Raw genomic sequence first — 55,687 nt, 5'->3', positions numbered from 1 at the left:
CGCTCGACCGGCAAGGTCGGCGTTTGTCTCGTGACCTCCGGCCCCGGTGTCACCAATGCCGTGACCGGCATCGCCACCGCCTATATGGATTCGATCCCGATGGTCGTGATCAGCGGCCAGGTGCCGACTGCCGCGATCGGTCAGGACGCGTTCCAGGAATGCGACACGGTCGGCATCACGCGTCCCTGCGTGAAGCACAACTTCCTCGTGAAGGACGTGCGCGATCTCGCCGCCACCGTCAAGAAAGCTTTCTACATCGCCCGTACCGGCCGTCCCGGCCCTGTGCTGATCGACATTCCGAAGGACGTGTCGAAGGCGCCGTGCCAATACGAGCCGATCAAGAGCGTGTCGCTGCGCTCATACAACCCGGTCACGAAGGGCCACTCCGGTCAGATCCGCAAGGCGGTGTCGCTGCTGCTGTCGGCGAAGCGCCCCTATATCTATACCGGCGGCGGCATCGTGCTCGCGGACGCGTCGCGTGAGCTGAACCAGTTTGCCGATCTGCTCGGTTATCCGGTCACCAATACGCTGATGGGCCTGGGCGGCTACCGCTCGAGTGACAAGAAATTCCTGGGCATGCTCGGCATGCACGGTACGTACGAAGCCAACATGGCGATGCAGCACTGCGACGTGCTGATCGCCATCGGCGCGCGTTTCGACGACCGCGTGATCGGCGATCCGAATCACTTCGCGTCGCGGCCGCGCAAGATCATCCATATCGACATCGATCCTTCTTCCATTTCCAAGCGCGTCAAGGTCGACATTCCGATCGTCGGCGACGTGAAGGAAGTGCTGAAGGAACTGATCGAGCAGTTGCAGACGGCCGAGCATGGCCCCGACACCGCGGCGCTCGCCGAGTGGTGGAAGGACATCGAAGGCTGGCGCGCGAAAGACTGCCTGAAGTTCGACCGCAAGAGCGACATCATCAAGCCGCAGTACGTGGTCGAAAAGGCGTGGGAGCTGACCGACGGCAACGCGTTCGTGTGCTCCGACGTCGGCCAGCACCAGATGTGGGCCGCGCAGTTCTACAAGTTCAACAAGCCGCGTCGCTGGATCAACTCCGGTGGCCTCGGCACGATGGGCTTCGGCTTGCCTGCCGCGATGGGCGTGAAGATGGCCCATCCGGACGACGACGTACTGTGCATCACGGGCGAAGGCTCGATCCAGATGTGCATCCAGGAGCTGTCGACCTGCAAGCAGTACGACCTGCCGATCAAGATTATTTCGCTGAATAACCGCTATCTGGGCATGGTGCGCCAGTGGCAGCAGATCGAATACAGCAAGCGCTATTCGCATTCGTACATGGATGCGCTGCCGGACTTCGTGAAGCTCGCCGAAGCGTACGGTCACGTGGGCATGCGCATCGAGCGCACGGCCGATGTGGAACCGGCGCTGAAGGAAGCGCTGCGCCTGAAGGATCGCACAGTGTTTCTCGACTTCCAGACCGATCCGACCGAAAACGTCTGGCCGATGGTTCAGGCCGGCAAGGGCATCACCGAGATGCTCCTGGGTTCGGAAGATCTTTAACGACGGGGCGCACGGGTAACTCCAGCGCCGGCTTCGTGATGCGCGCCTTCACAAAAGGCGAAAGCAGACGAAGCGGCGCCGCTCCGCTCGCAGACATCGACACTACATCTGGAAGAAGCGAAACATGAGACACATCATTTCCGTCCTGCTGGAAAACGAACCAGGCGCATTGTCGCGCGTGGTGGGTCTGTTCTCGGCACGCGGCTACAACATTGAAACCTTGACGGTGGCTCCGACCGAAGATCGTTCGCTGTCGCGCATGACCATCGTCTCCGTTGGCTCCGACGACGTGATCGAACAGATCACGAAGCATCTGAACCGCCTGATCGAGGTGGTGAAAGTGGTCGACCTTACCGAGGGCGCTCACATCGAACGCGAGCTGATGCTGATCAAGGTGAGGGCGGTCGGCAAGGAACGTGAGGAGATGAAGCGGATGTCGGACATTTTCCGCGGCCGCATCATCGACGTCACCGAAAAGACCTACACGATCGAACTGACGGGGGCGAGCGACAAGCTCGACGCCTTCATCGAGGGGCTCGACTCCACGGCGATTCTCGAGACGGTCCGCACGGGCAGCTCGGGCATCGGTCGCGGCGAGCGCATTCTGAAGGTCTGACGTCGCGCTTCGCAAGGCCGGGCAACGCGGCATCGCCCGGCTGGCAATAACAACATTCGCAGTACCTGAATTTCTCTGAATCATCGAATCTAGCCAAGGAACCGACATGAAAGTTTTCTACGACAAGGACGCCGATCTCTCCCTCATTAAGGGCAAGCAGGTCACCATCATCGGCTATGGCTCGCAAGGTCATGCGCACGCGCTGAACCTGAAGGAAAGCGGCGTGAACATCACGGTCGGTCTGCGCAAGGGCGGCGCATCGTGGAGCAAGGCTGAAAACGCTGGCCTGCAAGTGAAGGAAGTCGCGGAGGCCGTGAAGGGCGCGGACGTCGTCATGATGCTGCTGCCGGACGAGCAGATCGCCGACGTGTACGCGAAGGAAGTCCACGCGAACATCAAGCAGGGCGCAGCGCTCGCGTTCGCGCACGGCTTCAACGTCCACTACGGCCAGGTGATTCCGCGCGCCGACCTCGACGTGATCATGATCGCGCCGAAGGCACCGGGCCACACGGTTCGCGGCACCTACTCGCAAGGTGGCGGCGTGCCGCACCTGATCGCGGTTGCGCAAGACAAATCGGGCGCGGCGCGCGACATCGCTTTGTCGTACGCAGCGGCTAACGGCGGCGGCCGTGCCGGCATCATCGAAACGAACTTCCGCGAAGAAACCGAAACCGACCTGTTCGGCGAGCAGGCTGTGCTGTGCGGCGGTACCGTCGACCTGATCAAGGCCGGCTTCGAAACGCTGGTCGAAGCGGGTTACGCGCCGGAAATGGCGTACTTCGAGTGCCTGCACGAACTGAAGCTGATCGTCGACCTGATCTACGAAGGCGGCATCGCGAACATGAACTACTCGATCTCGAACAACGCCGAGTACGGCGAGTACGTGACGGGTCCGCGCATCGTGACCGCTGAAACGAAGAAGGCGATGAAGGCCGTGCTGACCGACATCCAGACCGGCGAATACGCGAAGAGCTTCATCATCGAAAACAAGGCTGGCGCACCGACGCTGCAATCGCGTCGCCGTCTGACGGCCGAGCACCAGATCGAGCAGGTTGGCTCGAAGCTGCGCGCAATGATGCCGTGGATCGCGAAGAACAAGCTCGTCGACCAGTCGAAGAACTAAGCGTCTCGACGTCACGAGGTCCGGCGCGGCGCCTTCAGCGCGGGGGCCGGACCAGTCAAAAAGCCGTCCAAGGGTGCTGAACCCTGGGCGGCTTTTGCTATCCTACGGTTTTACAAAAACACAGAAGCCATCCATGAATTACCCTCATCCGATCATCGCGCGAGAAGGCTGGCCGTTCATCGCCATCGCGGCCGTCGTTGCACTACTGGTTCACGCCTTCGCGGGGTTCGGCTTTGCGTGGCTCTTCTGGCTGATCCTGATCTTCGTCGTGCAGTTCTTCCGCGACCCGGCGCGTCCGATTCCGACGCAGGCCAACGCGGTGCTGTGTCCCGCCGACGGTCGTATCGTCGCGGTAGAAACCGCCCACGACCCCTATGCGAATCGTGAAGCGCTAAAGATCAGCGTCTTCATGAACGTGTTCAACGTGCACTCGCAGCGCTCGCCGGTCGACGGTGCGATCTCGAAGGTCGAATACTTTCCCGGCGCGTATCTGAACGCCGCGGTCGATAAAGCCTCGCTCGAAAACGAACGCAACGCGGTCGTGATCGAGATGGCCGGCGGCCAGACGGTCACGTCGGTGCAGATCGCCGGGTTGATTGCACGGCGCATTCTTTGCTACGTCCGTGCCGGCGAGCCGCTGACCCGTGGCCAGCGCTACGGATTCATCCGCTTCGGTTCGCGCGTCGACGTGTATCTGCCGGTGGGCAGCCGCCCGCGCGTATCGATCGGCGAGAAGGTGTCGGCGTCGTCCACGATCCTCGCCGAGCTGTAAAGCGGCATACAGGAGGTTGTCCGAATGGCCGCATTCAAACCGCGTCGACCTCGCAGCAGCGGACCGCTGCCGCGTCCGTTTCGTCGCAACAAGCCGGTGGTCACGGAGTCGCCGGCCGTCGACAGCCGGCGCGCGCAGCGTCAGCAATTCCTCAGAAAGCGCGGCATCTACCTGCTGCCGAACGCGTTCACCACGGCCGCGCTGTTCTGCGGTTTCTTCGCCGTCGTGCAGGCGATGAACGTGCGCTTCGAGATCGCGGCGATCGCGATCTTCGTCGCTATGGTGCTCGATGGCATGGACGGCCGCGTCGCGCGCATGACGCATACGCAAAGCGCGTTCGGCGAGCAGTTCGACAGCCTGTCGGACATGGTGTCGTTCGGGGTTGCGCCCGCGCTCGTGATGTACGAGTGGATACTGAAAGACCTCGGCCGGTGGGGCTGGCTCGCGGCGTTCGTCTATTGCTCCGGCGCGGCGCTGCGGCTCGCGCGTTTCAATACGAACATCGGCGTGGTCGACAAGCGTTTTTTCCAGGGCATGCCGAGCCCGGCCGCGGCGGCGCTGATCGCCGGTTTCGTGTGGCTCGCCACCGACAACCGCGTGCCGCTGAAGCTCGTTTGGCTGCCGTGGGTCGCGTTCGTGCTGACCATCTATGCGGGCGTGACGATGGTGTCGAACGCACCGTTCTACAGCGGCAAGGCGCTGGACGTGCGGCATCGCGTGCCGTTCGGCGTGATCCTGCTGGTGGTGGTCGCGTTCGTGCTAGTGTCGTCCGACCCGCCGCTGATGCTGTTCGGTCTGTTCGTGCTGTACGGTCTGTCCGGCTACGTGTTCTGGGCGTATCAGGCGATGCGCGGCCGGGCCAATCCGGCGCGTTCGATGTCGCACGACCGGTGACGATTCGAACTTCGCTGCATCGCAGCGACATACGAAAAACGGCAGCCCACGTGCTGCCGTTTTTCGTTGGCTGATGCTGTTACGAGCCCGCTTCGGAGCGCGCCGCAGGCCGCCCAGGCGTGCATTGCGTGGTGGCTGGAATGCCGCTATAGTCGTCGGATCAGTGCGTTGGCGTGGCCGATTTTGCCGGCTCGGCGAGACCGTTCGCTGCGCCGCGGCATCCTGCTTGGTTCTCGCCCTTATGCGTTTTTGCGTTCCGTCCGCGCCGGCCGCGATCATCGCGATCGCCCTACCTTGCTAGCGGTGGCGCCCATCGTCCTATCCCAAAACCAAGTCCCACATCTGAACGACTCCCGAGGAGGCCCGACATGTCCGACAAACTGATCATTTTCGACACCACGCTGCGTGACGGCGAGCAATCGCCCGGCGCATCGATGACGAAGGAAGAGAAGATCCGCATCGCCAAGCAACTCGAACGGATGAAAGTCGACGTGATCGAAGCGGGTTTCGCGGCCAGCTCGAACGGCGACTTCGACGCGATCCATACGATCGCCGGTCTGGTGAAGGACAGCACGATCTGCTCGCTTGCGCGCGCGAACGACAAGGACATTCAGAAGGCCGCCGATGCACTGAAACCGGCCGATCATTTCCGCATCCACACGTTCATCGCGACGTCGCCGCTTCACATGGAAAAGAAGCTGCGCATGACGCCCGAGCAGGTCTTCGAGCAGGCCAGGCTCGCGGTGCGTTTCGCGCGCAAGTTCACCGACGACGTCGAATTCTCGCCGGAAGACGGCAGCCGCTCGGATATGGACTTCCTGTGCCGTGTGCTGGAAGCGGTGATCGCCGAAGGCGCGACCACGATCAACATCGCGGACACGGTCGGCTACGGCGTGCCGGAGCTCTATGGCCAGCTCGTGAAGACGCTGCGCGAGCGCATTCCGAACTCGCACAAGGCGGTGTTCTCCGTGCATTGCCACAACGACCTCGGCATGGCGGTCGCGAATTCACTCGCCGGCGTGCAGATCGGCGGCGCGCGCCAGGTCGAATGCACGATCAACGGTCTGGGCGAGCGCGCGGGCAATACGTCGCTCGAAGAAATCGTGATGGCGGTGAAGACCCGCAAGGATTACTTCGGACTCGACGTCGGTCTCGATACGACTCAAATCGTGCCGGCCTCGAAGCTGGTGTCGCAGATCACTGGTTTTGTCGTGCAGCCGAACAAGGCCGTGGTCGGCGCGAACGCCTTCGCGCACGCGTCGGGCATCCATCAGGACGGCGTGCTGAAGGCGCGCGACACCTACGAAATCATGCGTGCGGAAGACGTGGGTTGGACCGCGAACAAGATCGTGCTCGGCAAGCTGTCGGGCCGCAATGCGTTCAAACAGCGTCTGCAGGAGCTCGGCATCGCGCTCGACAGTGAAGCCGAACTGAATACCGCGTTCGCGCGTTTCAAGGAACTTGCAGATCGCAAGGCGGAGATTTTCGACGAAGACATCATCGCGATCGTCAACGAGGAATCGGCCGAAGCGCACGAGAAGGAGCACTACAAATTCCTGTCGATGTCGCAGCATTCGGAAACCGGCGAGCAGCCGCACGCGAAGGTCGTGTTCTCGGTAGAGGGTAAAGAGATCACCGGCGAAGCACGCGGCAACGGCCCGGTCGACGCCACGCTCAACGCGATCGAAACGGAAGTGGGCAGCGGCTCCGAGCTGCTGCTGTACTCGGTCAACGCGATCACGACCGGCACTCAGGCACAAGGCGAAGTGACCGTGCGGTTGTCGAAGAGCGGACGCATCGTCAACGGCACCGGCACCGATCCGGATATCGTCGCGGCGTCCGCGAAGGCGTATTTCTCGGCGCTCAACAAACTCTATTCGAATGCGGACAAGTTGAATCCGCAGCGCTCGGAGTAACGCGAACATGGCGCGCCGGTAGCGCGCAATCTCGACGGTGAATCGAAGGAGAAGCCCCGCGATGCCTGGCATGCGGGGCTTTTTTTCGCGGTCATCGCGCGGGCGCGATGACTCGATACGCGGGGACTACTCCGCTGTCGTGCGCCGCAGCGACCAGCCGCTCGTTGCGCGCGCCTGCTCGCGGACCTGATATCTGAGATCGACGGTGATTCCGCGGCGGGGCGCATCCGCGACGAACGCATCCAGCAGTTCGCGCACGTCGTGATCGACGAAATCGGCGCGTGTCGCGTCGACGATGACGGTGGCGCCATCCGGAATCTGCTGCAGATAGTGCTTGAGCGGCACCTTGCCGAGAAACGATACGTCCTTGCGAAACGACAGCAGGTAGTGATCGCCATGCTGCGCGAGCACGATCGGGCCGCGCAGGTTTGCGTACAGCGCGAACAGCATGCTGCACAGTATGCCGAGCACGATACCGATCAGCAGATCGGTGACGAGCACACCGACGACCGTGACGATAAACGGTGCGAACGGCGCGAATCCCTGTCGCGCAAGCCCAGCGAACAACGACGGCTTGGCGAGTTTGAACCCGGTGAAGATCAGGATCGCGGCAAGGCAGGCGAGCGGGATCAAGTTGATCACGCTGGTGAGCGCGAACACGCTCACGAGAAGCAACACGCCATGAACGATCGCCGAGAGCCGGCTTTTTGCGCCGGCATGCACGTTTGCGGAGCTACGCACGATCACCGCGGTGATCGGCAGGCCACCGATCGCACCCGCGATCAGATTGCCCACGCCCTGCGCCTTCAGTTCGCGATCGGGCGGTGCGCGGCGGCGTTCCGGATCGATCTGTTCGACCGCTTCGAGGCTCAGTAGCGTTTCGAGACTTGCGAGGATGGCGATCGTGATAGCAACGCGCCATATGTCTGGATTGATGAGCTGGGCGAAGCGTGGTCCGAAGTCGGCCGACGCGAGCACGGCTTGCAGTGCCGCGAACGATTCGAGCGACGGCAACGCGACCCGCCGTTCGGCGGGCGGTGCCAGCGATGGCGCGACGAGATCGAGAGCGAGCGTCGCGCCGATGCCGAGCAGCACCACCGCGAGCGGCGCCGGCATGATGCGCACGACAGCGAAGCGGCGCAGCGCGCGTGTTTCCCAGCCGGCGAGGATCGCAAGCGACAGCAGCGTGATCAGCACGGCGGTCAGCGAGATTGGGCCGAGCGGCGTTGCGAGCGCCGCCGCCGAGTGGGCGGAATGAGCGGTGCCGGACAGCCCCAGCGCTACGGGAAACTGCTTGAGGATCAACAGCACGCCGATGGCCGCGAGCATCCCCTTGATCACCGGCGACGGCACGTAGGCGGCGAACCGGCCAGCCCTGAGCATGCCGAAGCCGAACTGGATAACGCCCGACAGCAGTACGGCCAGCAGGAAAGCGGAAAAGCCGCCAAGCCGCGCGATGCCGTCGACGACGATCACGACGAGGCCCGCGGCCGGGCCACTCACGCTCAGGCGCGAGCCGCTCAGCGCGGCAACCACGAGCCCGCCAATGATGCCCGATACCAGTCCGGCAAATGGGTCGACGCCCGATGCATGAGCAATGCCGAGGCAAAGCGGCAGCGCCACCAGAAAAACGGCCGTTCCGGCGAGCACGTCGCGCTGGAGCGCGGAGAAGGGGGTTTGAGTAACCATGGAGTCCAGAAGCGAGAGGTGGGGCGGCGGGCGACGAACAGGGGTGGCTCGATGAGGATTCCGCTGTCGGCTCCGTCCGCGGTTCGAATGGCGGGTGCGACGCGCTTCGCTAGGCCGCGCTGTGCGCGGCGGTCGGGCAGGTCATCGCGTCGTCGGCGCTGTAGCCGGAGGTGAGAACCTTGAGGCGCCCGTCGTCGAGCGCAAAGATCCAGCCGTGCACGAGCGGCGCCGGATCAGCCTCGTGCACGATCGGGCTCGCCCGTAGCTGCCTCACCTGTTCGAGCACGTTCAGCTCGGCGAGGCGATTGACGCGATCCGATTCGGTCGCCGCGCCCTCCAGTTCCGGGCGATGCGTTTGCGCGAGCGCGCAGAGGGGCGCGATACGCCGGTTTACATGGGGCAGCGCGGGGTCCGGGGGCAGCAGCGCGGCGCGCACTCCGCCGCAGCCATAGTGTCCGCAGACGATCACGTGGCCGACCTTGAGCACTCGCACCGCGTATTCGAGGACGCTCGCGACGTTGTCGTCGCCGGGATCAAACAGGTTGGCGATGTTGCGATGGACGAACAGATCGCCGGGCTCGCAATGCGTGATCGTTTCGGCGGGCACTCGGCTGTCCGCACAGCCTATCCACAGAATGTGTGGGTTCTGTCCGCGCATGAGGTCGCGAAAGAATGCCGGATTGCGCGTCGCGGTTTCATGGGCCCACGCGACGTTGGCGACCAGCAGGTGTTTGGGGCGGTTCATCGTAGCAGCTCCGTAGCAGAGGCAATTGACCTGGCACCGGACCGGAACCGCAGTTGCGCGGTCGATCGTCAGCCGGTGCACGAACGGTGTTTACAATAACCTTTCTTTTGCGAAGTTGTTGACGTGAACAGGATTAAATTCTTCTTTATGCTTAGAGAATAAAAAAGCTGCCTACGGAAGGCAGCTTTTTTGAGATAGCGATCTTCGTTCGAAGATCGCGCTCAGGACTCAGAACAGGCTGCGGCGGTCGGGCTCGTGCAGCGGGTCGGGGGTCTTCTGCGTGAGGCGCAAGATGCCCTGGTCATCGAAGTAGAAGCTGTACAGCATGTACCAGACGTTGTCCTCGAGATAGCGATAGGTCCAGACTTCGCGCCTCATCATCGGGAAGTACGACGTTTCGACCGGACGGCCGAAGTTCACCAGTACGTCGCTGCGCGTCCATTTGCCGATCTCGGCGCGGTAGAACTCGTTGGGTTGCAACACCTGGCGCATGTTGACGATCTTGCCGGCCGCGTCGATGTCGGCGGCGGTGGTGGTTTCGCCCATCGGTTGGGTCGGCCACATCAGGCGCTTGCCGCCGTCGGGCAGGTCGTAGGTTTCGCGCGGCGGTCCGAGCCGCGCGATCACCGTCGATGCATCCGCTCCCTGTTGATACTGCTGCCACGGCTGGGCGCAGCCGGCGAGCGCGAGCACGCTCAGGCAAACGAACGCGGCGCGCCGCAGACTCGCGCCGGCCGGGGTTGTGATAGAGGCCGCCGTGCGGTGATGGCGGTTCGACATGTATTCCTCCGATGGCGTTTGAATAGCGGTTCTTATCATCGAGACCCACCATTTTGACACGCGCCGTGGCGAAAGAATGGCGCTGCCCGAACGTGGGTCGCCTCCAAAGGAGAACAGATGCGCCGGCTTGCCTATTCCGTGCGCGTGGTTCTATGATCCGCGCTTCGAAGCTTCAGGCAGGACGACCATGACGGCAGTGTGGCAACGGGCGGCGGCGATTGCGCTGACGGCGATCTCAATGGCGGCGGTGGGCGTTGGCGTGGCTCAGGCGACGAGTTCGGGGGTGAATCCGACCGGCAAACCGACGGGCGCCCCGATCCGGCTCGCGCTGATCGAAGGCATGTCCGGCCCGTTCGCGAATGCGGGCGCGGCGGTCGAGCGCAATCTGCGCTTCGGCGTCGAGCAGGTCAACGCGCGCGGCGGCGTGAAGCTCGCGGACGGCGCGCATCCGTTCGAACTCGTCGTGCTCGACAGCAAGGGCAGCGCGGAAGAAGCGCTGACGCAAATGCGCGCAGCCGCGGATCGCCATATCGGCTATATCCTGCAGGGCAATAGCTCGGCGGTCGCCGCGGCGCTCATCGGCGCGATCGACAAGCAGAACAGCCGCGAGCCGGACAACCGCGAACTGTTCCTGAACTACTCGGCCGACGACCCCGCGCTCACCAACGCGAACTGCAGCTTCTGGCACTTCCGCTTCGACGCGCACGCGGGCATGCGGATGGCCGCGCTCGCCGAGGTGATCGAGCGCGACAAGACGGTGAAAAAGGTCTACCTGTTGAACCAGGACTACAGCTTCGGCCACGACGTGAGCAGCCTCGCGCGCTCGACGCTCACGGCGAAGCGCCCCGACATCGCGGTGGTCGGCGACGAATTTCACCCGATCGGCCGAGTGAAGGACTTTGCGCCGTACATCGCGAAGATCCGCGCGAGCGGCGCGGACGCCGTGATCACCGGCAACTGGGGCAACGACCTGACGTTGCTCGTGAAGGCGGCGCGCGAGCAGGGCCTCGACACGAAGTTCTACACGTTTTACGGCAACAGCCTCGGCGCGCCGGCCGCCCTCGGCGACGCGGGCGTGGGTCACGTGATCGCCGTGGCCGAGTGGCATCCGAACGTCGGCGGCGCGGCCTCCGATGCATGGTACGCGGCGTTCCGCGCGCGCTATCCGGCCGCGCAGGACGACTATCCGGTGCTGCGTATGCCACTGCTGCTCGACACACTCGCCGCCGCGATGAACCGCGCCGGCAGCGCCGATCCGACGGCGGTCGCGAAAGCGCTCGAGGCAATCCGCTTCGACAACGGTTTTCACGCATCCTGGATGCGCGCCGACGACCATCAGCTGATCCAGCCCCTTTACGTGATGCAGATGGACAAAGCCGGCACACCCGGCGTGCATTTCGATAACGAAGGTTCCGGCTACGGCTTTCGCACGGTGCTGGCGCTATCAGCCGAGCGTACGGTATTGCCGACGGTCTGTCGGATGCGGCGCCCCTGAGCGACGCGCGATTCGCCTTGCTAGCGCGGGCTTCGCGGCAGATGTCGGCTGTGCTACAATACGCGTCCCGTTGTTCGGCTGGGTTCTCATTCAGCTAATTCAGCCACGAACGGGGCTCAGTAAATTGTGAAACGGGTATCCCACGGCACGGCCTTTCTTCCGTGACCGCCTGTCCAGTTATCAAGGAAATTGACATGTCCGCAGTTGAAGCAAGCAAGAAGTCCGAAGTCGTCGCGCAATTCGCACGCGCAGCTAACGACACCGGCTCCCCCGAAGTTCAGGTCGCGCTGCTCACGACCCGTATCAACGAACTGACCTCCCACTTCAAGGAGCACACGAAGGATCACCACAGCCGCCGCGGTCTGCTGCGCATGGTGAGCCGCCGTCGCAAGCTGCTCGACTACCTGAAGGGTAAGGACGCGGATCGTTACCGCAGCCTGATCGAGAAGCTGGGTCTGCGTAAGTAATCGGCCAGTCGTTCAGCAAGATGCCTGTGTCAGTTTCGCTGATACAGGCATTTTGTTTTTGCACGGCGCGCTTCGTGTAACGCGCACCGCCTGTGATCCGCGGCGTATGCCGGTTCGCGCGGCGTCCACGGGCAAGCGTAGTAGCAGTAGCAGGGCAGCAGTAGAAAAGCAGTAACAGGAAACAAGGCCGGGCTTCAGGGCAGAGTTTTGTGTCATTCCAGCGGTTCGCGCGCGCGTGCAGCACGTGACTCTCTGGAATGGCATAGCACGACTCTTCCCATGCGGCGCCGGCCCCGGCGTTGCCGCGCCGCTTCCGGTCCGCGCGGCATTACGATGAGGAAAAGCAATGACTATGTTCAATAAGATCGTCAAAGAGTTTAAGTGGGGGCAGCACAACGTTCGCCTCGAAACCGGTGAAATCGCTCGCCAGGCGAGCGGCGCGGTGATCGTCGACGTCGAAGACACCGTGGTGCTCGCCACCGTGGTCGGCGCGAAGACCGCGAAGCCGGGCCAGGACTTCTTCCCCCTCACCGTCGATTACATCGAAAAGACCTACGCCGCCGGCAAGATCCCGGGTGGCTTCTTCCGTCGCGAAGGCCGGCCGTCGGAGGGCGAGACGCTGATCTCGCGACTGATCGACCGTCCGCTGCGTCCGCTCTTTCCGGAAGGCTTCTACAACGAAGTGCAGGTCGTGATTCACGTGCTGTCGCTGAATCCGGAAATCCCCGCCGACATCCCGGCGCTGATCGGCGCATCGGCGGCGCTCGCGGTGTCCGGCCTGCCGTTCAACGGCCCGGTCGGCGCGGCACGCGTGGCCTACATCAACAACGAATATGTGCTGAATCCGACGCGTCCGCAGATGAAGGAATCGGCGCTCGACCTCGTCGTCGCCGGTACCGAACGCGCGGTGCTGATGGTCGAATCGGAAGCGCAGCAGCTGAGCGAAGAGGTGATGCTCGGCGCCGTCGTGTTCGGTCATGAGCAGATGCAGACCGCGATCGACGCGATCCACGAACTGGTCCGCGAAGGCGGCAAGCCCGAGTGGGACTGGCAGCCGGCCGCGAAGAACGAAGCGCTGATCGCGCGCGTCACGGAACTCGCGCAAGCCGATCTGCTCGCCGCTTACCAGATCCGCGACAAGCAGGCTCGCTCGACCAAGCTGAAGGAAGTCTACGCGGCGACCTCGGCGAAGCTCGAAGAAGAAGCGGCGGCAGCCGGTACCGTGGCGGCCGACAAAGCGTCGGTCGGCAACGTGCTGTTCGACATCGAAGCGAAGATCGTCCGTACCCAGATCCTGAACGGCGAGCCGCGTATCGACGGCCGCGACACGCGCACCGTGCGCCCGATCGAAATCCGTACCGGCGTGCTGCCGCGTACCCACGGCTCGGCGCTGTTCACGCGCGGCGAGACGCAGGCGCTGGTGGTTGCGACGCTCGGCACGAAGGGCGACGAGCAGAGCATCGACGCGCTGGAAGGCGAGTACCGCGAACGCTTCATGCTCCACTACAACATGCCTCCGTTCGCGACCGGCGAAACGGGCCGCGTCGGTTCGCCGAAGCGCCGTGAAATCGGTCACGGCCGTCTCGCCAAGCGCGCGCTCGTCGCATGCCTGCCGAGCGCCGACGAATTCGGCTACTCGATCCGTGTCGTCTCGGAAATCACCGAGTCGAACGGTTCGTCGTCGATGGCTTCGGTATGCGGCGGCTGCCTCGCGCTGATGGACGCCGGCGTGCCGATGAAGGCTCACGTCGCCGGGATCGCGATGGGCCTGATTCTCGAAGGCAACCGCTTCGCGGTGCTGACCGACATCCTCGGCGACGAAGATCACCTCGGCGACATGGACTTCAAGGTCGCGGGTACGGAACAAGGCGTGACCGCGCTGCAGATGGACATCAAGATCCAGGGCATTACGAAGGAAATCATGCAGGTCGCGCTCGCGCAGGCTAAGGAAGGCCGCATGCACATTCTCGGCAAGATGACCTCGGCCGTGGCAGGCGCGAACACGCAGCTGTCGGAGTTTGCACCGCGCATGATCACGATCAAGATCAACCCGGAAAAGATCCGCGACGTGATCGGCAAGGGCGGCTCGGTGATCCGTGCGCTGACCGAAGAAACCGGCACGACGATCGACATTTCAGACGACGGCGTCGTCACGATCGCGAGCACGAACAGCGAAGGCATGGCCGAAGCGAAGCGTCGTATCGAAGCGATCACGATGGAAGTCGAAGTGGGCCAGGTGTACGAAGGCACCGTGCTCAAGCTGCTCGACTTCGGCGCGATCGTGAACATCCTGCCGGGTAAAGACGGTCTGCTGCATATTTCCGAGATCGCGAACGAGCGCATCAAGGACATCAACGACTATCTGAAGGATGGCCAGCAGGTGAAGGTCAAGGTCATCCAGACGGACGAGAAGGGTCGTGTGCGTCTGTCGGCGAAGGCACTGCTGAACGACGCGCCGCAAGGCGAACCGACGCCGCAGTAAGGCGGTAACGGACAAACGGCCGGCCGTGTCATGCACGCCGGCCGTTTTTCATGCAGGATGGATTGCGTTGCGTATTCGAATCGCAGCGCTACGGCGGACGGCAGCAACGGGTAGGCAACGCAATCCAATCTTGGAGTTGACGCAGATGAAAGCGATCGAAATCACTGAATTCGGTGCCCCGGAAGTCCTCAAGCTGGCAGAGCGTCCGACGCCGCAGCTCAAGGCTGGCGAGGTGCTGATCAAGGTGGCGGCATCCGGCATCAATCGTCCGGACGTGTTTCAGCGCAAGGGCGGCTATGCGCCGCCGCCGGGAGCGTCGGATCTGCCGGGGCTGGAGGTGGCGGGCGAGATCGTCGGCGGCACGATCGAAGCGAAGAACAATCCGTTCGGTCTGAAGATTGGCGACCGCGTTTGCGCGCTGCTCGCGGGCGGCGGCTATGCCGAGCATGCGGCGGCGCCGCTTCTGCAATGCCTGCCCGTGCCGGCGGGATTGTCGGACGTCGAAGCGGCTTCGTTGCCCGAGACTTTCTTCACGGTGTGGAGCAACGTGTTCAATCGCGCGCAGCTCGGCCAGGGTGAGGGTGGCGCGAACGAAACGCTGCTCGTGCAGGGCGGATCGAGCGGCATCGGCGTGACGGCGATCCAGATTGCGCATGCGCTCGGCTTCCGTGTGTTCGCCACCGCAGGCTCGGACGACAAGTGCCGCGCGTGCGAAGCGCTCGGCGCCGAACGGGCGATCAACTACAGGACTGAAGATTTCGTCGAAGTCATCAAGTCGCTGACCAACGACCGTGGCGTCGACGTGATCCTCGACATGGTCGCGGGCAGCTACGTGCCGCGCGAACTGTCGGCGCTCGCCGATGGTGGCCGCATCGTGCTGATTGCGCTGCTCGGCGGCGCGAAGGCGGAGCTGAACCTGAACGAAGTGCTGCGTCGCCGTCTGACTGTTACCGGTTCGACACTGCGGCCACGGCCGATCGAGTTCAAGGCACAGATCGCCGCGCAATTGAAAGAGCGCGTATGGCCGCATCTCGAAGCCGGGCGCATCAAGCCGGTCGTGCATCGCGTGTTTCCGGCCACCCAGGCTGCCGACGCGCATACGCTGATGGAAAGCAGCACCCACGTCGGCAAGATCGTGTTGACGTGGGGTCAGGAGGCTTGACACCATCGGTTTGACCCGATCCACCCCACGCAGTAAAATTGCGCGTTTTGCGCGCGCCGGAGCAGGTCGGACTGGCAAGACAGGACAATACGAGACGATGTCTAATCAACAACGAGCCAAACTGGTAGTCGGTAACTGGAAGATGCATGGGCGGCTCGCCGCGAACGCCGCGTTGTTGCAGGCAGTGGTGCAGGGCGCCAATGAATTGCCGGCCGACGTGCGCGTCGGTGTCTGCGTGCCGAGCCTCTATGTCGCGCAGGCGCAGTCGCTGCTCGAAGGCAGCCCGGTCGTGTGGGGCGTGCAGGACGTTTCCGCGTTCACGCATGGCGCCTATACCGGCGAAGTGGCTGCGCCGATGGTGACGGACTTCGGTGCCACGTTTGCAATCGTCGGGCATTCGGAGCGTCGCGCGTATCACCGCGAAAGCGCCGAGCTGGTCGCGGTGAAAGCGCAGCGTGTGCTCGAGGCGGGTTTGACGCCGATCGTGTGCGTCGGCGAAACGCTCGAAGAACGCGAGGCTGGTTCGACCGAGCAGGTCGTCGGCGGTCAGCTCGACGAAGTGCTCGCGAAGCTGTCGTCTCAGGACGCGGCTCGCCTCGTCGTCGCGTATGAGCCGGTGTGGGCAATTGGCACCGGCAAGAGCGCATCGGCGGCACAGGCGCAGGCCGTGCATGCGTTCCTGCGTGCTCGTCTCGCGGCAAAGGGTGCGGCGGACGTACCGTTGCTGTACGGCGGCAGCGTGAAGCCGGACAACGCGGAAGAACTGTTCCGTCAGAACGATATCGACGGCGGCCTGATCGGCGGCGCGTCGTTGAAAGATCAGGATTTCCTGGCGATCTGCAAGGCGGCCGCTGCGACCAGCGTGACGGGTTAAGCAGGGCGTCTCGACGAGGATGACTCCTTTTCGCGCAACACACCGTGTGCGGCGCGGTTAAATAAAGACTCAGGTGAGTGTGATGCTGTATTTGAAAACATTGATTATCGTCGTTCAGTTGTTGTCGGCGCTCGGGGTCATCGGCCTCGTGTTGCTGCAGCACGGCAAAGGTGCCGACATGGGCGCAGCTTTCGGCAGCGGCGCATCGGGTAGCCTGTTCGGTGCGACGGGTTCGGCGAACTTCCTGTCGCGTACCACGGCGGTGCTCGCAGCGCTGTTCTTTGCCACGACCTTGGCGCTCACTTACCTTGGTGCGTATCACGTGAAGCCGTCGGCAGGCGTGCTGGGCGCGGCCGCTACTGCACCGATCGCGGCTTCGCCTGCTTCCGCACCGGCCGCAGGCTCGGCTCCGGTGGCGGCATCGCCCGCAGTGCCGGCTTCGCCCGCGTCGGTTCCGGCAACGGGTGTGCCGAAATAAATTTTCTGTAGGCGTGCTCTTGTGCGTTGAACAATCTGTTTAAACAAGTTACAATTCAAGTCTTGAAGCGATTCGCGGGTTTTACAAGTTGTTTTCCCGGATTGCATATAGTGCCGACGTGGTGAAATTGGTAGACACGCTATCTTGAGGGGGTAGTGGCGAAAGCTGTGCGAGTTCGAGTCTCGCCGTCGGCACCAAATGTTATCTAAATGCCAGCCGCTTGCTTCGCTTCGGCTGGCATTTTCACTTCTGGCGTATGGCTGTAGGGCTTGCGTCATGCGTGTTGAGGAAGTGATTTCGCGTCAGGGGTGCTATGCTCCTGACGGCACTCAGAACCAACCGATTGAGGATTGTCTTGAACCTCGCAGCCTATTTCCCCGTTTTGTTGTTCCTTATTGTGGGCACCGGTTTAGGCGTAGCACTGGTCAGTATCGGCAAGCTCCTCGGTCCCAACAAACCCGACACCGAAAAAAACGCACCGTACGAGTGCGGCTTCGAAGCATTCGAAGATGCGCGCATGAAGTTCGATGTGCGTTACTACCTCGTCGCCATTCTCTTCATCATTTTCGATCTTGAAACCGCGTTCCTGTTCCCGTGGGGCGTGGCATTGCGCGACATCGGCTGGGCCGGGTTCACGGCAATGATGATTTTCCTGCTCGAGTTCCTGCTTGGTTTTGCCTACATCTGGAAGAAGGGCGGCCTCGACTGGGAATGATGGATTAATCGCCGGTTTGCGTGGGTGGCCAGGCTTGCCGCCCCGTCTGGAGTGGAAAGCAAATGAGTATCGAAGGGGTCTTGAAAGAAGGGTTTGTCACCACTACGGCAGACAAACTGATCAACTGGACGCGCACCGGCTCGCTGTGGCCGATGACGTTCGGTCTCGCATGCTGCGCGGTCGAGATGATGCATGCGGGCGCCGCCCGTTATGACCTTGACCGTTTCGGTGTCGTGTTCCGTCCGAGTCCGCGTCAGTCGGACGTGATGATCGTCGCCGGTACGCTGTGCAACAAGATGGCGCCCGCTCTGCGCAAGGTCTACGACCAGATGGCGGAGCCGCGCTGGGTAATCTCGATGGGCTCGTGCGCGAACGGTGGCGGCTATTACCACTACTCGTACTCGGTGGTGCGCGGCTGCGACCGGATTGTCCCGGTCGACGTGTACGTGCCGGGTTGTCCGCCCACCGCGGAAGCGCTGGTGTACGGCGTGATCCAGCTGCAAGCCAAGATTCGCCGCACCAACACTATCGCCCGTCAATAAGGCCAAAGCCTCCCCACAATATGGCAAGCAAACTCGAGACCCTGAAAGCGAACCTCGAGGCGGCCTTTGGCGGCCTCCTGACGAGCGTGACCGAGTCGGTCGGTGAATTGACGATCGTCGTCAAGGCTGGCGACTACCTCAACGTGGCAAAGCGCCTGCGCGACGACCGCTCGCTCGGTTTCGAGCAGTGTGTCGACCTGTGCGGCGTCGATTACCAGACCTATGCTGAAGGCGCTTACGACGGCCCGCGTTTTGCAGCAGTGCTGCATCTGCTGTCGGTGCAGAACAACTGGCGTCTGCGTCTGCGCGTATTCGCGCCGGACGACGACATGCCGATCCTGCCGTCCGTCGTCGATATCTGGAATTCGGTCAACTGGTACGAGCGCGAAGCGTTCGACCTGTACGGCATCGTCTTCGAAGGTCACCCGGACCTGCGCCGCATTTTGACCGACTACGGTTTTATCGGACATCCGTTCCGCAAGGATTTCCCTGTCTCCGGCTACGTCGAGATGCGTTACGACCCGGAAGAGAAGCGCGTCGTTTATCAGCCGGTGACGATCGAGCCGCGGGAAATCACGCCGCGCGTGATCCGTGAGGATCGCTATGGCGGTCTGAAACACTAAGAGAACGTCATGGCAGAGATCAAGAACTACACGCTCAACTTCGGTCCGCAGCACCCGGCAGCGCACGGTGTGTTGCGCCTCGTGCTCGAACTCGACGGCGAAGTGATTCAGCGCGCCGATCCGCACATCGGTCTACTGCATCGCGCGACTGAAAAGCTCGCCGAAAGCAAGACGTTTATCCAGTCGGTGCCGTACATGGACCGTCTCGACTACGTGTCGATGATGGCCAACGAGCACGGCTACGTGCTTGCCATCGAGAAGTTGCTCGGCATCGACGTGCCACTGCGCGCGCAATACATTCGCGTACTGTTCGACGAAATCACGCGCGTGTTGAATCACCTGATGTGGATCGGCGCGCACGCGCTCGACGTCGGTGCGATGGCGGTGTTCCTGTATGCGTTCCGCGAGCGCGAAGACCTGATGGACGTGTACGAAGCGGTGTCCGGCGCACGGATGCACGCGGCCTATTACCGTCCGGGTGGCGTCTACCGCGATCTGCCTGACGCAATGCCGCAATACAAGGCGTCGAAGATTCGCAATGCGAAGGCGTTGTCGAAGATGAACGAGAACCGTCAGGGTTCGCTGCTCGACTTCATCGACGACTTCTTCACCCGTTTCCCGAAGTGCGTGGACGAATACGAAACGCTGCTCACCGACAACCGGATCTGGAAGCAGCGTCTGGTCGGCATCGGTGTGGTCAGCCCGGAGCGGGCGCTGCAACTCGGCATGACCGGCGCGATGCTGCGTGGCTCGGGCGTCGAGTGGGACCTGCGCAAGAAGCAACCGTATGAAGTTTATGACAAGCTCGACTTCGACATTCCGGTCGGCGTGAATGGCGATTGCTACGACCGCTATCTGGTACGCGTCGAAGAAATGCGTCAATCGTGCCGGATCGCGAAACAGTGCATTGAGTGGCTGCGTAAAAATCCCGGCCCTGTGATGACGGACAATCACAAGGTGGCGCCGCCATCGCGCGTCGGCATGAAGTCGAACATGGAAGATCTGATCCATCACTTCAAGCTGTTCACCGAAGGCTTCCACGTGCCCGAAGGCGAGGCGTACGCCGCAGTCGAACATCCGAAGGGCGAGTTCGGCATCTATCTGATCTCGGACGGCGCCAACAAGCCATACCGTCTGAAGATCCGCGCGCCGGGCTATGCACACCTGTCCTCGCTTGACGAAATGGCCCGCGGCCACATGATCGCCGATGCCGTGACGATCATCGGCACGCAGGACATCGTGTTCGGCGAAGTGGATCGCTAGGACGTATTCATCGGCGCGCGTCCGCGGTCGTTGCACCGCCACGCGCGTCAAGCAAAGGAACGCCGGGTCTGTCGCAGTATCACGTGAGCGACAGGTTTTCGTTCGGTAGGAATTGAAAGAGTCGTGTCTGAAAATGATCTCAGCTGAAGGCCTGAAAGAAATCGATCGTGCGGTCGCAAAGTACCCCGCCGATCAGAAACAGTCCGCCGTGATGTCGGCGTTGGCCACTGCTCAAACCGAGCATGGCTGGCTGTCGCCCGAACTCATGCAGTTCGTCGCGGATTATCTCGGCATGCCGGCAATCGCCGTGCAGGAGGTAGCGACCTTCTACACGATGTATGAGACCTCGCCGGTCGGTAAGTTCAAGATCACGCTCTGCACGAACCTTCCGTGCCAGCTCGGCCCTGACGGCGGCTCCGAAAGCGCCGCTGAATACCTGAAGCAGAAGCTCGGCATCGACTTCGGCGAAACCACGCCCGATGGCAAATTCACGCTGAAAGAAGGTGAGTGCATGGGTTCGTGCGGCGACGCGCCGGTGATGCTGGTGAACAACCAACGCATGTGCAGCTTCATGAGCCGCGAGAAGATCGACCAGCTGCTCGAGGAACTTTCGAAATGACGGCTTTACACGATCGTCACATCAAACCGCTGATTCTCGCCGGACTGAACGGCGACAACTGGCATCTCGAAGACTACGTGGCGCGCGGCGGTTATGCCCAGCTGCGTCGCATCCTGGAAGAAAAAATCGCGCCCGAGCAGGTGATCGCCGACGTCAAGGCGTCGGGTCTGCGCGGCCGTGGCGGCGCGGGCTTCCCGACCGGTCTGAAGTGGAGCTTCATGCCGCGCCAGTTCCCGGGCCAGAAGTACCTCGTCTGTAATTCGGACGAGGGCGAGCCGGGTACGTTCAAGGACCGCGACATTCTGCGCTTCAATCCGCATTCGTTGATCGAAGGTATGGCGATCGGCGCGTACGCGATGGGTATCACGGTCGGCTACAACTATATTCACGGCGAAATCTGGGAAGTCTATAAGCGCTTCGAAGAAGCGTTGGAAGAAGCTCGCCGCGCCGGGTTCCTCGGCGACAACATCATGGGCTCGGGCTTCTCGTTCCAGCTGCATGCGCATCACGGTTACGGCGCGTATATCTGCGGCGAGGAAACCGCGCTGCTCGAATCGATCGAGGGCAAGAAGGGTCAGCCGCGCTTCAAACCGCCGTTCCCGGCGAGCTTTGGCGTGTACGGCAAGCCCACCACCATCAACAACACCGAAACGTTCGCGGCGGTGCCGTTCCTGCTCGCCATCGGACCGCAGAATTATCTTGAAATCGGCAAGCCGAACAACGGCGGCACGAAGATTTTTTCGGTGTCGGGCGACGTCGAGCGTCCGGGCAATTACGAAATTCCGCTCGGCACGCCGTTCGCGACGCTGATGGAACTCGCCGGCGGCATGCGCGGCGGCAAGAAGATCAAGGCCGTGATTCCTGGCGGTTCATCGGCGCCGGTGATTCCGGGCGAGATGATGATGCAGACCGACATGGATTACGACTCGATCGCGAAGGCTGGCTCGATGCTCGGCTCGGGCGCGGTGATCGTGATGGACGAGACGCGCTGCATGGTGCGCTCGTTGCTGCGCCTGTCGTACTTCTACTACGAAGAGTCGTGCGGTCAATGCACGCCTTGCCGTGAAGGCACAGGCTGGCTGTATCGCGTCGTACATCGTATCGAGCATGGTCTCGGCCGCCAGGAAGATCTGGATCTGCTGAACTCGGTCGCGGAAAACATCATGGGCCGCACGATCTGCGCGCTCGGCGACGCGGCAGCCATGCCGGTTCGGGGCATGCTCAAGCACTACTGGGACGAATTCGAATATCACGTCGCCCACAAGCATTGCCTCGTCGGCGGCCATGCCGGCACGGCGGCGGCGCCCGAAACAGTGGCAGCCTGAGTCGCGCCGACAGATTTGGCTGACGAATAACTACCAGACGAACACCTCAACCGCAGGATTCATCGCCCGAAGCGGGCGATGAACAGGCGAACGATTGAGCGGTAACAGGTTAAGGAAGATTGACCATCATGGTTGAACTGGAAATAGACGGCAAGAAAGTCGAGGTGCCTGAAGGCAGCATGGTGATCCAGGCTGCGCATAAGGTCGACACCTACATTCCTCACTTCTGCTATCACAAGAAGCTGTCGATCGCGGCCAACTGCCGGATGTGTCTGGTCGATGTCGAGAAGATGCCAAAGGCCGTGCCCGCGTGCGCGACCCCGGTGTCGGCCGGCATGATCGTGCGCACCAAGTCGGACAAGGCGGTGAAGGGCCAGCAAGCTGTGATGGAATTCCTGCTGATCAACCATCCGCTCGATTGCCCGATCTGCGACCAGGGCGGCGAGTGCCAGTTGCAGGATCTGGCCGTCGGTTACGGCAAGTCGTCGTCGCGCTATAGCGAAGAAAAGCGCGTGGTGTTCCACAAGAACGTGGGCCCGCTGATCTCGATGGAAGAGATGTCGCGCTGCATTCACTGCACGCGTTGCGTTCGCTTCGGCCAGGAAATCGCCGGCGTGATGGAACTCGGCATGCTTGGCCGCGGCGAGCATTCGGAAATTACGTCGTTCGTCGGCAAGACGGTCGACTCGGAACTGTCGGGCAACATGATCGACCTGTGCCCGGTCGGCGCGCTGACCAGCAAGCCGTTCCGCTACAGCGCCCGTACCTGGGAGCTGTCGCGCCGCAAGTCGGTGAGCCCGCACGATTCCGTTGGCGCGAACCTCATCGTGCAGGTGAAGAACAATCGCGTGATGCGCGTTCTGCCGTTCGAAAACGAAGCGATCAACGAGTGCTGGATTTCAGACAAGGATCGCTTCTCGTACGAAGGTCTGAACAGCCCCGAGCGTCTGACCAAGCCGATGCTCAAGCAGGGCGGCCAGTGGGTCGAAACCGACTGGCAAACCGCGCTCGATTATGTGGTCAAGGGTCTGAAGGGCATCGCCGGCGACCACGGCGCGAACGCGCTTGCGGCGCTGTCGAGCGCACACAGCACAATCGAAGAACTGTTCCTGCTGAAGCAGATTGCGCAAGCGGTCGGCACGCCGAACGTCGACTTCCGTCTGCGTCAGTCGGACTTCTCGGCCCCCGTTACCGGCGCGCCGTGGCTCGGCGGCACGATCGCCGATCTGTCGAACGTCGATGCGGCCCTCGTGATCGGCTCGGATCTGCGTCGTGATCATCCGCTGTTCGCCGCGCGTCTGCGCCAGGTCGCACGCGGCGGTTCGGCGCTCACGTTGATCCAGGCCACCAACGACGACGCGATGATCCCGCAGGCGCACCGTGTGGTCGCCGCACCGTCGGCATGGCTCGAGGCGTTGGCAGGGATCGCCGGCGCGGTGGGCGAAGCGAAGGGCGTCGCACTGCCGGAAGCATTCGCCGGCACGCAGCCGACGGACGCGCACAAGCAGATCGCGAAATCGCTGACCAACGGCGCACTGCGCGTCGTGCTGCTCGGCAACGAAGCGGTCCGCCATCCGGACTTCGCGGCGATCCACGCCGCGGCGCAATGGATTGCCGAAGCGACCGGCGCCACGCTCGGTTTCCTGACCGAAGCGGCCAACACGGTCGGCGCGCACCTCGTGAACGCGCTGCCGGGCGAAGGCGGTCTGAATGCACGCGAAGTGTTCGAGCAACCGCGCAAGGGCTATCTGCTTTTGAATCTCGAGCCGGAATTCGACACGGCCAATCCGGCTCAAGCGCTTGCAGCGCTGAAGCAGGCCGAGATGGTCGTCGTGATGTCGCCGTTCCAGACCGGCGCCGACTATGCCGACGTGCTGTTGCCGATTGCACCGTTCACCGAAACGGGCGGCTCGTTCGTCAACGCGGAAGGCACGGTGCAGGCTTTCAACGGCGTCGTGCGTCCGCTCGGCGACACGCGTCCGGCGTGGAAGGTGTTGCGCGTGCTGGGCAGTCTGCTCGGCGCGCCGGGCTTCGAATACGACACGGTCGAAGAAGTGCGCACAGCGGCGCTCGGCGACGGTGACCTCAGTTCGAGGCTGTCGAACCGTACCGGCGTCGCGGTGACGCGCGGCCAGGCCGTGAAGGCGGCGGAAGGCAAGTTCGAGCGTCTCGCGAACGTGCCGATCTATCACGCCGACGCGCTGGTGCGTCGCGCGGAGTCGCTGCATCTGACCGCGGCGGCCCGTACGGCGAATTCGGTCGGCCTGCCGGCTGCGCTGTTCGACAAACTGGGTTTGAAAGAGGGCGACGCGGTGCGCGTTCGTCAGGGCGAGCAAGCGGTGCAGTTGCCGGCCGTGCGCGACGCGAATCTTGCGGAGACGGTCGTCCGCGTATCGGCGGCTACGCCTGCCGGTGCAGCGCTGGGCAGCCTGTTCGGTGAACTGGTGGTGGAGAAGGCGTAAATGAGCTTGTTCGATACGATCAACTCGGGCGGCGCCCAGCTTCTCGGTGTGGCATGGCCTACGGTGTGGGCGCTCGTGCGCATCCTGGTGGTGGCCGTCGTGATCCTGCTGTGCGTCGCTTACCTGATCCTGTGGGAGCGTAAGCTGATCGGCTGGATGCACGTGCGTCTCGGTCCGAACCGCGTCGGCCCCGGCGGCCTGTTGCAGCCGATCGCCGACGTGCTGAAGCTTCTACTCAAGGAAGTGATCCAGCCTGCCCAGGCGAGCCGCTGGATCTACGTCATCGCGCCGATCATGGTGGTGGTGCCGGCGTTCGCGGTGTGGGCGGTGATTCCGTTCCAGGCGGGCGCGGTGCTCGGCGACATCAACGCGGGTCTGCTGTATGCGATGGCGATCTCGTCGATCGGCGTGTATGGCGTGATTCTGGCCGGCTGGGCGTCGAACTCGAAATATGCGTTTCTCGGCGCGATGCGCGCCGCCGCGCAGATGGTCTCGTACGAAATCTCGATGGGCTTCGCGCTGGTGGTCGTGCTGATGACGGCCGGTACGCTGAATCTCTCGGGCATCGTCGGCTCGCAGGAGCAGGGCTTCTTCGCCTCGCACGGCCTGAATTTCCTGTCGTGGAACTGGCTACCGCTGCTGCCGATGTTCGTCGTGTACTTCATCTCGGGCATCGCCGAAACGAACCGTCACCCGTTCGACGTGGTGGAAGGCGAATCGGAAATCGTCGCGGGTCACATGATCGATTACTCGGGCATGGCGTTCGCGCTGTTCTTCCTCGCCGAGTACATCAACATGATCGTGATCTCGGCATTGGCTGCAACACTGTTCCTTGGGGGCTGGAGCGCTCCGTTCGGGTTCCTGTCGTTCATCCCGGGCATCTTCTGGCTCGTCCTCAAGGTTTTCCTGCTGTTGTCGGTGTTCATCTGGGCGCGTGCCACGTTCCCGCGCTACCGCTATGACCAGATCATGCGTCTCGGCTGGAAGGTCTTCATTCCGGTCTGCGTGGTGTGGCTCGTGGTGGTCGGCTTCTGGATCATGTCGCCGTTGAACATCTGGAAATAAAGGGCGGACGAACCCATGACCGCAATCCAAAACTTCTTCAAGACTTTCTTCCTCACGGAACTGCTGAAAGGCCTCGCGCTGACCGGACGCTACACGTTCCAGCGCAAGGTCACCGTGCAGTTCCCGGAAGAAAAGACCCCGATCTCGCCGCGTTTCCGCGGTCTGCATGCGCTGCGCCGGTATGAAAACGGCGAGGAGCGCTGCATCGCGTGCAAGCTGTGCGAAGCGGTGTGCCCGGCGCTCGCGATCACGATCGAATCGGAAACGCGCGCGGACAACACGCGCCGCACGACGCGCTACGACATCGACCTGACCAAGTGCATCTTCTGCGGTTTCTGCGAAGAGAGCTGCCCGGTCGACTCGATCGTCGAGACGCACATTCTCGAGTATCACGGCGAGAAGCGCGGCGACCTGTACTTCACGAAGGAAATGCTGCTGGCCGTTGGCGACCGCTACGAAGCACAAATCGCCGCCAACAAGGCAGCCGACGCACCGTATCGTTGAAGCGCTTTCCCGCTGATGCAGTAAATGCGGCAGTAAAAGCATTAACACGGCCTGCTGTCGGGCCGACCGCCGCGGCCTGAACGCCGCGGCACGGCGCACCTGTGTGGCGGTACTGGCGGTTTGCTCCGCTTTTGCCAACCACGCGTGCCAAAGAACAATGCCTGACGATGGCCTAACGATGAACCGGTAATCATGGAATTCACGACCGTACTGTTCTACATCTTCGCGCTGCTCCTCGTGGTTTCAGGGCTGAAGGTGATCACCTCCCGCAATCCAGTGGCGTGCGCACTGTATCTGGTGCTGGCGTTCTTCAACGCAGCCGCGATCTGGATGCTGCTCGAGGCGGAGTTCCTTGCGATCCTGCTGGTGCTGGTCTACGTCGGCGCGGTGATGGTGCTGTTCCTGTTCGTCGTGATGATGCTGGACATCAATCTCGACGTGCTGCGCAAGGACTTCAAACGCTTCGTGCCGATGGCATCGGCAGTGGGCGCGATCATCGTGATCGAAACCGCACTGATCCTGTGGCACGGTTACGGCGCGACGGCTACCGCACTGCACGACACGGCCTCGGCCGCCGCCGGTATGGGCGACTGGTCGAACACGCGCCTGATCGGCAAGGTCATCTACACCAACTACATCTTCGCGTTCGAAATCGCGGGCCTGATTCTGCTGGTCGCCATCATCGCGGCGATCGCGCTGACCACGAGCCACAAGAAGGACAGCAAGCGTCAGAACGTCAGCGCGCAGGTCAAGGTGCGTGCCCAGGACCGCGTGCGCGTCGTGAAGATGCCGTCGGAGAAAACCGCGGCGACCATCGCGGCGGAACAAGCGGCTGCCGCGGCAGCCGCAGCAGCAGCCGACTCGGCAGCAGCCAAGAACAGCTGAGCGGACAGGAGATAGAAATCATGTTGACCCTTGCCCATTACCTCGTCCTCGGCGCGATCCTGTTTGCGATCAGCGTCGTCGGCATTTTCCTGAACCGCCGCAACGTCATCATCATCCTGATGGCGATCGAACTGATGCTGCTCGCGGTGAACACCAATTTCGTCGCGTTTTCGCACTATCTGGGCGACGTGCACGGCCAGGTTTTCGTCTTCTTCGTGCTGACGGTTGCTGCAGCCGAATCGGCGATCGGTCTCGCAATTCTGGTGACCCTGTTCCGTAGTCTCGACACGATCAATGTCGAGGATCTCGATCAGCTCAAAGGTTAATTTCAGGAAAAGCGGTTATGTCCACGATACTCAATGAAAACCTGCTGTTGGCAATTCCGCTGGCACCGCTCGCCGGTTCCCTGGTTGCAGGGCTGTTCGGCAAGGCGATAGGGCGGGCGGGTGCGCATTCGGTCACGATCCTCGGCGTCGCGGCTTCGTTCATCCTGTCGGTGATGGTCTTCTTCCAGGTGATGGACGGTGCGAGCTTCAACGCGACCGTTTATCAATGGATGTCGATCGGCAAGACGCAGCTCGAAGTCGGCTTCCTGGTCGACTCGCTGACCGCGATGATGATCGTCGTGGTCAACTTCGTGTCGCTGATGGTGCACATCTACACGATCGGCTACATGGCCGACGACGACGGCTACCAGCGCTTCTTCTCGTACATCTCGCTGTTCACGTTCTCGATGCTGATGCTCGTGATGAGCAACAACTTCCTGCAGCTGTTCTTCGGCTGGGAAGCGGTGGGTCTCGTTTCGTACCTGCTGATCGGCTTCTACTTCAAGCGTGAGAGCGCGATCTACGCGAACATGAAGGCGTTCATCGTGAACCGCGTCGGCGACTTCGGTTTCCTGCTCGGCATCGGTCTGCTGTTCGCGTTCGCCGGTTCGATGAACTACGGCGAAGTCTTCGCAAAGCGTACCGAACTCGCGGCGCTGAGCTTCCCGGGTACCGACTGGGGCTTGCTGACGGTGGCCTGCATTTGCCTGTTCATCGGCGCGATGGGTAAGTCGGCGCAGTTCCCTCTGCACGTGTGGCTGCCGGACTCGATGGAAGGTCCGACGCCGATCTCCGCGCTGATTCACGCTGCGACCATGGTGACGGCCGGTATCTTCATGGTTACGCGCATGTCGCCGCTGTTCGAACTGTCCGAAACGGCGCTGTCGTTCGTCATGGTCATCGGTGCGATTACCGCGCTGTTCATGGGCTTTCTCGGCATCGTCCAGAACGACATCAAGCGTGTGGTCGCTTATTCCACGCTGTCGCAGCTCGGTTACATGACGGTCGCGCTCGGCGCGTCGGCTTACTCGGTCGCCGTGTTCCACCTGATGACGCACGCGTTCTTCAAGGCGCTGCTGTTCCTCGGCGCGGGTTCGGTGATCATCGGCATGCATCACGATCAGGACATGCGCAACATGGGCGGCCTGCGCAAGTACATGCCGATTACCTGGATCACGTCGCTGATCGGTTCGCTCGCGCTGATCGGCACGCCGTTCTTCTCGGGCTTCTACTCGAAAGACTCGATCATCGACGCGGTGAAGCTGTCGCATCTGCCGGGCTCGGGTTTCGCGTACTTCGCGGTGGTCGCAAGCGTGTTCGTGACCGCGTTGTATTCGTTCCGCATGTATTTCATGGTGTTCCACGGCGAGGAGCGCTTCCGCAATCCGAAGCACCCGGAATCGCCGATGGGCGCGGAAGCCGCGTCGCATGCAAATGGCGCGCACGGCCACGATGACCATGGCCATGGTCACGGCGACCACGCTCACGAACCGCACGAAACGCCGTGGGTCGTGTGGGTGCCGCTCGTGCTGCTGGCGATTCCGTCGATCGTGATCGGCGCGATCGGCGTCGGTCCGATGCTGTTCGGCGACTTCTTCCAGCACGGCGTCGCGTTCGACAAGGTGATCTACATCAGCGAGAACCATCCGGCGCTGCATGAGATGGCCGAAGAATTCCAGGGCTGGGCGTCGATGGGTCTGCACTCGGTGTCGGGCCTGCCGGTATGGCTCGCGCTCGCAGGCGTGGTGGTCGCATGGTTCCTGTATCTGGTCCGTCCGGATCTGCCCGCTGTCATCAAGCGCGCATTCGGCCCGATCTACACGTTGCTCGATAACAAGTACTACATGGACAAGATCAACGAAGTCGTGTTTGCGCGGGGCGCTGTGGCCATTGGCCGTGGTTTGTGGAAGGAAGGCGACGTGGTCGTGATCGACGGCATCGTGAACGGCAGCGCACGCTTTATCGGCTGGTTCGCGAGCGTGATCCGTTTCCTCCAATCCGGTTACATCTACCACTACGCGTTCGCCATGATCATCGGCATGCTGGGGCTCCTGACCCTGTTTGTAACGCTCGGCGGCAAATAAGGCGAGAGACACTCATGCACGCTTATCCGATTCTCAGCATCGCGATCTGGTTGCCGATCTTCTTCGGTCTGCTGGTCCTCGCGATCGGCAACGACGAGAACCCCGCTCCAGCGCGCTGGATCTCGCTGATCGGCTCGGTCCTGAGCTTCCTCGTCACGCTGCCGCTGATCACCAGCTTCGATTCGAGCACCGCCGACCTGCAGTTCGTCGAGCAGGCGAACTGGATCCAGCGCTTCCACATCATGTATCACCTCGGCGTGGACGGCATTTCGATGTGGTTCGTCTCGTTGACCGCGTTGATCACGGTGATCGTCGTGATCGCAGCGTGGGAAGTGATCACGAAGAACGTCGGCCAGTACCTCGCGGCCTTTCTGATCCTGTCGGGCATCATGGTCGGCGTGTTCAGCGCGGCCGACGGCATGCTGTTCTACGTGTTCTTCGAAGCGACGCTGATCCCGATGTACATCATCATCGGCGTGTGGGGCGGGGCGAACCGTGTGTACGCGGCGTTCAAGTTCTTCCTGTACACGCTGGCGGGCTCGCTGCTGATGCTGGTTGCGCTGATCTATCTGTACAACGAGACCGGCTCGTTCGACATTGCCACGTGGCAGCACGCGCAGATCGCGATGACGCCGCAGGTGCTACTGTTTATCGCGTTCTTCCTGGCCTTCGCGGTGAAGGTGCCGATGTGGCCGGTGCACACGTGGTTGCCGGACGCGCACGTGGAAGCGCCGACCGGCGGCTCGGTGGTGCTGGCCGCGATCATGCTGAAGCTCGGTGCGTACGGTTTCCTGCGCTTCTCGCTGCCGATCACGCCTGATGCAAGCCATTTCCTCGCACCGGTCATCATCACGCTGTCGCTGATCGCCGTCATCTACATCGGTCTCGTTGCGATGGTGCAGGCCGACATGAAGAAGCTGGTCGCGTATTCGTCGATTGCGCACATGGGCTTTGTCACGCTCGGCTTCTTTATCTTCAATCAGCTCGGCGCGGAAGGCGCGATCGTGCAGATGATCTCGCATGGCTTCGTGTCGGGCGCAATGTTCTTGTGCATCGGCGTGCTGTACGACCGCATGCACTCGCGTCAGATCGCCGACTACGGCGGCGTCGTCAACGTGATGCCGAAGTTCGCGGCGTTCGTGATGCTGTTCGCGATGGCGAATTGCGGCTTGCCGGGCACTTCCGGTTTCGTCGGCGAATTCATGGTGATTCTGGCCTCCGTCCAGTACAACTTCTGGATCGCGAGTGGCGCGGCAGTCACGCTGATTCTCGGCGCGGCCTACACACTGTGGATGTACAAGCGCGTGTACTTCGGCGCGGTCGCGAACGACCACGTGAAGAACCTGCTCGACATCGACCGTCGCGAATTTTTCATGCTGGCAGTGCTCGCCGCACTGACGCTGTTCATGGGCCTGTATCCGAAGCCCTTTACCGATGTGATGCACGTATCCGTGGAAAACCTCCTCTCCCACGTTGCGCAATCGAAGCTGCCGTTGCCTCAGTAACGACGAGCGGAGGAATTTAAGACCATGCAAAACGCCCCTATGACTGCTCTGTTGCCTGACGCATTGGTGATGTTCGCCATTGTCATCGCGTGGCTCAACGACACGTTCGTCGGCCCGGAGGGTCGCCGTACCACGTATTTCATCGCGTTCTTCTCGACGCTCGTCGCCGGGATCTGGTTCGCGGTGAATGCGTTCGACCCGCAAGTGCATTACTTCTTCGATCACATGTACGTGGTCGATCCGTTCGCCAACGTGATGAAGGCGGTGGTGTCGCTCGGCTACGCGGTGACGATCGTTTATTCGCGTCGCTACCTCGAAGACCGTAACCTGTTCCGCGGCGACTTCTTCCTGCTCGGCATGTTCTCGCTGCTCGGCCAGATCGTGATGATCTCGGGCAACAACTTCCTGACGCTGTATCTCGGTCTGGAACTGATGTCGCTGTCGCTGTACGCGGTGATCGCGCTGCGTCGCGAAGTGGCGTCGTCGAACGAAGCGGCGATGAAGTACTACGTGCTCGGCGCGCTGGCTTCCGGTTTCCTGCTGTACGGTGTTTCGATGCTGTATGGCGCGACCGGCTCGCTGGACCTGAACGAAGTGTTCAAGGCGATTAACACGAGCCACTACGATCCGACCGTGCTGCTGTTCGGCGTGATCTTCATCGTGGCGGGCGTGGCGTTCAAGATGGGCGCGGTGCCGTTCCATATGTGGGTGCCCGACGTGTACCAGGGCGCACCGACGGCGATGACGCTCATCGTCGGTGGCGGTCCGAAGGTCGCCGCGTTCGCGTGGGGTCTGCGTTTCCTCGTGATGGGCCTGCTGCCGCTGGCGGTCGAATGGCAACAGATGCTGGTGATTCTGGCGGCGCTGTCGCTGATCGTCGGCAACATCACCGGCATCGTGCAGCGCAACGTCAAGCGGATGCTCGCGTATTCGGCGATTTCGAACATGGGCTTCGTGCTGCTCGGCCTGCTCGCCGGCGTGGTCGATCAGAAGACCACGGGCGCTGCGGGCGCGTACGGCTCGGCGATGTTCTACAGCATCGTCTACCTGATCACGACGCTCGGTACCTTTGGCGTCATCATGCTGCTCGCGCGCCGCGACTTCGAAGCGGACACACTGGAGGACTTCAAGGGCCTCAATCAACGAAGCGCGGTATTCGCGTTCGTGATGATGATCATGATGTTCTCGCTCGCGGGTATTCCGCCGGCAGTCGGCTTCTACGCGAAGCTCGCCGTGCTGCAAGCGACGATGAACGCCGGCCTGACCTGGCTTACCGTGCTCGCGGTGATCACGTCGCTGTTCGGCGCGTTCTACTACCTGCGTATCGTCAAGCTGATGTACTTCGACGAGCCGCAAGACAAGTCGGCGATCGTGGCGGACACGAGCACGCGCGCGTTGCTCGCGTTGAACGGCGTCGCCGTGCTGGTGCTCGGTATCGTGCCGGATCCGCTGTTGCGCGCCTGCCTGCAGGCGATCCAGCACACGCTGTTGCTCTGATGTCCGCTGCGGGCTGGTTTATCGTGCTGTTGGCGCTAGTCGGCGCCAACCTGCCGTTCCTGAATCAGCGCCTCTTCGCCGCGGTGCCGTTGAAAGCGGCGAAGAAAAGCGCCTGGCTCCGGATTGCAGAATTAATCGTGCTGTATTTCGTGGTCGGCGCGCTGGGCTTTCTGCTCGAAGCGCGCGCGGGAAATCGCTTCGAGCAGGGCTGGCAGTTCTATGCGATCACGTTCGCTCTGTTCGTCGTGTTCGCTTTTCCCGGCTTTACCTTCCAATATCTCGTCAAACGCCGCTGACGGCGTCTCGCCGTCGCGCGCCTGGCTGTTCCGAGGTCCGCACATGGCTGAACTTCCCAATCACGACGCCGCGCTAACCGAGACTTGTATCGACAGCAAGACGGTCCATCAGGGGCCGTTCATGACGGTCAAGTACGATACGGTCCGACTCCCGGACGGCAAACATGCGACGCGCGAATACGTTCAGCATCCGGGCGCCGTCATGGTGATCCCCTTGTTCGATGACGGTCGCGTGCTGCTCGAAAGTCAGTATCGCTATCCGATGGGCAAGGTGATGGTCGAATATCCGGCCGGCAAGCTCGACCCGAACGAGGGCGCGCTGGCGTGCGCGGTGCGGGAACTGCGCGAGGAAACCGGCTATACCGCGCGCGAGTACGTGTACCTGACACGGATCCACCCGATCATTTCTTACTCGACCGAATTCATTGATATCTATCTGGCGCGGGGCTTGACCGCGGGCGAGCGCAAGCTCGATGAAGGTGAGTTTCTCGAACTGTTCACCGCGACCGTGGAGCAAGTGTCCGAGTGGGTGCGCACGGGCAAGATCACCGATGTGAAGACGATCATCGGTACTTTCTGGCTCGAGAAAGTGCTGTCGGGCACGTGGCCGACTGAGGCGCCCGAGACGGTGTAAGTTCGCGTCAGCCCGGTAGCTGATTTAACCAAGCCCCTGTTGGTCGATGACCGGCAGGGGCTTTGTCATTGGCTCCGCCGTTTCTTTCTGGCTAAACAGAATGCCGTTTCCTATGCCATCTGGCTGGCTCGTCGTGGCCCTGCCGGCCGGCTAGTATGAACTCTCCGATCACCGAGGCCGCCGTCGATTTTGTTTGGGATAGCCGACGCTACTCACCTGAGTGATCTGATTCCGGTTCAATCGCAGGTTGTCAATTGACAACTCGAAATTGAGCGGCTACATTGGAGGTGTCGATGGTTCGAGGAAGGCACAAGAAGAAAGAGATCGAGGCCGCATTGGCGTACGCGGAGCAGCACGGCTGGCGCGTTCAGGACGGCGGAAGAGGTCATGCGTGGGGAAAAATCTATTGCCCGTACAAAGACGCCGAATGTCGGTGCGGAGAGTTCTGTATATCGAGCGTTTGGAGTACGCCGAAGAATCCCGGCAATCACGCCAGACATCTGCGGCGCATCGTCGGCAACTGCGCGGCACGGCGCTAGTGTGTTCGTAGGGAGCAAACAGGAATCGCAATAACCTGGGCTCAACAAAGACAGGAGTAACGTATGGAATATGTGTTCACGTTGAAGTACCGCCTCGCCGCGGAAGATTGCGATGCAGACGCAATCGTCGAGCGGTTGGGCGAAGCGGGGTGCGACGACGCCACGATTGGCGTCGGGCAACCAGGCCGCCTCGCGCTGCTTTTCAGCCGTGAAGCCACGAGCGCATTCGAGGCTGTCACCAGCGCGCTCAAGGACGTGAAACGCGCTGTGCCGTCCGCGCAACTGGTCGAGGCAGGACCTGACTTCGTGGGGCTGACCGACGTGGCCGAAATGGCGGGAGTGTCGCGGCAAAACATGCGCAAGCTGATGCTGAACAACGCCATCGACTTTCCGCCCCCGGTCCACGAAGGCAGTGCGTCGGTGTGGCATCTGACGGACGTCCTCGAATGGCTGACCGCGCGCGGCGGGTACGAGATTGAGATTGGTGTCGCGGATGTCGCAAAACTGGCGAAGCAGATCAATCTGACGAAGGAGGCCCGTCAGATTGAACCGCGCGTGAGTCGTCAACTCGGCAATCTCGTGGTGTAGCGGTGCGCCGCAAGCGGGCCGGAGAACCGAGCAAATGTGGCACCGGTTACCGCTCGGGCCGCCTTCGGCAGCACATGCCGTAAAGCGTTAAAATCGCGCACCCACGCGATATTCCGTTGCGGCAGCTGGCGGCTGTGCGTCGGCCCAAAGGTTTTACGAACGATCGTTCACAAATTTCCATTTTGCGCTAAACTGGCACGCAAGCCCTGATTCCACATGAAGGTCCTCGATTTACAGTGTCCGCATGGCCATCGGTTCGAAGGCTGGTTCGCTTCGGCTGATGACTTCGAGTCGCAGCAGTCCCGCAAGCTCGTCGAATGTCCGATCTGCGGTGCGCACGAGGTGAGCCGTTTGCCGTCGGCACCGCGTCTGAATCTGTCGGGCGCGACCGACTCAAAAGCGCCGGCGGGCATGGAGCAAATGCAGGCGCACATGATTCGCGCGCTGCGCGAGGTACTGGAGAAGACCGAGAACGTGGGCGACCGCTTCGCCGAGGAAGCGCGGCGCATTCACTACAACGAAGCGCCCGCGCGCAGTATTCGTGGTGTCACCACACCCGAGGATGCGCGTGCCTTGGTCGAGGAAGGCATCGAAGTGATGCCGCTGCCGGTCCCGGCTGCCCTGAAGGAACCACTGCAGTAGCGCGGTGGCTCCAGGCGGCTGGGTGGTGGCGGCCAGGAGACACTACGCATGAATCTGGACTATTCCCCCGCTGAAGACGCGTTCCGCGCCGACATCCGCGCCTGGCTCGAAGCGAATCTGCCTCGCGAGCTGAGCGACAAGGTTCTCAATCACAAACGTCTTTCCCGCGAAGACTTCGCAAGCTGGCACAGGCTGCTCGGCACGCGAGGCTGGTCGGCGGTCGCGTGGCCGCGCGAATACGGCGGCCCCGGCTGGGACGCGACCCAACGACATATCTGGGAAGAAGAGTGCGCGCGTGTTGGCGCACCTACCGTGCTACCTTTCGGCGTGTCGATGGTTGCGCCGGTGCTGATGAAGTACGGCAACGAGGCGCAGAAACGCCACTATCTGCCGCGCATTCTCGACGGCACGGACTGGTGGTGTCAGGGCTATTCGGAGCCCGGGTCGGGTTCCGACCTTGCGTCGCTGCGCACCCGCGCCGAGCGTGTCGGTGATCATTACGTGGTCAACGGTCAGAAAACCTGGACCACGCTCGGCCAGCACGCCGACATGATGTTCTGCCTCGTGCGCACCGACAGCGGCGCCAAAAAGCAGGAGGGCATCTCGTTCCTGCTGATCGACATGAAAACGCCGGGCATCACGGTGCGGCCAATCATCACGCTCGACGAAGATCACGAGGTCAATGAAGTGTTCTTCGAGGACGTCAAAGTGCCGCTCGACAATCTGGTCGGCGAAGAAAATCGCGGCTGGACCTATGCGAAATATCTGCTCGGTCACGAGCGTACCGGCATCGCGCGAGTCGGTGCGTCGAAGCGTGAACTGGTGTTTCTCAAACGTGTCGCGCTGAATCAGAAAAAGAACGGCAAGCCGCTGCTGCACGATCCGGTGTTTGCGGCAAAGGTCGCGAGTCTCGAAATCGAGTTGATGGCGCTCGAAGTCACCGTGCAACGCGTGGTGGCGAACGAGGCGGGCGGTCGCGGCCCGGGCCCGGAAGCGTCGATGCTGAAGATCAAGGGCACGGAAGTGCAACAGGGACTCACCGAACTGATGTTCGAAGCGATCGGACCGCTGGCCGCGCCGTTCGACGTGCCGTTCCTCGAAGGCGAACGCGAGCACAGTCTTGCCGGCGACGACGATGCCGCGCCGCTTGCCGCGTACTACTTCAACTTCCGCAAGACGTCGATTTACGGCGGCTCGAACGAAATTCAAAAGAACATCATCGCGCAGATGATTCTCGGACTTTGAGGAGCGGCGCATGGACTTCACTTTCAACGACGAACAGCAGCAATTTGCCGATGCGCTGCGCCGCTATCTCGAGAAGAGCTACGGCTTCGAAGCGCGCCAGGCAATCGTGCGCTCGGAGGCGGGCATATCGGCCGATCATTGGGCAGCGTTCACCGAGTTGGGACTGACCGCGTTGCCGGTGCCAGAAGCGCAGGGCGGCTTCAACGGCGGCCCGATCGACATGCTCGTGGTCATGCAGGAACTCGGCCGCGCGCTCGTCGTCGAGCCGTATTGGGCGACCGCGGTCGGCGTTGAAGCACTGCGGCTCGCCGGAACCGGCGACGGCGAAGATGCCGCGCTGCTCGAACGGGCGGCCCAGGGCGAAGCCAAACTGGCCGTGGCGTTTCATGAGCCGCATGCCCGCTACGATCTGTTCGACCTCGCGACGACCGCGAGCGGGCAGGGCGCGCAGCATACGCTGAGCGGCAGCAAATCTGTCGTGCTGCACGGTGCGCAGGCGGACCACTGGATCGTACCGGCGCGCCTCGATGGCGAGATCGCGCTCTTCGTCGTCGCGCGCGACGCGACCGGCGTCATGCTTACCGAGTACCGCACCATCGACGGTCAACGCGCCGCAACTCTCGAATTCAACGGCACGCCCGCGCGCCGGCTCTCCGGCGAACATGCGGGGGCGGCAACGCTCGAGCAGATCGCCGACTACGGCACGCTGCTGCTGTGCGCGGAGGCGATCGGCGCGCTCGACGCGCTCAATCACGCCACCGTCGAATATACGAAAACGCGCCAGCAGTTCGGTCAGCCGATCGCGCGTTTTCAGGCACTGCAGCACCGCATGGTCGAGATGCTGATCCACGCGGAGCAGGCGCGCTCGATCACGTATCTCGCAGCGATGCGCTACGCGAGTGAAGACACGAACGAGCGCCGTCGCGCGATCTCCGCGGCCAAGGTTCGGCTCGGCCAGGCCGCGCGTTTCGTCGGTCAACAGGCGGTGCAGTTGCACGGCGGCATGGGTGTCACGAACGAAGTGGCGGCCGCGCACCTGTTCAAGCGCCTCGCGATCATCGAGACCACGCTCGGCGACGTCGATCATCATCTCGCGCGGTTTGCCACGCTGCCCGGATTTGCGGTCGCCGAAGTCTGATCGGGCCGTTCCACCGAACCAAGGAGGTGCACTGATGAAAATCAGTTTCGAAGACATGGAAGTGGGCACGAGCCACGAAATCGGCAAGCACACGTTCACGCGCGAGGAGATCGTCGAGTTCGCGCAGAAGTTCGATCCGCAGCCGTTTCATCTCGACGAAGCCGCCGCGGCCGAATCGCCGTTCGGCGGCCTCGTAGCGAGTGGCTGGCACACGTGCTCGGTGATGATGGGCATGCTCGTGCGCAAGGTGCTGGCGGATTCGACGTCGATGGGTTCGCCCGGCATCGACGAGATTCGCTGGTTAAAACCGGTGCGAGTCGGCGACACGATCACGATGATGAACGTCATCGTCGCTAAGCGCGTGTCGCAGAGCAAGCCCGATCGCGGCATCGTGTCGACGCGCTGGGAGGGGATCAATCAGCACGGCGACACGGTGATCACGGTGCGCTCGAACGGCATGTTCGGCCTGCGCAATCCGGGAGCGGCGGCATGACGGCGAGCGCGGCGACCGCCGCCTTCGACAGTGCGGACGCTCTGCGCGCGCTCGTCGGCGCGCAGCCGCTCGTCAGCGAATGGCTGAGCGTCGATCAGGACAGGGTCAACCGTTTCGCCGAGGCGACCGGCGATCATCAGTGGATTCACATCGATCCCGAGCGGGCCAAACGCGAATCGCCGTTTGGCGGGCCGATCGCGCATGGGTTTCTGACGCTGTCGCTGATTCCGGCTTTGCTCGGCGAGACGCTGAGAATCGAGCAGCGCATGGGCGTGAACTACGGCTTGAACCGCGTGCGTTTCATGTCGCCGGTACTCGTGGGGTCGTCGCTGCGTGGGAAGTTCGCCGTCGAATCGGTGACCGACGTAGACAACAACGGTGTGCAAGTCGCGTGGAACGTGACGCTGGAGCGTCAGGGCGGTGAACGACCGGTGTGCGTCGCGGAGTTCATCACCCGGCATTACTTCTAGCGCTCGCCCTTCGCAGATGAAATGAAAAAGCGCGAGCCGGCGGGCATGCCGCTCGCGCTTTCTGTTTGTGTCCAGTCGCGTCAGGGAGACGGCCCGCAACTAGTGTTTCGCGTACTGCGTCGCGCCGAACAGAATCTCTTTCGCCTTGTCGTCCATCAGCGGCACGCGCGCGGAGGCGAGCACGTCGACGCCGCGCACTACCGCCGGCCGCGCGGCGATCTCTTCATGCCAGCGCTTCACGTTCGGCAACGAATCGAGATCGACGCCCTGATTGTTCCACGAACGGGTCCACGGAAACGCGGCGATGTCCGCGATCGTATAGTCGTTGCCCGCGAGGTAACTCGTCTTGCCGAGTTGCGTGTCCATCACGCCGTACAGGCGTCGCGCTTCGTTGGTGTAGCGATTGACCGCGTATTCGATCTGCTCGGGTGCATACACGCGGAAGTGATGCGTTTGGCCGAGCATCGGACCAAGCCCGCCCATCTGGAACATCAGCCATTGCAGTGCCGCATAGCGCCCGGCCGGGTCGGTCGGTAGAAACTTGCCGGTCTTCTCGGCCAGATAAATCAGGATCGCACCCGATTCGAATAGCGCGAACGGCCGTCCGTCGGCGGTTTTCGGACCTTCGGAATCGACCAGCGCGGGAATCTTGTTGTTGGGACTGATAGCGAGAAATTCGGGCTTGAACTGGTCACCGGCACCGATATTCACGGCATGCACGTTGTAGGGTAGGCCCGTCTCCTCGAGCATGATATGAACCTTGTGGCCATTCGGGGTCGCCCAGCTATAGACATCGATCATCCTGGCTCCTTATTCGTCAAAGCGGCGCCGCAAAGAGGGCGCCGCCGTTGTCGAAAATTAGAGCATAGATCGCGCGATGCTGCTTGCAGTGACCTCAACGGCCGCACTCGCTTTGGGCCGAAGCACTCAAACCCGCGTGACCGGCATTTCCACGCGAGCCGCCGCACCCGCATCCATATGACGCGCGAGTTCGAGCTTGGCGATCGCGTTGCGGTGCACTTCATCGGGGCCGTCGGCGAAACGCAGCGTGCGCGCCGACGCATACGCATACGCGAGCGGGAAATCGTCGCTGACACCGCCGCCGCCGTGCGCCTGAATCGCCCAGTCGATCACCTGACACGCCATGTTCGGCGCGACCACCTTGATCATCGCGATCTCGCCGCGCGCGCCCTTGTTGCCGACGGTGTCCATCATATACGCGGTCTTCAACGTGAGCAGACGCGCCTGCTCGATCATGCAGCGCGCTTCGGCGAGACGCTCCTGCGTGACGCCTTGCGACGCAACCGGCTTGCCGAACGCGACACGTTGCAGCGAGCGCTTAGCCATCAGTTCGAGCGCGCGTTCGGCGAGACCGATCAGGCGCATGCAGTGATGGATGCGCCCCGGGCCGAGACGGCCTTGCGCGATTTCGAAGCCGCGGCCTTCGCCGAGCAGCAGGTTGGTGGCGGGTACGCGCACGTTGTCGAGCGTGATCTCCATGTGGCCGTGCGGCGCGTCGTCGTAACCGAACACCGTGAGCGGACGATGCACGGTGATGCCGGTCGCGTCGGCGGGCACGAGGATCATCGACTGCTGCTGATGGCGCGGCGCGTCGGGATCGGTTTTGCCCATCACGATATAGATCGCGCAGCGCGGGTCGCCCGCACCCGACGACCACCACTTGTGGCCGTTGATCACGTAGTGGTCGCCATCGCGCACGATGCTGGTCTGGATATTCGTCGCATCCGACGACGCGACCTCCGGCTCCGTCATCAGAAACGCCGAACGGATCTGCCCTTGCAGCAACGGTTCGAGCCACTCGCGCTTGTTGTCTTCGCTGCCGTAGCGCTCGATCGTCTCCATGTTGCCGGTGTCCGGCGCGTTGCAGTTGAACACTTCGGGCGCCCAGGGCACGCGGCCCATGATCTCGCACAGCGGCGCGTATTCGAGATTCGTCAGGCCGGCTCCGCGCTCCGATTGCGGTAGGAACAGATTCCACAGGCCGGCATCGCGCGCCTTCTGCTTCAGTTGTTCGATCAGTTCGGTGGGTACCCATGCGTTGCCGTTCTGGCGATTGCGCGCGATCTCCGCATAGAACGCTTGCTCGTTCGGGTAAATGTGCTCGTCGAAAAAGGCGAGCAGTTTTTCGCGCAACGCCTGGACCTTCGGGGTGTAATCGAAATTCATCTGGGACCTCGCGGGTAACGGACTGCGAATAATCGGAAGCAGGGCGAGCCCTCGTGCCTAGAGAACCTTCTGCGCGTAATGCCAGGCCAGTTCGGCCATCGGCTTCGCGCGCCGGCCGGCGTCCAGCGCCTGCGCGCTCGACGCGGTACCGTCGACTGCGCGCTTCATGATCCCTTGCAGGATCGCGGCGATGCGGAACATGTTGTAGGCCAGATAGAAATTCCAGTCGCCACGAATCTCGAGGCCAGTGCGTTGGCAATAACGCTCGACGTACCGCGCTTCATCGGGAATGCCGAGCGCGGCCCAATCGAGTCCCGCGATGCCGCGGAACTGCGCCGGGTCGACATGCCATGCCATGCAGTGATACGCGAAGTCGGCGAGCGGATCGCCGAGCGTCGACAGTTCCCAGTCGAGCACCGCGAGCACGCGCGGCTCGTTGCGATCGAAGATCAGGTTGTCGAGCCGGTAGTCGCCGTGCACGACCGACACGCGCTCGTTCGTTTCGGCCGGCATATGCTGCGGCAGCCAGTCGATCAGCCGATGCATCGCGTCGATCGGTTCGGTCTCGGATGCCAGATATTGCTTGCTCCAGCGGCCGATCTGGCGCGCGAAGTAATTGCCTGGCTTGCCGTAGTCGGCCAGGCCGGCCGCGGCGACGTCGACGCTGTGCAACGCCGCGATCACGCGATTCATTTCGTCATAGATTGCAGCGCGCTCGGTGGCCGTCATGCCGGGCAGCGATTGGTCCCACAGCACGCGGCCTTCGACGAACTCCATCACGTAGAACGCGCGGCCGATCGCGCTTTCGTCCTCGCATAGTGCGAGCATCCGCGCGACCGGCACGTCGGTGCCGGCGAGCGCGTGCATCACGCGATATTCGCGTTCGATCGCATGCGCGGACGGCAGCAGCTTCGCGGCGGGTCCGGGCTTCGCGCGCATCACGTACGAGCGCTTTGGCGTGATCAGCTTGAACGTGGGATTGGATTGTCCGCCCGCGAATTGCTCGAGCGTGAGCGGTCCCGCGAAGCCGTCGACATGTGAGGCCAGCCACGCGGCGAGCGCGTCGTGGTCGAAACGTTGCCGCTCGTTGACCGGGCGGGTGCCCTCGAAAGCCGAGTAGTCCTGTTTGCCTGCGGGTTCGCCGGTCTGCGTGGCTTGCGCCATGTGTCTCCTCCAGTTCGGTGTCAGCTACGCTGGAATCGGATGAATTGTGCGTAGAGGATTTCCATCGTGGTGTTGCGAACGTCGCGATGCAACGGCGACGGCGGTGAATAGTTGAGCATGCGCAGCACCCAGTCGCGCGGCGCGGCGCCGACGTCGAGCGCATTGATGCAGCCGGTCGCCTGCGACAGATGACCGAAGAAGGTGCGGCCGCCCGCCGTCAGCGCGTGCGACAGGATCGCGCGATTGACGCCGCCGTGCAGCACCAGCAGGAGGGTGTCCCACGACGTGTCCTCGCGCAGCGCCGCGACGGCCGGGAGCACGCGATCGAACAGCTCGCCGATCGTTTCGCCGTCGAGAAAGCGCATGCTCTCCGGCACGATGCCGTCGAACACGCCGAGAAACGCCGCCTCGATATCGCTCGGCGGAATGCTGCCGAGCCGCCCGCCGCGAATCTCCTGCAATGCGGGCTCGATCTCGGGTTCGATCTGCTGACCCGTTTCGACGAGCACGCGCCGCGCGGTTTCGATCGTGCGCGGCAAGCCGCTGACGACCACGCGGTTGAAGCGCACCTGCTGCTCGGCGAACACGCGGCCCGCCGCGCTCGCCTGCTCGCGGCCGTTCGCGTTCAGCGGCACGGTTTCGGGATCGATCGCGCGGCCGGAGTCGTCGAAGTAGGTGACGTCGCCGTGACGCATCAGGAAGATGCGGCGCCGTTTCGGCAGTTGATAGTCGGGCATGTCGGGCGGCTCTCTCGTCGCTTATCTGTAAATCGGCGCGCGCTTTTCGAGGAACGCGCTGATGCCTTCGAGACCGTCGCGATGATGCAGCGACGCGACGAAGTTGTCGCGCTCGGCGACCAGCTGATCCGCGAGCGGCTGCGTGCCGGCCGCGGCGATCAGCCCTTTGATGCGGGAGACCGAATTGGGCGAAATCGCGCCGAGCTCGTCGGCCCACGCAAGCGCGTTATCGAGCGCGGCGCCGGCTTTGGTGAGCCGGTTGACGACGCCGAGTTCGTGAAGACGCGCGGCGCCGATCGGTTTGGCTTCGATCAGTACCTCGGTGGCCAGTTGGCGCGGCAGCGACTGCGCGAGGAACCACGAGCCGCCGCCGTCGGGCGTCAAGCCGACGCGCGCGTACGACATCGCGAACTTGGCGTTGTCCGCGGCGACGATCAGATCGCAGGCGAGCGCGAGCGAAAATCCCGCGCCGGCCGCCGCGCCTTCCACCGCGGCAATGACCGGCTTCGACGACAGGCGCAGCGCCGAGATCCATTGAGCGAGCATGTCGATGCTATCGGCCTGCACGGACGGATCTTTCGCGCGATTTTCGAGCAGCCGGTTCAGGTTGCCGCCCGCGCAGAAAAAGTTGTCGGCGCCGGTGATCACGACGGCACGAATCGACGGATCGCGCTCGACGGTATCGAATGCCTCGATGCCGGCCGCGTACATATCCGGATGCAGCGCATTGCGCGCACCGGGATTCGAGAGCGTGAGGACCAGCGTTGATTCGCTGCTGGCGGGGCGCGAAGCGAGCAGGGCGGCGCTCATGATTGGGTCTCCGTTTGAATGTCGGCGGCGTCTCGCTGGGTGAGCGAGAGGCCGAGTTGCGCGCGTCTTGCGAGCCACGGCGACGGCCGATAGCGCGGTTCGCCGAGCACGCTGTGCATGTTGCGCAGGATCGTGAGAATGGTGGCGGCGCCGAGCGCATCACCGAGCGCGAGCGGTCCGCGCGGATAGCCGAGACCGAGCATCACGGCGAGGTCGATGTCCTCTGGCGTTGCGATCTGCTTTTGCGCAATGTCGCAGCCGATATTGACGATTGTCGCGACCACCCGCTGCGCGACGAAGCCGGTCGAATCGCGGATCACGGTGACGGGGATGCCGTCGGCCGCGAACAGCGCATGCGCGCTGTCGCGCGCGGCGCGTGTCGTGGCCGGCGTGGTCATCAGCGTGCGGCGTTGCGCGCCGACGAGCGGGAAGAGTGCGTCGACGGCGACGACGCGGCTCGCGTCGAGCGCTTCGTCGACCGCTGCGGTGGTCGCGTCGTGGCCGAACGGCGTGACGACGATCAGCGAACTGGCGGCGGGCGTTGCGCCTTCGTCGAGCTTCACACCCGCTTTGCCGACCAGTTGCACGACGGCCTCATACGCGTCGCGATAGCGCCGGCTGACCCACACGCTTTGCGGCAGCGTGGCCGGCGCGGGTGCTTCGGCGGGAACCTGTTGTTTGCCGTCCACGTAGCGATAAAAACCTTCGCCGCTCTTGCGGCCGAGCAGTCCGCCCGACAGCCGCGTGCCCGTAATCGGCGACGGCGTGTAACGCGGTTCTTCGTAGAACTGGTGATAGATCGACTCCATCACCGGATGGGACACGTCGAGCGCGGTCAAGTCCAGCAGTTCGAATGGGCCGAGGCGAAAGCCGGCCTGCTCGCGCATGATGCGATCGATGTCCGCAAAGCTCGCGATACCTTCGCTCGCCACGCGCAAGCCCTCGGTATTCATGCCGCGGCCCGCGTGATTGACGATGAAGCCGGGCATGTCCTTCGCGCGCACCGGCGTGTGGCCCATACGGCGGGCGAGATCCATCAGCGCGTCGCCGGCCTCGGGGTCGCTGCGCAGTCCGTCGATCACTTCGACGACCTTCATGAGCGGCACCGGATTGAAGAAGTGATAGCCGACCACGCGTGACGGATCGGTGCAGCCCGCGGCAATCGCGGTGATCGACAGCGACGACGTATTCGACGCGAGGATGCAGCGGCCGCTGACCACGGTTTCGAGCTCGCGAAACAGCGCCTGCTTCACCTCGAGCTTTTCGACGATTGCCTCGACGATCAGATCGCAGCCGACCAATTCGCTCACCGCTTGCACGCCGCTGACGTTGGCGAGCGCGGCGAGCGAGCGCGACTGCTCGAGCTTGCCTTTGGCCGTCAATTTGGCGAAAGTCTCCGCGAGATAGTCGCGCGCGGCGCCGACGGCGGCCGCGTTGGTGTCGTAGAGCCGCACACGCAGGCCAGCGAGCGCCGCGATCTGCGCGATCCCGCGGCCCATCGCGCCAGTGCCGACGATGCCGATGGTCTCGATGCTGAAATTGCGAGAGTTCATTGAGATGCCCGACTCCATGGTTATTTTAGAATAGCACGATCGTGCAGTTTCTTGGATGATTCGATGGAAAGCCGCTGCTTCGACCTCGACGCGCGGTCTCACACACCATGACACAAGGAGACGCCCGATGATCAAGCTGTGCGGTTTTGCACTTTCCAACTACTACAACAAGGTCAAGTTCGTGCTGCTCGAGCATGGCATCGAGTTCGAGGAGCACCTCGTGAAGCCGAGCCAGGACGAAGCGCTGCTCGAGCATTCGCCGCTCGGCAAGGTGCCATATCTGCAGACCGAGCACGGCGATCTGTGCGAGTCGCAGTGCATCGTCGAGTACCTGGCCGCGCGTTTTCTCGACAAGCGGATCTTCTCCGCCGATCCGTGGCAGGCCGCCAAGGAGCGCGAAATGATCTTCTTCGTCGACGTGCATCTCGAGTTGACGGTGCGCAATCTGTACAAGGAAGCGTTTTTCGGCGGCACGGTCAGCGACGCGACGAAAGGGCGCGTCGAGAAGCTGCTCACGCATCACATCGCCGGCTTCAAGCGGATCGCGAAGTTCGCACCGTATCTGTGCGGCGAGCAATTCAGCGTCGCGGATACCGCCGGTTACGTGAGCCTGCCGCTCGTCGGTATGGCGACACAGACCATTTACGGCCGCGATTTTCTGCTCGAAGCAGGGATCGACTGGAAGAGCTACGTGAAGACGATCAACGCGCGGCCGGCTGCGCAGCGCGTGACCGAAGATCGCAAGGCCTGTGTCGCGGCGTCGCGGGCGTCCTGAGGGGATGACGGCAGTGCGGTGAAGCGCGCATGGGTGTGAAGGGCACATCCGTGCCGCAAAGCGCGATGGCGAGGAACGCAGGTTCGTTCGTGGCATCGCGCAAGGCATCCTAGAGCCGCGTGAGCCGTTCGAGCGCGGTAGCGAGCGTGCCTTCCTGCTTGGCGAAGCAGAAGCGCACGACGCCCGACTCGTGAGCCTCGTGATAGAACGCCGAGACCGGAATCGCCGCGACGCCGATCTCGCCGGTCAGCCATTGCGCGAATTCGGCTTCAGGCAGGTCGCTGATCGCAGAATAGTCGACGCACTGAAAGTACGTGCCCGTGCACGGCAGCAACCGGAAGCGCGAATTCGCGAGGCCCGCGCGGAAGAAGTCGCGCTTGCGCTGATAGAACGCCGGTAGCTCCACATACGGCGCCGGGTCCAACATGTAATCCGCGAGGCCGATCTGCATCGGCGTGTTGACGGTGAACACGTTGAACTGGTGCACTTTGCGGAACTCGGCGGTCAGCGCGGCGGGCGCGGCCACATAGCCGACTTTCCAGCCGGTCACGTGGTAGGTCTTGCCGAAGCTCGACACGACGAAGCTGCGCTGCGCGAGTTCCGGGTAACGCGCGACGCTTTCATGCGGCGCGCCGTCGTAGACCATGTGCTCGTACACCTCGTCGGACAGGATCAGCACGTTGGTGCCGCGCACGATCTCCTCGAGCTTGCGCATATCCTGTTCGCGCCATACCGTGCCGGTCGGATTGTGCGGCGTGTTGATCATGATGAGCCGCGTCTTCGGCGTGATCGCGGCGGCGAGCTTGTCGAACGGGATTGCGTAGTCGGGTGCGTCGAGCGTGACGAAGACCGGCTTGCCGCCCGCCAGTTCGATCGACGGCAGATAGCTGTCGTAGGTCGGTTCGATCACGATCACTTCGTCGCCCGCATGGACCGTGCAAAGAATCGCGGTCAGCAACGCCTGCGTGGCGCCCGCGGTCACGGTGATTTCGCTGTTCGCGTCGTAGCGGCGGCCGTACAGATTCGCGATCTTGTCCGAAATCGCCTGACGCAGCGGCAGCACGCCGGCCATCGGCGGATATTGGTTGTGGCCCTCGCGCATCGCGTTCGCGACCGCGTCGACGATGCGCGGATCGCAGGCGAAGTCGGGAAAGCCCTGACCCAGGTTGACCGCGCCTTTTTCCGCGGCGAGCGCGCTCATCACGGTGAAAATCGTCGTGCCGACGTTCGGCAGGCGAGACGGAAACGTGGGGCTCGTGGGCGTGTCGTGCGGTGCGTTCATGGCTTCGTGGGTAGCGGGGCGATAAGGTTGGCCTGGTTTGTCCGGATTCTCGAACTGTGTTGCGATGGGCGAAGCCTGATTGTAGGGAATCGCGACACGCTGTGCGCGCCGTGGGCGTTACCTACGGGCGGCCGGCTTCACGCGCTGACGGCCTCGCCCCCAGCATTCTGCACGATGCCGACTTCTGCGGCGAACGGTGCCGGCGGGGCGATCCTGAAGCCGAAATCGCGCGCGATGCGTTTCGCGAGCTTCAACACCGCACGGTCTTTCGACACGAGCCAGTCGGCCCGTGCCGCATGCGCGAGCTCGAGAAACTTCTGGTCGTCGCGATCCTTGCATTGGGGCAGTGGCCGGGCGTGATCGGAGGACTCGGTCGGCTCGGGTGGCCCCGGCGGCTCGAACAGTTGGGCCAGCCGCGCGACCACCGCGAGCGCAGCCGCTTTGTCGACGTTGCGATGCGCGAACTGTGGATAGTCGAGCACGTAGGCGAGCTCGGCGAGGCAACGCGCGTCGATTAGCGCAGTAAGCGCGCCACTTTCGAGCGCGGCGGCGATCGGCCGCGTGTGCGGGTCGTCGAATACGAGAATATCGATCCACACATTGGAATCGAGTACGACGCGCAACGCGCCGCTTGAGGCGAGGGAACCGGGCATTCGTTACAATCGGGCTTTCGTCTTTGACCGCCAGGCACGGCGTGCCTGCAAGCCTCTATGATAATCGTTCTGTCGCCGGCGAAATCGCTCGACTACGACACCCCGCCGCACGTCAAAAAGCACACGATCCCCGATTTCGTCGATGACGCCGCTGAACTGATCAGCGGCCTGCGCCGTTTGTCGCCGCAACAGATCGCTTCGCTGATGAGTATTTCCGATCAGCTCGCGCACCTCAATTTTCAGCGTTACGCGGACTGGTCGCCGCAATTCGGCACGCACAACGCCAAGCAGGCGGTGCTCGCTTTCAACGGCGACGTGTACGAAGGTTTCGATGCGAAGTCGTTGTCGTCGGCCGATCTCGACTATGCGCAAAATCATGTGCGCGTGCTGTCGGGCCTCTATGGCCTGCTGCGTCCGCTCGATCTGCTGCAGCCGTACCGGCTCGAAATGGGCACACGCTTCGTCAATCCGCGCGGCAAGGATCTATACGCGTTCTGGGGCGAGCGGATCACGCACGCGTTGAACGCGCAGTTGAAGAAGAATGCGGACACCTCGCGCGTGCTGGTCAATTGCGCGTCGGGCGAATACTTCAAATCGGTCAAGCCGAAGCTGCTCGACGCGCCGGTGGTCACGCCGGTGTTCGAAGACTGGAAGGGCGGCCGCTACAAGATCATCAGCTTCCATGCAAAACGCGCGCGCGGCTTGATGGCGCGCTTCGCGGTGGAAAACCGCCTCGAGCGTCCCGAGCAGCTGAAGGACTTCGACACCGAAGGCTACGCGTTCAGCGCCGAAGCTTCGAACGACTCCACTTTCGTATTTCGCCGCCGCGTCGCGGAATGAGCATGTCGCTGCACTAACAAGGCAGCGTGCAATCAGGCAGGGAAGACTCTGATGACCTTATCGATTACGAGCAATTTCGACGCAGGCGCAATCGATGTGCTGTCCTGCGAGGACGCCGGCAATATTCGCCTGCGCGTGCGGCCCGACAGCCACGCCGAGTTCGCGCAGTGGTTCTATTTCCGCCTGTCGGGCGCGGCGGGCGAGCGCTGCGTGATGAGCTTCGAGAACGCCGCCGCGTGCGCGTTCGCGGAGGGCTGGCGCGACTATCGGGCAGTCGCGAGCTATGACCGCGTGAACTGGTTTCGCGTGCCGACCTCGTACGACGGCCGCGTGCTGACGATCGACCATACGCCCGATTTCGACAGCATTTATTACGCGTACTTCGAACCGTACAGCGAGGAGCGACATGCCGAGTTTCTCGGCGCCGTGCAGCAGATGCCGCACGCGTCGCTGACCGAGCTCGGCAAGACGGTCGAAGGGCGGCCGATTTCGCTGCTCACGCTCGGCACGCCGCCCGCGGACGATGCCGCCAACGCCGCGCCCAAAAAGAACATCTGGCTGATCGCTCGCCAGCATCCGGGCGAGACGATGGCCGAGTGGTTTATCGAAGGGTTGGTGAAGCGCCTCGTGGGCTGGGGTGACTGGGCGGGCGACCCGGTCGCGCGCAAGCTGTACGATCACGCGGTGTTTCACATCGTGCCGAACATGAATCCGGACGGCAGCGTGCGCGGCAATCTGCGCACCAACGCGGCCGGCGCAAACCTGAACCGCGAATGGATGGAGCCGGACGCCGCGCGCAGTCCCGAGGTGCTGGTGGTGCGCGACGCGATCCACGCGACAGGCTGCGACCTGTTCTTCGATATTCACGGCGACGAGGCTTTGCCGTATGTGTTCGTCGCGGGCTCCGAAATGCTGCCGGGCTTCACCGAGCGGCAGGGGCGCGAGCAGAAGGCGTTCATCGACGCGTTCAAGCACGCGAGTCCGGATTTTCAGGACAAGTATGGCTATGCGGCGAGCAAGTATCGCGAGGATGCGTTGAAGCTTGCGTCGAAGTACATTGGCAATGAATTCGGCTGTCTGTCCTTGACGTTGGAAATGCCGTTCAAGGACAACGCGAATCTGCCCGACGAACGCGTGGGCTGGAACGGTGAGCGCAGCGCGTCGCTTGGCGCCGCAATGTTGCAGGCGATTTTGCGTCACGTGGAGACGTTCGCCTGAATGAGCGGACGGCTGAACACAAAAAAAGAGGCCCGCACGGAAAAAGTGCGTGCCTCTTTTTTATTGGGGCGACTGATCGGACGGTGGCGCGGCTCGATCAGCGCCAGATGCGGTTAGCTCTTCTTCTTCGAGCTCTTGTTTGGCGATTTGCTCGACGTCGTGCGCGACGATTGGCCCGAGCCTGATTTCGACGACTTCTTTGGCGTCTTGCCGCCGACCGCGTGCTTGCCTTTGCCGCTTTTGTGCTTGCCCGATCCCTCGCTGCGCGCGCGGTTCGGCGGTACCGGGTCGTTCCAGCTGAACGCGAGCATTTGCGATCCCACGTAGCCGCAGCGGAATTTCAGATCGGCGGGCTCGCCCGAGTTGTTCTGGCGCACACCGACGCCTTCGACGGTGACGATGCTGTCCACCTTGACGCGCTGCTTGCCTTCGTCGAACGAGTCGTTCCACGGCGTGACGGACGAGTGCGCGCTGTCGAACGAACTGGACGGAAATTCGACGTGATCGAACGCGGTCGACGTGCTCGCGACGAAGTCGCCATGCGCGGCGCAGTCCGCGACGAGCGGATCCGCGTGCATTTCGGTGATAAATCGTTTGACGAGGTCGTTGTGCTGTTCGAGCTGATCAGCGAATGCGGGAGCCGCGCAGATGAGCGAGAGACTCGCTGCGCAGGCTGCCAACCGGCCGATCGCCCGCAGCAACCGGCTCGGTACATTGGTGCGATCCATCTAGTTCTTTAGACGCAAATGGGAGATGAGGCAAATAAGATGCCCCGCGCAAGGGTTGAGTTCAATGTTGCTGCAAATATTCTGTCTTGTCCTGATGGGCGTGCCCGGAAAGTCTCCAGCGACGAGGCGCTGATTATCACCGATCCGCCGCACGCGATGCCAAAGCGCGCATTCTCAGGTGCGCGGGCCGCCCAGGCGATAGCGCCGCACGTCGTAGGTGGTAACCCACGCCGGACGATAGACCGCGATCAGCGCGGTCGCCATGCCGGTGAACCATGCTTCGCCGGTGGCGAGCAGCAGCACGCTGAGCGCGTAGCCGACCGGCACCACGGTCATCGAACCGCCGGACACCGCGATATGGAGGCAGAGTGCAGCCGCGGCGGTGAGGGACACGGCGATGGCGGGCGAAACGAAGCCCTGGCCGAAGATGAACATGAAAAGGTTGCGCGGCAGCCACGCGGTGCAGATGCGCTGGAGCAATGTCGACACGGCGACGGGCAGGGCGCCGTACACGAGGAACGTCAGCGCAATGCCTTGCCACGGCGCATCGAAGACAACGGCGGCGAGGCCCGTGACCAGCGCCATCGCGATCAGGGCGAGTCCCCAGTCGAATAGCGTGACGACGAGCGTGGCGCCGAGAAGGTGCATGACGGTGCCGTCGTCGAGCCAGGCGTTGCTCGCCCACAGCACCGACACCGCGACGATTATTGCGAGCCAGACATGCTGGAGCGTGCCGTCCTGAAGTCTTTTGAAAGGATTTTTCCACAGCGCGAGCGCGATCACCATCGCGGTGGCAATCCAGCCACCGACAGCGACCCAGAACGGAAGCGGTGTGTAGAGGAAACCCATGAGTCTCATATTACTCGTTGGAGGACAAAAGGTGTGAGCGGATTCCATGCCAGCCCACCCTCGACGCTGCGCGCATGCCGCTGCGGACATGCGGATGTTCTAACCGTACGCGCGGCGCGACCCGCGTCATGCGGAGTCCGGCCTGACCGACTTCCGCGCGGGCTTGCCGTGTGAGGTTTCACCGTACGACGTGGCGGGCTCCGCGGCCATCGGCAGCGCGCTGCTGGTGTCGCTGCCGGGCAACGGATACTGGAAGCGCGCGCGTTGGCGTCGCCGGAGCGGAACCGGGCCAGGCTGCCCGCGTATGACCGGCCGCGCGCCGTGCTCGCCGTTGTTGCGCAGCACTTGCAAATGATTCGTGAGCCAGCCGTTGTAAAGCGCGACCGCGGCGGCGCGATTAGGTGCGCCGAGTTGCTGGAATATGCTCGTCAGGTGGATCTTGACCGTGCCTTCGCTAATGCCGAGCGTGCGGGCGATCATCTTGTTGGTGCTGCCCATGTGCACGCAGCGCATGATCTGCTCTTGCCGCGGCGACAGCCCGCTCGAGAGTTTGTTGCGGCGGGGCGGCGGACTTTCTTCATCGAACGTGCGGATCGTCGTGTCGGTCGGTAGCGGCGGATCGATCGCCAGCGCGCCGGGCGGCACGTAGTGACCGCCGAGCAGCACCATTTCCAATGCGCGCACGATCAGGCAGGGATCGGTGTCGCGTGGAACGACGCCGAGCACACCCTCGTCCATCAGCGCACGTACGAGCGCGGGCAAGGTCCCGTCGGTGAGCACGCTGATGCGCAGGTCGGGAAAGTGGCTGAGCAGCGCGCGAACTTGTGCAACCGACATCCAGTCCTCCCAGTCGATTACGACGAGATCCGGCCGATAACGCTTGAAAGGACGTTCGAGCAGACGCCATTCGTCGGCCTCGGTGAAGCGCGCCAGCCGGTCGATCTGCCGCAGCAAGGCTTTGAGTCCATCACGTCGTTCTGCATTTGAATTGAGAATCGCGAAGCGCATGCATGTCTCCAGATGTGTCGGGCGAAATGGCGCGACGCATCTGTGGGGTCTCCAGATGTGTCGGGCGAAATGGCGCGACGCATCTGTGGGACTCGTGAAGCTGACTCGATCACGGCGATGCGTCACCGTGCCTATGATGACAAATTCCCTCCGTTTTGACGGCTGTCCAAAAGGCATAAGAAAAGCGGACATTGAACAAAAAAAGCCCCGTCTTTACGGGGCTTTTTCGGGATAAGGCGTGGATGTCGACGTCGAGATCAGTGGAAATGCGGTTGCGCGGGCTGGGCGTCCTCGGGCATTTCCGCGTGGACGATTTCGCCGAGCGGGTCCGCATACAGCGGCACGCCGCAGTCGTCGCAATATTCCGGCTCGAAGCGGCCCGCGTGGCGGCGCACATCCGTGATGCCGGTTTCCTTCAGCAGCGCGACGATTTCCTCTAGCGGCTCGTCCGAGCCGGTCACTTCTCCCGGCTCCTCGTCGATGCCCGCCTCGCCGTTTTCGCGGCCGTAGAGCGGCCACACGACACCGTAGATCACATCGTTGCTGCCCTTGCGCGTGAAGCCGACGCGGTACTCGTCGATGCGCCGTTCACCGAAGCCGGCGACCACCGCGCGCAGATCCTGCGGCGCCGCGCCAATGGTGTCGAAAAGATAACGCACGGCGGTCCGCACAGTGTGCGGACGCACGCTTTCGTCGGCGTCGCGGCAGGCTGAGTAGTAAGCATCCGGCAGCAGACATTCGAATTCACAGCCCGGCAGCACGACCGACAGGTTCGCGCCGCCTTGCGTGGCCCATTGCTCGAGACATTGGCCGCGCTCGATCCGCGTGCCGTGCTCTTCTTCCTGCCACCGAAACGTCGCTTCGCCGACGGGCGCGGCGACTACGGCAAGCAGAAAGCGCGGATCGGCCAGAATCGGCGAAGTCTCCGGCAGATCGCCGAAATTGAGCTTCGCGTTGCCGCCGCTGACCGCGGCTTGCGCAAGTTGTTGGGCGATGCGCCAGGTTTCGACGTGATGGCGCGGCAACTGGTCGATGCTGTACAGGAACGGAGCCATTGCCACTCGCGTGTTCGCGGCGAGCACGTGCGCTTGCAGGTGTGCGCGCAGGGCGTCGGCGGCGTCGGACTTGAGCGGGCCGGACGGGATCACGTAGCGGGTCCAGGCGAGCACGGGAGCTGCGATCAGCAGCGCTTCGTAAGACACGCCTTCGTGTTCGATGACGAACGATTCGCTATGCGTTTCCGCCATGTCGGCCAGCGCGCCGTAGGCATCCGGATGGTTTTGCTGCAGATGGTCGAGCGCGGCGTCCAGCGTAGTCTGGTTGGCGTTGCGCACGACTTTGGCCAGCAGCGCGTCGAGCTTCGCTTCCCAGAAGCGATCTTCGGTACGGCTGCCCGACGCGAAAAGCGCGAGCGAGAGACCGACGAGCTTGTCGGCGTCGGGAGGGAGACGTTTGGCGATTCGCGAGCGCATAAATCCAGAAAAATTGGGGGCACGGAACCTTATATTCTAGTCTTTTCCAGGCAGCTATATGGCTTGGTCGGCAATCTTCGGGCAGATTCGAACTCTTTCATCTCAAAAAATGCGTTCGCCGCTGGCACGTCGCACGCGACTCGTAACGCCCTGGCCGGATGGGATACGACACCCCGGACGCCCGACTCGCTTCTATACTTACGGCGTTTAGCGGGCGCCTGACGGGCGTGTGTCACTTCATCGCCACGTCTGGCGCAACAGGAGTTCCATCGTGAAATCGGACCAATTAATCGAGCGACTAGCCGCCGTATTCGCGTTGATTGTGCTCGTGGGTGGGTCGCTGCTAGTGCTGGCGCCATTTACGACCGCGCTGCTGTGGGGCGCGATCCTCAGCTACAGCTCCTGGGGACTCTACCGGCGACTCACTGGCGTGGTTGGTGGCCGGCGCAAGCTGGCCGCGACCTTGATCGTGCTGATCATTCTAGTCGTGGTGCTCGGGCCGTTCGTCTATGCGGGTTTCGCGTTCGGCACGCATGTTCACGAGATCGTCGCGCTGGTGCAAAGACTGTTCGAGTCGGGGTTGCCCGATCTACCGCCTTGGGTGCAGCGGATTCCGCTGGTCGGTTCGAGCATCGAAGCTTTTTGGGAGCGCTTGACCAGCAGCAATTCTGAGCTGATTGCGCAGTTGCGCACGCTTGCCGCGCCGGCTGGCAAGTGGATTCTGGCGGCGGCGCTGGCGGTGACGCATGGGCTGGGGCTGCTCGCGCTGAGCATCGTGCTTGCGTTCTTCTTTTATACCGGGGGCGAGGGGGCGGCTGCATGGCTGAATGCTGGCATGCGTCGAGTCGCCGGTGAGCGCGCCGAGTATCTGCTGGCGCTGGCGGGCAGCACCGTGAAGGGTGTGGTCTACGGGATTCTTGGTACGGCCCTGGTGCAGGGGGTTCTCGCGGGATTCGGTTTCTGGATGGCAGGCGTACCGGCGCCGGCATTGCTCGGGCTCGTGACGTTTTTTCTGTCGGTGATACCGGGCGGTCCGGTCGTTGTCTGGTTGCCGGCAGCGATCTGGCTCTACCAGGTTGGGTCGACTGGATGGGCGATTTTTCTGGTTGTATGGGGTCTGCTTGTAGTCGGCATGGCGGACAACGTCATCAAGCCGATCCTGATTGGCAAGAACAGTGACATGCCCCTGATTCTGGTCATGCTTGGCATCCTCGGCGGCGCGTTTGCGTTTGGGTTTCTTGGTGTTTTCATCGGCCCAACGTTGTTGGCGGTCGCTCATACCGTGCTGCATGATTGGACGATCGGCGCATCCGGGGCGCAGACGGTGGCGGCAGAAGTCAAAACGCCAGCGATAGACGATCCGGGCCGAGTGGGAAAGGCCCCCTAAGGAAAACCCCAGGATATCACTTGCAAGTTCTGGCCGCGGCGACTAGAATTCCGCTCTTTCGTGCTCCGGACGCCGGGGCGCGGAGAGGCGGGAAGCCTCTGTTGACGAGGGCTTCAGCGGCGTGGGCAGGTTAAGCAAGTGATAAAAACCTGTTGACGATCCGGTGAAAGTTCTCCATAATCTCGCTTCTCTGCTGCAGACGCAGCGACGCAAACGAAGCAGTGCCGGGTGGTGGTTCAGGTGCTGCGGGTTGGGCGGATCGATCTTTAAAAACTAACAGCCGATAAGTGTGGGCGCTTGATGCGGAATGCGGCGGCGGATCCGTATGGATCTGCTGCAAGGCAAAAGTATCAGAAGCCTCACACAGTATTAGAGGAAGGTTTATCTGTCGAAAGACGGATTGATCATCGTCAGTATGTTGAGTGAGCGACCGGGTTCGAAAGAGCCCGAAAACAGTAACAGGTTTGAACTGAAGAGTTTGATCCTGGCTCAGATTGAACGCTGGCGGCATGCCTTACACATGCAAGTCGAACGGCAGCACGGA

Annotated in this window: 54 protein-coding genes, 1 tRNA gene and 1 rRNA gene (1 of these 56 cut by a window edge); 41 read left to right on the top strand and 15 right to left on the bottom strand. The window is 62.6% G+C overall.

Annotated features, from left to right (window positions below; translation table 11 throughout):
- The 6 genes from AB4Y34_RS17390 to AB4Y34_RS17365 form a co-directional block, all read left to right on the top strand.
- Positions 1-1,527 carry the 3' portion of an acetolactate synthase 3 catalytic subunit gene (locus tag AB4Y34_RS17390; RefSeq protein WP_176380818.1) on the top strand. Its footprint begins 237 nt before the window's first position, so 1,527 of the gene's 1,764 nt are visible here — the last part of the coding sequence; the start codon falls outside the window, past its left edge; its stop codon occupies positions 1,525-1,527.
- A gap of 124 nt (positions 1,528-1,651) precedes the next feature.
- Positions 1,652-2,143, top strand: coding sequence for an acetolactate synthase small subunit (ilvN, locus tag AB4Y34_RS17385; RefSeq protein WP_008920618.1), 492 nt, complete (start codon positions 1,652-1,654; stop codon positions 2,141-2,143).
- A 106-nt stretch (positions 2,144-2,249) separates the two neighbouring features.
- A complete protein-coding gene (gene ilvC, locus AB4Y34_RS17380) occupies positions 2,250-3,266 on the top strand; it encodes a ketol-acid reductoisomerase (RefSeq protein WP_008920617.1) in 1,017 nt (338 codons plus the stop codon).
- A gap of 133 nt (positions 3,267-3,399) precedes the next feature.
- Positions 3,400-4,038: a phosphatidylserine decarboxylase gene (locus tag AB4Y34_RS17375; protein WP_115102455.1), complete on the top strand. Its 639-nt coding sequence runs from the start codon at positions 3,400-3,402 to the stop codon at positions 4,036-4,038.
- A 24-nt stretch (positions 4,039-4,062) separates the two neighbouring features.
- Positions 4,063-4,932: a CDP-diacylglycerol--serine O-phosphatidyltransferase gene (gene pssA / locus AB4Y34_RS17370; protein WP_176109134.1), complete on the top strand. Its 870-nt coding sequence runs from the start codon at positions 4,063-4,065 to the stop codon at positions 4,930-4,932.
- Positions 4,933-5,300: 368 nt separating this feature from the next.
- Positions 5,301-6,848 carry a 2-isopropylmalate synthase gene (locus tag AB4Y34_RS17365; protein WP_176121303.1) on the top strand — a complete coding sequence of 516 codons (1,548 nt, stop codon included), beginning with the start codon at positions 5,301-5,303 and terminating at the stop codon, positions 6,846-6,848.
- 126 nt (positions 6,849-6,974) lie between these two features.
- Here the strand turns inward: AB4Y34_RS17365 and AB4Y34_RS17360 are convergent, their stop codons facing one another.
- The 3 genes from AB4Y34_RS17360 to AB4Y34_RS17350 form a co-directional block, all read right to left on the bottom strand.
- Positions 6,975-8,537 (bottom strand): SulP family inorganic anion transporter, encoded by a 1,563-nt coding sequence (locus tag AB4Y34_RS17360; protein WP_368716712.1) that lies wholly within the window; start codon positions 8,535-8,537, stop codon positions 6,975-6,977.
- A gap of 109 nt (positions 8,538-8,646) precedes the next feature.
- Complete coding sequence (locus AB4Y34_RS17355) at positions 8,647-9,282, bottom strand: carbonic anhydrase (protein WP_176380821.1); 636 nt, start codon at positions 9,280-9,282, stop codon at positions 8,647-8,649.
- 228 nt (positions 9,283-9,510) lie between these two features.
- Positions 9,511-10,062 (bottom strand): hypothetical protein, encoded by a 552-nt coding sequence (locus AB4Y34_RS17350; RefSeq protein ID WP_176380822.1) that lies wholly within the window; start codon positions 10,060-10,062, stop codon positions 9,511-9,513.
- 187 nt (positions 10,063-10,249) lie between these two features.
- On the opposite strand from AB4Y34_RS17350, the gene AB4Y34_RS17345 reads away from it, so the two are divergent.
- From AB4Y34_RS17345 to AB4Y34_RS17200, 30 genes are all read left to right on the top strand, one after another.
- Positions 10,250-11,557: a branched-chain amino acid ABC transporter substrate-binding protein gene (locus AB4Y34_RS17345; RefSeq protein ID WP_176380823.1), complete on the top strand. Its 1,308-nt coding sequence runs from the start codon at positions 10,250-10,252 to the stop codon at positions 11,555-11,557.
- Between the two features lie 194 nt (positions 11,558-11,751).
- On the top strand, positions 11,752-12,024 hold the full coding sequence (rpsO, locus tag AB4Y34_RS17340; RefSeq protein WP_008920609.1) for a 30S ribosomal protein S15: 273 nt from the start codon (positions 11,752-11,754) through the stop codon (positions 12,022-12,024).
- A 346-nt stretch (positions 12,025-12,370) separates the two neighbouring features.
- Positions 12,371-14,506: a polyribonucleotide nucleotidyltransferase gene (gene pnp, locus AB4Y34_RS17335; protein ID WP_176109129.1), complete on the top strand. Its 2,136-nt coding sequence runs from the start codon at positions 12,371-12,373 to the stop codon at positions 14,504-14,506.
- A 145-nt stretch (positions 14,507-14,651) separates the two neighbouring features.
- The gene (locus tag AB4Y34_RS17330) at positions 14,652-15,668 is read left to right on the top strand and encodes an NAD(P)H-quinone oxidoreductase (RefSeq protein ID WP_368716711.1); all 1,017 of its coding nucleotides are present in this window, start codon (positions 14,652-14,654) and stop codon (positions 15,666-15,668) included.
- Between the two features lie 97 nt (positions 15,669-15,765).
- Complete coding sequence (gene tpiA, locus AB4Y34_RS17325; RefSeq protein ID WP_176380824.1) at positions 15,766-16,542, top strand: triose-phosphate isomerase; 777 nt, start codon at positions 15,766-15,768, stop codon at positions 16,540-16,542.
- 82 nt (positions 16,543-16,624) lie between these two features.
- Positions 16,625-17,020, top strand: coding sequence for a preprotein translocase subunit SecG (gene secG / locus AB4Y34_RS17320; RefSeq protein ID WP_176109126.1), 396 nt, complete (start codon positions 16,625-16,627; stop codon positions 17,018-17,020).
- A gap of 112 nt (positions 17,021-17,132) precedes the next feature.
- Positions 17,133-17,217, top strand: a tRNA-Leu gene (locus AB4Y34_RS17315).
- A gap of 158 nt (positions 17,218-17,375) precedes the next feature.
- Positions 17,376-17,735: an NADH-quinone oxidoreductase subunit A gene (locus AB4Y34_RS17310; protein ID WP_018420012.1), complete on the top strand. Its 360-nt coding sequence runs from the start codon at positions 17,376-17,378 to the stop codon at positions 17,733-17,735.
- 62 nt (positions 17,736-17,797) lie between these two features.
- Positions 17,798-18,277: an NADH-quinone oxidoreductase subunit B family protein gene (locus AB4Y34_RS17305; RefSeq protein WP_006052903.1), complete on the top strand. Its 480-nt coding sequence runs from the start codon at positions 17,798-17,800 to the stop codon at positions 18,275-18,277.
- A gap of 20 nt (positions 18,278-18,297) precedes the next feature.
- On the top strand, positions 18,298-18,900 hold the full coding sequence (locus AB4Y34_RS17300; RefSeq protein ID WP_176109125.1) for an NADH-quinone oxidoreductase subunit C: 603 nt from the start codon (positions 18,298-18,300) through the stop codon (positions 18,898-18,900).
- 9 nt (positions 18,901-18,909) lie between these two features.
- A complete protein-coding gene (locus tag AB4Y34_RS17295; protein ID WP_176121309.1) occupies positions 18,910-20,163 on the top strand; it encodes an NADH-quinone oxidoreductase subunit D in 1,254 nt (417 codons plus the stop codon).
- A 133-nt stretch (positions 20,164-20,296) separates the two neighbouring features.
- Positions 20,297-20,782, top strand: coding sequence for an NADH-quinone oxidoreductase subunit NuoE (nuoE, locus tag AB4Y34_RS17290; protein WP_013088938.1), 486 nt, complete (start codon positions 20,297-20,299; stop codon positions 20,780-20,782).
- Positions 20,779-22,107 (top strand): NADH-quinone oxidoreductase subunit NuoF, encoded by a 1,329-nt coding sequence (nuoF, locus tag AB4Y34_RS17285; protein WP_176109123.1) that lies wholly within the window; start codon positions 20,779-20,781, stop codon positions 22,105-22,107. The genes nuoE and nuoF overlap by 4 nt, the downstream gene beginning before the upstream one ends.
- A 128-nt stretch (positions 22,108-22,235) precedes the next feature.
- Positions 22,236-24,569 carry an NADH-quinone oxidoreductase subunit NuoG gene (gene nuoG / locus AB4Y34_RS17280; RefSeq protein ID WP_176380825.1) on the top strand — a complete coding sequence of 778 codons (2,334 nt, stop codon included), beginning with the start codon at positions 22,236-22,238 and terminating at the stop codon, positions 24,567-24,569.
- The gene (gene nuoH, locus AB4Y34_RS17275) at positions 24,570-25,634 is read left to right on the top strand and encodes an NADH-quinone oxidoreductase subunit NuoH (protein WP_176121312.1); all 1,065 of its coding nucleotides are present in this window, start codon (positions 24,570-24,572) and stop codon (positions 25,632-25,634) included.
- Positions 25,635-25,649: 15 nt separating this feature from the next.
- The gene (gene nuoI, locus AB4Y34_RS17270) at positions 25,650-26,138 is read left to right on the top strand and encodes an NADH-quinone oxidoreductase subunit NuoI (RefSeq protein ID WP_013088942.1); all 489 of its coding nucleotides are present in this window, start codon (positions 25,650-25,652) and stop codon (positions 26,136-26,138) included.
- A 192-nt stretch (positions 26,139-26,330) separates the two neighbouring features.
- Complete coding sequence (locus tag AB4Y34_RS17265; protein ID WP_176109120.1) at positions 26,331-27,023, top strand: NADH-quinone oxidoreductase subunit J; 693 nt, start codon at positions 26,331-26,333, stop codon at positions 27,021-27,023.
- A gap of 20 nt (positions 27,024-27,043) precedes the next feature.
- Positions 27,044-27,349: an NADH-quinone oxidoreductase subunit NuoK gene (nuoK, locus tag AB4Y34_RS17260; protein ID WP_176109119.1), complete on the top strand. Its 306-nt coding sequence runs from the start codon at positions 27,044-27,046 to the stop codon at positions 27,347-27,349.
- A gap of 17 nt (positions 27,350-27,366) precedes the next feature.
- Positions 27,367-29,433: an NADH-quinone oxidoreductase subunit L gene (gene nuoL / locus AB4Y34_RS17255; RefSeq protein ID WP_368716710.1), complete on the top strand. Its 2,067-nt coding sequence runs from the start codon at positions 27,367-27,369 to the stop codon at positions 29,431-29,433.
- 14 nt (positions 29,434-29,447) lie between these two features.
- Positions 29,448-30,938: an NADH-quinone oxidoreductase subunit M gene (locus AB4Y34_RS17250; RefSeq protein WP_176366885.1), complete on the top strand. Its 1,491-nt coding sequence runs from the start codon at positions 29,448-29,450 to the stop codon at positions 30,936-30,938.
- 24 nt (positions 30,939-30,962) lie between these two features.
- The gene (gene nuoN, locus AB4Y34_RS17245; RefSeq protein WP_368716709.1) at positions 30,963-32,435 is read left to right on the top strand and encodes an NADH-quinone oxidoreductase subunit NuoN; all 1,473 of its coding nucleotides are present in this window, start codon (positions 30,963-30,965) and stop codon (positions 32,433-32,435) included.
- On the top strand, positions 32,435-32,731 hold the full coding sequence (locus AB4Y34_RS17240; RefSeq protein WP_018420024.1) for a DUF2818 family protein: 297 nt from the start codon (positions 32,435-32,437) through the stop codon (positions 32,729-32,731). The genes nuoN and AB4Y34_RS17240 overlap by 1 nt, the downstream gene beginning before the upstream one ends.
- Before the next feature lie 43 nt (positions 32,732-32,774).
- The gene (locus AB4Y34_RS17235; RefSeq protein WP_013088948.1) at positions 32,775-33,365 is read left to right on the top strand and encodes an NUDIX domain-containing protein; all 591 of its coding nucleotides are present in this window, start codon (positions 32,775-32,777) and stop codon (positions 33,363-33,365) included.
- A gap of 293 nt (positions 33,366-33,658) precedes the next feature.
- A complete protein-coding gene (locus tag AB4Y34_RS17230; RefSeq protein WP_254905816.1) occupies positions 33,659-33,904 on the top strand; it encodes a hypothetical protein in 246 nt (81 codons plus the stop codon).
- A gap of 63 nt (positions 33,905-33,967) precedes the next feature.
- Positions 33,968-34,492 carry an AlpA family transcriptional regulator gene (locus AB4Y34_RS17225; protein WP_176380828.1) on the top strand — a complete coding sequence of 175 codons (525 nt, stop codon included), beginning with the start codon at positions 33,968-33,970 and terminating at the stop codon, positions 34,490-34,492.
- Between the two features lie 216 nt (positions 34,493-34,708).
- On the top strand, positions 34,709-35,134 hold the full coding sequence (locus AB4Y34_RS17220; protein ID WP_013088951.1) for a DUF1178 family protein: 426 nt from the start codon (positions 34,709-34,711) through the stop codon (positions 35,132-35,134).
- 48 nt (positions 35,135-35,182) lie between these two features.
- Positions 35,183-36,379 carry an acyl-CoA dehydrogenase family protein gene (locus tag AB4Y34_RS17215; RefSeq protein WP_368590378.1) on the top strand — a complete coding sequence of 399 codons (1,197 nt, stop codon included), beginning with the start codon at positions 35,183-35,185 and terminating at the stop codon, positions 36,377-36,379.
- A gap of 10 nt (positions 36,380-36,389) precedes the next feature.
- Positions 36,390-37,517, top strand: coding sequence for an acyl-CoA dehydrogenase family protein (locus AB4Y34_RS17210; protein WP_368716708.1), 1,128 nt, complete (start codon positions 36,390-36,392; stop codon positions 37,515-37,517).
- Between the two features lie 34 nt (positions 37,518-37,551).
- A complete protein-coding gene (locus tag AB4Y34_RS17205) occupies positions 37,552-38,010 on the top strand; it encodes a MaoC family dehydratase (protein ID WP_176380831.1) in 459 nt (152 codons plus the stop codon).
- On the top strand, positions 38,007-38,480 hold the full coding sequence (locus tag AB4Y34_RS17200; RefSeq protein ID WP_368716707.1) for a MaoC family dehydratase: 474 nt from the start codon (positions 38,007-38,009) through the stop codon (positions 38,478-38,480). The genes AB4Y34_RS17205 and AB4Y34_RS17200 overlap by 4 nt, the downstream gene beginning before the upstream one ends.
- 99 nt (positions 38,481-38,579) lie before the next feature.
- Here AB4Y34_RS17200 and AB4Y34_RS17195 read toward each other — a convergent pair whose 3' ends face one another.
- The 6 genes from AB4Y34_RS17195 to AB4Y34_RS17170 form a co-directional block, all read right to left on the bottom strand.
- A complete protein-coding gene (locus AB4Y34_RS17195) occupies positions 38,580-39,281 on the bottom strand; it encodes a glutathione binding-like protein (RefSeq protein ID WP_368716706.1) in 702 nt (233 codons plus the stop codon).
- A 126-nt stretch (positions 39,282-39,407) separates the two neighbouring features.
- Positions 39,408-40,667, bottom strand: a complete 1,260-nt coding sequence (locus AB4Y34_RS17190; protein WP_368590383.1) for an acyl-CoA dehydrogenase family protein — start codon at positions 40,665-40,667, stop codon at positions 39,408-39,410.
- Positions 40,668-40,724: 57 nt separating this feature from the next.
- Positions 40,725-41,831 (bottom strand): phosphotransferase, encoded by a 1,107-nt coding sequence (locus AB4Y34_RS17185; protein ID WP_368716705.1) that lies wholly within the window; start codon positions 41,829-41,831, stop codon positions 40,725-40,727.
- Positions 41,832-41,851: 20 nt separating this feature from the next.
- Positions 41,852-42,568, bottom strand: coding sequence for a histidine phosphatase family protein (locus AB4Y34_RS17180; RefSeq protein ID WP_368716704.1), 717 nt, complete (start codon positions 42,566-42,568; stop codon positions 41,852-41,854).
- 21 nt (positions 42,569-42,589) lie between these two features.
- Entirely contained in the window at positions 42,590-43,378 is a 789-nt protein-coding gene (locus AB4Y34_RS17175) for an oxepin-CoA hydrolase, alternative type (RefSeq protein WP_176366877.1), read from the bottom strand.
- A complete protein-coding gene (locus AB4Y34_RS17170; RefSeq protein WP_176380837.1) occupies positions 43,375-44,931 on the bottom strand; it encodes a 3-hydroxyacyl-CoA dehydrogenase in 1,557 nt (518 codons plus the stop codon). The genes AB4Y34_RS17175 and AB4Y34_RS17170 overlap by 4 nt, the downstream gene beginning before the upstream one ends.
- A 127-nt stretch (positions 44,932-45,058) precedes the next feature.
- On the opposite strand from AB4Y34_RS17170, the gene AB4Y34_RS17165 reads away from it, so the two are divergent.
- Positions 45,059-45,706: a glutathione S-transferase gene (locus AB4Y34_RS17165; RefSeq protein WP_368716703.1), complete on the top strand. Its 648-nt coding sequence runs from the start codon at positions 45,059-45,061 to the stop codon at positions 45,704-45,706.
- Between the two features lie 109 nt (positions 45,707-45,815).
- Here AB4Y34_RS17165 and AB4Y34_RS17160 read toward each other — a convergent pair whose 3' ends face one another.
- Both AB4Y34_RS17160 and AB4Y34_RS17155 read right to left on the bottom strand, forming a co-directional pair.
- Complete coding sequence (locus AB4Y34_RS17160; RefSeq protein WP_368716702.1) at positions 45,816-46,988, bottom strand: pyridoxal phosphate-dependent aminotransferase; 1,173 nt, start codon at positions 46,986-46,988, stop codon at positions 45,816-45,818.
- Between the two features lie 137 nt (positions 46,989-47,125).
- On the bottom strand, positions 47,126-47,641 hold the full coding sequence (locus AB4Y34_RS17155) for a putative toxin-antitoxin system toxin component, PIN family (RefSeq protein ID WP_176380840.1): 516 nt from the start codon (positions 47,639-47,641) through the stop codon (positions 47,126-47,128).
- Between the two features lie 57 nt (positions 47,642-47,698).
- Here AB4Y34_RS17155 and yaaA point away from each other — a divergent pair, with 57 nt between their 5' ends.
- Together yaaA and AB4Y34_RS17145 are read left to right on the top strand one after the other, a co-directional pair.
- Entirely contained in the window at positions 47,699-48,481 is a 783-nt protein-coding gene (gene yaaA, locus AB4Y34_RS17150) for a peroxide stress protein YaaA (RefSeq protein WP_368716701.1), read from the top strand.
- Positions 48,482-48,532: 51 nt separating this feature from the next.
- Positions 48,533-49,699 (top strand): carboxypeptidase family protein, encoded by a 1,167-nt coding sequence (locus AB4Y34_RS17145; protein ID WP_176121333.1) that lies wholly within the window; start codon positions 48,533-48,535, stop codon positions 49,697-49,699.
- A 113-nt stretch (positions 49,700-49,812) separates the two neighbouring features.
- On the opposite strand, the gene AB4Y34_RS17140 is transcribed toward AB4Y34_RS17145, so the two are convergent.
- The 4 genes from AB4Y34_RS17140 to AB4Y34_RS17125 all read right to left on the bottom strand — a co-directional run bounded on the left by AB4Y34_RS17140 (position 49,813) and on the right by AB4Y34_RS17125 (position 53,756).
- The gene (locus AB4Y34_RS17140) at positions 49,813-50,427 is read right to left on the bottom strand and encodes a BspC domain-containing protein (RefSeq protein ID WP_176380843.1); all 615 of its coding nucleotides are present in this window, start codon (positions 50,425-50,427) and stop codon (positions 49,813-49,815) included.
- 174 nt (positions 50,428-50,601) lie between these two features.
- Positions 50,602-51,276, bottom strand: a complete 675-nt coding sequence (locus AB4Y34_RS17135) for an energy-coupling factor ABC transporter permease (RefSeq protein WP_176380858.1) — start codon at positions 51,274-51,276, stop codon at positions 50,602-50,604.
- 126 nt (positions 51,277-51,402) lie between these two features.
- Positions 51,403-52,284, bottom strand: coding sequence for a LuxR C-terminal-related transcriptional regulator (locus AB4Y34_RS17130; protein ID WP_368716700.1), 882 nt, complete (start codon positions 52,282-52,284; stop codon positions 51,403-51,405).
- 257 nt (positions 52,285-52,541) lie between these two features.
- The gene (locus AB4Y34_RS17125) at positions 52,542-53,756 is read right to left on the bottom strand and encodes a DUF2863 family protein (protein ID WP_368716699.1); all 1,215 of its coding nucleotides are present in this window, start codon (positions 53,754-53,756) and stop codon (positions 52,542-52,544) included.
- Positions 53,757-54,027: 271 nt separating this feature from the next.
- On the opposite strand from AB4Y34_RS17125, the gene AB4Y34_RS17120 reads away from it, so the two are divergent.
- Both AB4Y34_RS17120 and AB4Y34_RS17115 read left to right on the top strand, forming a co-directional pair.
- Positions 54,028-55,143: an AI-2E family transporter gene (locus tag AB4Y34_RS17120; RefSeq protein WP_176380859.1), complete on the top strand. Its 1,116-nt coding sequence runs from the start codon at positions 54,028-54,030 to the stop codon at positions 55,141-55,143.
- Between the two features lie 466 nt (positions 55,144-55,609).
- Positions 55,610-55,687: ribosomal RNA gene (locus AB4Y34_RS17115) — 16S ribosomal RNA — on the top strand; the annotation flags it as partial.

The sequence above is a fragment of the Paraburkholderia sp. BR10954 genome (assembly GCF_040965775.1).
GTDB lineage: Bacteria > Pseudomonadota > Gammaproteobacteria > Burkholderiales > Burkholderiaceae > Paraburkholderia > Paraburkholderia youngii.
This window is presented reverse-complemented; position numbering and strand designations above follow the sequence as displayed.

What these genes read in the sequence shown, in the direction of transcription:
- AB4Y34_RS17130 (WP_368716700.1), bottom strand. Translation starts at nt 52,284, where the DNA reads ATGCGCTTCGCGATTCTCAATTCAAATGCAGAACGACGTGATGGACTC.
- AB4Y34_RS17235 (WP_013088948.1), top strand. Translation starts at nt 32,775, where the DNA reads ATGGCTGAACTTCCCAATCACGACGCCGCGCTAACCGAGACTTGTATC.
- nuoN (WP_368716709.1), top strand. Translation starts at nt 30,963, where the DNA reads ATGCAAAACGCCCCTATGACTGCTCTGTTGCCTGACGCATTGGTGATG.
- AB4Y34_RS17205 (WP_176380831.1), top strand. Translation starts at nt 37,552, where the DNA reads ATGAAAATCAGTTTCGAAGACATGGAAGTGGGCACGAGCCACGAAATC.
- pnp (WP_176109129.1), top strand. Translation starts at nt 12,371, where the DNA reads ATGACTATGTTCAATAAGATCGTCAAAGAGTTTAAGTGGGGGCAGCAC.
- tpiA (WP_176380824.1), top strand. Translation starts at nt 15,766, where the DNA reads ATGTCTAATCAACAACGAGCCAAACTGGTAGTCGGTAACTGGAAGATG.
- nuoH (WP_176121312.1), top strand. Translation starts at nt 24,570, where the DNA reads ATGAGCTTGTTCGATACGATCAACTCGGGCGGCGCCCAGCTTCTCGGT.
- AB4Y34_RS17230 (WP_254905816.1), top strand. Translation starts at nt 33,659, where the DNA reads ATGGTTCGAGGAAGGCACAAGAAGAAAGAGATCGAGGCCGCATTGGCG.
- pssA (WP_176109134.1), top strand. Translation starts at nt 4,063, where the DNA reads ATGGCCGCATTCAAACCGCGTCGACCTCGCAGCAGCGGACCGCTGCCG.
- AB4Y34_RS17365 (WP_176121303.1), top strand. Translation starts at nt 5,301, where the DNA reads ATGTCCGACAAACTGATCATTTTCGACACCACGCTGCGTGACGGCGAG.
- AB4Y34_RS17190 (WP_368590383.1), bottom strand. Translation starts at nt 40,667, where the DNA reads ATGAATTTCGATTACACCCCGAAGGTCCAGGCGTTGCGCGAAAAACTG.
- secG (WP_176109126.1), top strand. Translation starts at nt 16,625, where the DNA reads ATGCTGTATTTGAAAACATTGATTATCGTCGTTCAGTTGTTGTCGGCG.
- AB4Y34_RS17345 (WP_176380823.1), top strand. Translation starts at nt 10,250, where the DNA reads ATGACGGCAGTGTGGCAACGGGCGGCGGCGATTGCGCTGACGGCGATC.
- yaaA (WP_368716701.1), top strand. Translation starts at nt 47,699, where the DNA reads ATGATAATCGTTCTGTCGCCGGCGAAATCGCTCGACTACGACACCCCG.
- AB4Y34_RS17295 (WP_176121309.1), top strand. Translation starts at nt 18,910, where the DNA reads ATGGCAGAGATCAAGAACTACACGCTCAACTTCGGTCCGCAGCACCCG.
- nuoE (WP_013088938.1), top strand. Translation starts at nt 20,297, where the DNA reads ATGATCTCAGCTGAAGGCCTGAAAGAAATCGATCGTGCGGTCGCAAAG.
- AB4Y34_RS17200 (WP_368716707.1), top strand. Translation starts at nt 38,007, where the DNA reads ATGACGGCGAGCGCGGCGACCGCCGCCTTCGACAGTGCGGACGCTCTG.
- AB4Y34_RS17125 (WP_368716699.1), bottom strand. Translation starts at nt 53,756, where the DNA reads ATGCGCTCGCGAATCGCCAAACGTCTCCCTCCCGACGCCGACAAGCTC.
- AB4Y34_RS17135 (WP_176380858.1), bottom strand. Translation starts at nt 51,276, where the DNA reads ATGGGTTTCCTCTACACACCGCTTCCGTTCTGGGTCGCTGTCGGTGGC.
- AB4Y34_RS17240 (WP_018420024.1), top strand. Translation starts at nt 32,435, where the DNA reads ATGTCCGCTGCGGGCTGGTTTATCGTGCTGTTGGCGCTAGTCGGCGCC.
- AB4Y34_RS17300 (WP_176109125.1), top strand. Translation starts at nt 18,298, where the DNA reads ATGGCAAGCAAACTCGAGACCCTGAAAGCGAACCTCGAGGCGGCCTTT.
- AB4Y34_RS17175 (WP_176366877.1), bottom strand. Translation starts at nt 43,378, where the DNA reads ATGAGCGCCGCCCTGCTCGCTTCGCGCCCCGCCAGCAGCGAATCAACG.
- AB4Y34_RS17210 (WP_368716708.1), top strand. Translation starts at nt 36,390, where the DNA reads ATGGACTTCACTTTCAACGACGAACAGCAGCAATTTGCCGATGCGCTG.
- AB4Y34_RS17160 (WP_368716702.1), bottom strand. Translation starts at nt 46,988, where the DNA reads ATGAACGCACCGCACGACACGCCCACGAGCCCCACGTTTCCGTCTCGC.
- AB4Y34_RS17165 (WP_368716703.1), top strand. Translation starts at nt 45,059, where the DNA reads ATGATCAAGCTGTGCGGTTTTGCACTTTCCAACTACTACAACAAGGTC.
- AB4Y34_RS17155 (WP_176380840.1), bottom strand. Translation starts at nt 47,641, where the DNA reads ATGCCCGGTTCCCTCGCCTCAAGCGGCGCGTTGCGCGTCGTACTCGAT.
- AB4Y34_RS17180 (WP_368716704.1), bottom strand. Translation starts at nt 42,568, where the DNA reads ATGCCCGACTATCAACTGCCGAAACGGCGCCGCATCTTCCTGATGCGT.
- nuoL (WP_368716710.1), top strand. Translation starts at nt 27,367, where the DNA reads ATGTCCACGATACTCAATGAAAACCTGCTGTTGGCAATTCCGCTGGCA.
- AB4Y34_RS17265 (WP_176109120.1), top strand. Translation starts at nt 26,331, where the DNA reads ATGGAATTCACGACCGTACTGTTCTACATCTTCGCGCTGCTCCTCGTG.
- nuoI (WP_013088942.1), top strand. Translation starts at nt 25,650, where the DNA reads ATGACCGCAATCCAAAACTTCTTCAAGACTTTCTTCCTCACGGAACTG.
- ilvC (WP_008920617.1), top strand. Translation starts at nt 2,250, where the DNA reads ATGAAAGTTTTCTACGACAAGGACGCCGATCTCTCCCTCATTAAGGGC.
- AB4Y34_RS17215 (WP_368590378.1), top strand. Translation starts at nt 35,183, where the DNA reads ATGAATCTGGACTATTCCCCCGCTGAAGACGCGTTCCGCGCCGACATC.
- rpsO (WP_008920609.1), top strand. Translation starts at nt 11,752, where the DNA reads ATGTCCGCAGTTGAAGCAAGCAAGAAGTCCGAAGTCGTCGCGCAATTC.
- AB4Y34_RS17225 (WP_176380828.1), top strand. Translation starts at nt 33,968, where the DNA reads ATGGAATATGTGTTCACGTTGAAGTACCGCCTCGCCGCGGAAGATTGC.
- ilvN (WP_008920618.1), top strand. Translation starts at nt 1,652, where the DNA reads ATGAGACACATCATTTCCGTCCTGCTGGAAAACGAACCAGGCGCATTG.
- AB4Y34_RS17360 (WP_368716712.1), bottom strand. Translation starts at nt 8,537, where the DNA reads ATGGTTACTCAAACCCCCTTCTCCGCGCTCCAGCGCGACGTGCTCGCC.
- AB4Y34_RS17140 (WP_176380843.1), bottom strand. Translation starts at nt 50,427, where the DNA reads ATGGATCGCACCAATGTACCGAGCCGGTTGCTGCGGGCGATCGGCCGG.
- AB4Y34_RS17170 (WP_176380837.1), bottom strand. Translation starts at nt 44,931, where the DNA reads ATGAACTCTCGCAATTTCAGCATCGAGACCATCGGCATCGTCGGCACT.
- AB4Y34_RS17350 (WP_176380822.1), bottom strand. Translation starts at nt 10,062, where the DNA reads ATGTCGAACCGCCATCACCGCACGGCGGCCTCTATCACAACCCCGGCC.
- nuoF (WP_176109123.1), top strand. Translation starts at nt 20,779, where the DNA reads ATGACGGCTTTACACGATCGTCACATCAAACCGCTGATTCTCGCCGGA.
- AB4Y34_RS17330 (WP_368716711.1), top strand. Translation starts at nt 14,652, where the DNA reads ATGAAAGCGATCGAAATCACTGAATTCGGTGCCCCGGAAGTCCTCAAG.
- nuoG (WP_176380825.1), top strand. Translation starts at nt 22,236, where the DNA reads ATGGTTGAACTGGAAATAGACGGCAAGAAAGTCGAGGTGCCTGAAGGC.
- AB4Y34_RS17355 (WP_176380821.1), bottom strand. Translation starts at nt 9,282, where the DNA reads ATGAACCGCCCCAAACACCTGCTGGTCGCCAACGTCGCGTGGGCCCAT.
- AB4Y34_RS17145 (WP_176121333.1), top strand. Translation starts at nt 48,533, where the DNA reads ATGACCTTATCGATTACGAGCAATTTCGACGCAGGCGCAATCGATGTG.
- AB4Y34_RS17305 (WP_006052903.1), top strand. Translation starts at nt 17,798, where the DNA reads ATGAGTATCGAAGGGGTCTTGAAAGAAGGGTTTGTCACCACTACGGCA.
- AB4Y34_RS17250 (WP_176366885.1), top strand. Translation starts at nt 29,448, where the DNA reads ATGCACGCTTATCCGATTCTCAGCATCGCGATCTGGTTGCCGATCTTC.
- AB4Y34_RS17195 (WP_368716706.1), bottom strand. Translation starts at nt 39,281, where the DNA reads ATGATCGATGTCTATAGCTGGGCGACCCCGAATGGCCACAAGGTTCAT.
- nuoK (WP_176109119.1), top strand. Translation starts at nt 27,044, where the DNA reads ATGTTGACCCTTGCCCATTACCTCGTCCTCGGCGCGATCCTGTTTGCG.
- AB4Y34_RS17375 (WP_115102455.1), top strand. Translation starts at nt 3,400, where the DNA reads ATGAATTACCCTCATCCGATCATCGCGCGAGAAGGCTGGCCGTTCATC.
- AB4Y34_RS17220 (WP_013088951.1), top strand. Translation starts at nt 34,709, where the DNA reads ATGAAGGTCCTCGATTTACAGTGTCCGCATGGCCATCGGTTCGAAGGC.
- AB4Y34_RS17185 (WP_368716705.1), bottom strand. Translation starts at nt 41,831, where the DNA reads ATGGCGCAAGCCACGCAGACCGGCGAACCCGCAGGCAAACAGGACTAC.